We start from the raw sequence: 41392 nt of genomic DNA, 5'->3' as shown, positions 1-41392 counted from the left end.
GTAGGCGACGTTGAGCTTTCCGCCGACGAACCATTTCGCCACCGGAGCCTCGCTCCAGTCCAGCACCTGGGTGAACGGTTCGTGCCAGTGCAGCCTGCGAGCCTGTTCGGCCCAGAACTCCAGCCGATCGGACCGCGCCCGGTCGTACAGCGCCTCGCTCGCGTTCGCCTGGGCGGCGAACTCCGCGGCGGGCGGGTAGGCGGTGGTGTCGCGGTCATCGGTGGTTGCGCTGGTCACGCGAGATCTCCTAACGAAAGAACAGAGGGGACGAGGAATGCCGGGCAGTGCTCAGTGCACCACCGCCTTCTCGGCGCCGACGCCGGTGAGCGAGCGGACTTCCATCTCCGCGGCCTTGGCCGGGTCCTCGGTCTTACCTCCCACGAAGGTGCCGATGATGCCGAGCAGGAACGCCAACGGGATGGAAACGATGCCCGGGTTGGACAGCGGGAACCAGTCGAAGTCCGAACCGGGCAGCATGGCGGTCTTGCTGCCGGATACCGCGGGAGAGAACACGATCAGCACGATCGTCGAGATCAGGCCGCCGTACATGCTCCACAGCGCGCCGGTGGTGTTGAACCGCCGCCAGAACAGCGAGTACAGGATGGTCGGCAGGTTCGCCGACGCCGCGACCGCGAACGCCAGCGCCACCAGGAAGGCGACGTTCTGGCCGTTGGCCAGGATGCCCAGCGCGATGGCCAGTATGCCGATCACCACGGCGGTGATCCGGGAGACCCGGACCTGTTCGCGCTCACCGGCTTTCCCGCGCTTGATGACATTCGCGTAGATGTCGTGGGCGAACGACGCCGACGCCGTGATGGTCAGGCCCGCGACCACCGCGAGGATGGTGGCGAAGGCGACCGCCGAGATCACCCCGAGCAGCACCACGCCGCCGAGTTCGAAGGCCAGCAGCGGCGCGGCCGAGTTCTGCCCGCCCGCGGCCGCGAGGATGCGATCGGGCCCGACGATCGCCGCCGCGCCGTAGCCCAGGACCAGGGTGAACAGGTAGAACGCGCCGATCAGGCCGATGGCCCAGACCACCGAGCGCCGCGCCTCTTTGGCGGTGGGCACGGTGTAGAAGCGCATCAGCACGTGCGGCAGGCCCGCGGTGCCGAGCACCAACGCCAGGCCCAGCGAGAGGAAGTTGAGCTTCGAGGTCTCGCTGCCGCCGTACTGCGCGCCGGGTGCGAGCACGTCGCGCGCGGCGACGGCCTTGTTCGCCGAACCCGAGACCGCTTCCTGCGCGGAGCCGAGGATCTCGGAGAAGTCGAAACCGAACTTGGCGAACACCATGACGGTCATCAGCGCCGCGCCCACGATCAGCAGCACGGCCTTGATGATCTGCACCCATGTGGTGCCTTTCATGCCGCCGACCAGGACGTACACGATCATCAGCACGCCGACGACGGCGATCACGATGGACTGCCCGGTCTTGTCGGTGACATCCAGCAGCAGCGCGACCAGTCCGCCCGCGCCCGCCATCTGCGCGAGCAGGTAGAACAGCGACACCGTCAGCGTGGACAGTGCCGCGGCGGTGCGCACCGGGCCTTCCTTCAGCCGGAAGCTCAGCACATCGGCCATGGTGAATTTGCCGGTGTTGCGGAGCATCTCGGCGACCAGCAGCAACGCGACCAGCCAGGCGACCAGGAATCCGATCGAGTAGAGGAATCCGTCGTAGCCGTAGACCGCGATGGCGCCCGCGATGCCGAGGAAGCTGGCGGCCGAGAGGTAGTCGCCCGCGATGGCGACGCCGTTCTGCGGACCGGAGAAGCCGCGCCCGCCGGTGAAGTAGTCGGCGGCGGTGGCGTTGTTCCGGCTGGCGCGGATCACCACGATCATCGTGATCGCGACGAAGACGCCGAAGATGGCGATATTGGCGACCGGGTTGCCGACCGTCGCCGCCGCGGCGTAGGTGTGCACGGTGTTCATGCCCGGTCTCCCTCGAGGTAGCCGCGGATTTTCGCTGCGCGCGGATCCAGTTCCCGGTTGGCGAACCGGACGTACAGCGCGGTGATGGCGAAGGTGGAGACGAATTGGCCGAGGCCGAGCAGCAATCCGGCGTTGATCTCGCCGAAGACGGGGCGGCTCATGAAGTCGTGCGCGTAGGCGCCGAGCAGGACATAACCGAGGTACCAGAGCAGGAACAGCGCGGTCATCGGAAACACGAAGCGGCGCAATCGCGTTCGCAGTTCCTGGAATTGGGGGCTCGCCTGGACTTCGGCGAATTCTGCTGCGCTCGGCGCTCGCCGCCCTGCGGTGTCGTCGAGTTCGGTACTGGTCATGATGGTCCTACCAAGTGACGTGGCTTACTTCTCGAGGACGGTAAGCCAGGGATAGGGGCCACCAGTAGGCTGTGGTGTGGGTCACTCCGCGAAGGTGTCCGAATCTGCGGTGAGCGGTCGGTACGGCGCGACGAACGGTCGGCGCGAGCCCGCTCAGTCCGAACGCAGGCTGCGCTCGCGGTCCGCGCCCATGCCCAAGCGCTCCGGCGCGTGCATCCGGACGAAGATCCGGCTCACCGTCCTCGCGCCGAGCCCACGGGTGAACGAACTCACCAGCACCATGGTGGCGAACGCCAGCGGCACGCTGATCGCCGCGGGATAGCTCAGCAACGCGGCGGGCCAGCCGCCCGCCACGTCGTCGGAGAAGCCGCCGGTGACCGAGACAGCGGTCGCGGCGCCCGCCGCGAGTCCGCCCGCGACCAGACCGGCCGCCGCGCCCGTCGCCGTCAGCCCGCGCCACCAGATGCCCAGGACCAGCAGCGGGCACAGCGTGGAGGCGGCCACGGCGAAGGCCAGGCCGACGGTGCGGGACAGATCCAGCGACACCACCGTCAGCGACAGCGCCAGCGGTACCGAGCCCGCGACCAGTGCGGCCGTGCGGAAGTCCCGGATGCGCCCGCGCAGCATGTCGGTGCTGAGCACGCCCGCGATGCTCACCAGCAACCCCGACGAGGTGGACAGGAACGCGGCGATCGCGCCCGCCGCGGCCAGCGCCGCGAGCAGCTGACCAGGCAGCCCCGCGACCACCGACCCGGGCAGCAGTACCACCGCGGCGTCGGAGGTTCCGGTGATCAGCAGTTGCGGTACGTACAGCCGGGCGAAAACGCCGAGCAGGACGGGGAACAGATAGAAGAGGCCGACCAGGCCGATCACCGCGAGCGCGGTCGTGCGCGCGGCCCGCCCGTCTGGGTTGGTGTAGAAGCGCACCAGCACGTGCGGAAGGCCCATGGTGCCGAGGAAGGTCGCCAGGATCAACGAATAGACCTGGTAGCTGGGATGCGGACCGCCGAGTCCGCCGCCGGGCGTCAGCCAGCCCGCGCCGTCGGCGGGGGCGCCGGCCACCACCGGCACCGCCGCTCCGGCCTCGAGCGCCAATCGCGTCCCCGCCGCCAGTTCGTGCGTGCCGGGCGTCAGCGGCACCGTGCCGTCGACGGCGTGCTCGTCGATGGTTCCCGTGATCGAAACCTGTTGCGGTGCACCTACCCGTACCACCACGTCGGTGGTCACGTCGACGGTCGTGCGTTCGGACACCACCGGCGGTGCGGGCGCGCCGAGCTCCCGTTGGTCGGCGAGGAAGTGCCCGAGCAGCACCAGCGCGGGCAGTGCCACCGCGGTCAGCTTCAACCAGTACTGGAACGCCTGGACCAAGGTGATCGAGCGCATCCCGCCACCCACCACATTGGCGATCACGATCGCGCCCACCGCCACCGCGCCCACCCAGTCCGGCACCCCGAGCAAGATGTGCAGCGTCAGGCCCGCCCCTTGGAACTGCGGGATGAGATACACCGCGCAGATGAGCACGACGACGGTGGCGGCGAGTCTGCGTAAACGCACCGAGCCCAGCCGGAATTCGGCGAAGTCGGGCACCGTGTACGCGCCGGAGCGGCGCAGCGGGGCGGCGACGAACAGCAGCAGCGCCAGGTATCCGGCGGTGAAGCCGACCGGGTACCACAGCGCGTCCGCGCCGTATTTCGCGATCAACCCGGCGACTCCGAGAAACGAGGCGGCCGAGAGGTATTCGCCGGAGATCGCGGCCGCGTTCCAGCGCGGCCCCACGCTGCGCGAGGCGACGAGGAAATCGGAGGTGGTGCGCGCCAGCCGCACGCCGTACGCGCCGATCGCAACCGTCGCGAGGGCCGCGAGGATCAGCGCCGCGACCGTCAGCGCGGGCGCCGTGCCGGAGGTCATGACATACCGCCGGGTGGGTCGGCCGGATTCGCGCGGCATCCGGTCGTCGTGACACCTCGACTGGGTGAGCGGAGCGGTTCGGTGCGCGCCGCGTTCCGGGTCGCGGACGTGGTCGACGCGGAGGAGTACCTCCGGGTGGGTCGGCCGGATTCGCGCGATACCCGGTCTCCGCGACCCCTCGGCCGACGGGCGAGTGAAACGGCTACCTGCGCGCCGAGTCTCGTGTCAGGGAAGCGCCCGCACCCGAAGAAGATCGCCGCGGTCGCCGGATGCACCAGCGACAGCCGGGCACCCGCGACAGGTGCGGCGCTCGGAGCGCACGCATGATCACGCGCCGCGTCCAGGCGGGCCGAGCTGCTCCCATGGTGGCGCACGGGTCGATCCCGCCGTATCCCGATCTCGAACGCGGCGTGCGTGTTCTCGGACCAGGTGCACCGATACGCCGAGCGACGAACGAAGCCCGTCGGACCGGAGCGCATCGATACCGTGGTCCGCGCCGCGGCAGGCATTCGGGCCGGTCGCACCGTCAGTCCTCGGCCAGTTCGAGGAAGTCCTGTTCGTTGCGTTCGGCCAGGCGCACGTACGTCCGGCCGATCAGGAACAGCAGCGGGTACACCGCGCCGCCGAGCAGCAACCAGGGCAGCCGGATGCCGAGCACCGTGAACGAGCCGATCGAACCGATGCCGAACAGTATGGGCAGCGCGCACAGCAGCGCGATCGTCACCAGGCCCACGCGCAGCGCGAGCCCGAGTTGCGCGCGGATCAGGCCGCCGATGAGCGCCTCGCCGAACTCCGTCTGCTCGGCGACCTCGACTCTCGTGCGCACTCGCCGCGCGCCGCGTCGTTCGGAGAGCACCACGCGCTCGCGCGCCGGACGCTGCGGCGCGGTCACTGATTGCCCCAGTGTTGCCGGGGCCTGTGCACCAGCCGCTGTTTCAGTTCACGCACCTGCCTTCGGCTCACCGGCAGTTCGACCGCTTGCGCGTCGCCCTCGGCCCGCAGGCACACCACCGTGCCGGAACCTATCGTGCGCAGCCCGGTGACCAGCCGCAACGCCACCAGATACGAGCGGTGCACCCGCAGGAATCCCGCGTCGTGCCAGCGTGCTTCCAATGCCGACAACGGGATCCGCACCAGATGCGATCCGGCGCTCGTGTGCAGCCGCGCGTAATCCCCGTCGGCTTCCACCCAACTCACGCTCGACCTCGGTACCAGCGTGGTCACTCCGCCCAGTTCCACTGGGATGACCTCGCTCGGATCGGCGCGCTCGTCGGCGGCAGGCCGGTGCGGCGCGCTGCGGGACGCCGCGATTCGCCGCACCGCCTCGGCGAGCCGCGCTTCGCGCAGCGGCTTGAGCAGGTAGTCCACCGCGCCCAGATCGAACGCGGCGATCGCCCGGTCGTCGTGGGCGGTCACGAACACCACGGCGGGCGGATTGGCGAACTCCGACAGGATGCCCGCCAGCTCCATACCGTCCAGGCCGGGCATGTTGATGTCCAAAAACACCGCGTCCACGGGATGAGCGCGCAGCACCCGCAACGCGCTGGTGGCATCGCCCGCCGCGCGGATCTCCCCGATCTCGGCCCGTGCGCGCAGCAGATACACCAGCTCGTCCAGAGCGGGCTTCTCGTCGTCCACGGCGAGCACGCGCAGCGCGCCCGCCGGCTTGCCGGTAACGCGGGTCACAATCGCTCCATCGTAAGGGGCTCGCGCTGGGCAGCCGAGCCGGTGCCGTCGGCGTGAGGCTGCCTACTCGTGTGCGTCCGCGTTCGAGCCGGGATGCCTGGTGGGCACGGGCCCGTGCTTCTGGGCGTTGCATGGGTGGTCGCGTGCCTGCGTCCGGGCGTTGCGTGTGCCGGTTTCGTGGCTCGATGTGCGTTGTGGGCGCGAGCTGTCCTGCTTAGGGCGCGTCGCGCGCCGGTTTCACGGCCGGATGCCCGCGCGGAATTTCGGAACCCGCAGGCTGACCTTCGTGCCCGCGCCCGGCGCGGTCTCCACGACCAAGCCGTAGTCGTCGCCGAAGGCCGCGCGCAACCGGTCGTCGACGTTGGCCAGGCCGACGTGCGCGGCCTCTCCGGAGCCCGCGGGGCCCGTCCCGGTGTCGACGGCGTCCAGCGCGCCGGAGCGCAGCAGATCCGGGTCCATGCCGACGCCGTCGTCCTCGACGCTGATCACACAGTCGGTTCCCGCGTCGGTGGCGACGATGCTGACGGTGCCGCCGTGGGCGGCGCCCGCCAGTCCGTGCCGCACCGCGTTCTCCACCAGCGGCTGGAGCGCGAGGAAGGGGAGGACCACGCCGAGCACCTCGGGCGCGATCCGCAGCCGGACCTGGAGGGCGTCGCCGAAGCGGGCGCGTTCCAACGCGAGGTAGCGCTCGATGTTGCGCAGCTCGTCCGACAGCACCGTGAACTCGCCCGCGGCGCGGAAGGAGTAGCGGGTGAAGTCGGCGAACTCGAGGATCAGCTCGCGGGCCCGCGCCGGATCGGTGCGGACGAACGAGGCGATGGTGTTCAGCGCGTTGTAGATGAAGTGCGGGCTGATCTGCGCCCGCAGCGCGCGCACCTCGGCCCGGTCCAGCCGGGCCCGCGACGCGTCCAGTTCGGCCAATTCGAGCTGTCCGCAGGCGTACCGCGCCACTTCGGCGACCGCACCCAGCCGCCCCGGCCCCGGTTGCCCGGTATTCACGACGCCCAGCACACCGGCCACGCCGTTGGATTCGATCAGCAACGGTTGCGCGATCAGCGTGCGCCCGGCGTGTTCGCCACGGCCGGGTCCGGCCACGAGCACCGGACGCTCGCCCGCGACGGCGCGTTCGGCGGCTTCGCCGAAGTACTCGGCCAATTCGGCGTGCGGCCCGTCCCAGGCGAGCAGCGTGCCGTCGGCGTCGGCCAGCGCGAGCGCCTCGGCGCCGGTGAGCGCGCGCAGATGGGGCGCGGCTTCCCGCGCGGACTCCTCGGTCAGCCCGCGCCGCAGCGGAACCGCCGCCAGCGACGCGGTGTGCAGCGCCGAATGCACCGCCCGCTCGGCGGGGGTGGTCACCACTCTGCGGGTGCGCGACCAGATCAGCAACGCACCAGCGATCAACGCGGCCGCGGCCACGACGGCCAGCGCGGTGGTCATGGCGGGCAGCGGCGCGGGGACTTCATGGGCCGATTATCGCGGTGCTCCGATCGCGCGCGGCAGGTGGCGGCCATGTGGTGCGGACGCGGTGCGCATCCGATCCAGACAGCGCTTGCGCGAACGGGCCGAATCCGGCAACGGGGGCGCGCCGAGGGCGCTGTGCGGCTTGCCGGGAGATCGTGTGCGGCATGGTGGCGGCCGTGGGCGTGAATACGGGCGGGCCACCGAGCGCGGGCGCTCGCGCCAGCCGATCGACACGGCGGTCGCCCGAACGGGCCGAGTCATCGGGGTGTTCCGGCATTCGGCACGATCGCGACACTCGCGGAAATCGGCCGCTCAGACGGCGAGTCGCCAGGACGCGCCGGTGATCTTCCCCACCGACACGCCGGGTGCCCGAGGAGCGTCCGCGAGCCGTTCCGAACCAGTCGGTGCGCCCGCCTAGAATCGGTCCAGCCAACCCCCGTCGAGACCTTGGGAGGAAGGACCGTCTTGGCCGCCTCGTCCGGATCGTTCGTCCATCTGCACAACCACACCGAGTACTCCATGCTCGATGGGGCGGCGAAGATCTCGCCACTGTTCACGGAGGCGAAACGGCTGGGGATGAACGCGGTCGGGATGACCGACCACGGCAACATGTACGGCGCCTCGGAGTTCTACAACTCGGCCAAGAAGCACGACATCAAGCCGATCATCGGCATCGAGGCCTACATCGCGCCCGCCTCGCGGTTCGACACCAAGCGCGTGCAGTGGGGCGATCCGAGCCAGAAGGGCGACGACGTCTCCGGCTCCGGCGCCTACACGCACATGACCATGGTCGCCGAGAACGCGACCGGCCTGCGCAACCTGTTCAAGCTCTCCTCGCTGGCCTCCATCGAGGGGCAGCTCGGCAAGTGGGCGCGCATGGACGCGGAGATCATCGCCCAGTACGCCGAGGGCATCATCGCCACGACCGGCTGCCCCTCCGGCGAGGTGCAGACCCGTCTGCGTCTCGGCCACGACCGTGAGGCGCTGGAGGCCGCCGCGAAGTGGCAGGAGATCTTCGGCAAGGACAATTTCTTCCTCGAGGTCATGGACCACGGCCTGTCCATCGAGCGCCGGGTGCGGGAGGGGTTGCTAAACGTCGGCAAGCAGCTGGGCATTCCGCCGCTGGCCACGAACGACTGCCACTACGTCACCAAGGACCAGTCGAGCAACCACGAGGCGTTGCTGTGTGTGCAGACCGGCAAGACGCTGTCGGACCCCACCCGGTTCAAATTCGACGGTGACGGCTACTACCTGAAGTCCGCCGAGGAGATGCGCGCGCTCTGGGAAGCCGAGGTGCCCGGCGCGTGCGACAACACGGTGCTGATCGGCGAACGGGTCCAGTCCTACGACGACGTGTGGGCCTTCAAGGACCGCATGCCGGTCTTCCCGGTGCCCGAGGGCGAGGACCAGGATTCCTGGTTGCGCAAAGAGGTCGACCGAGGCCTGGCGCGCCGGTTCCCCGGCGGCGTGCCCGAGGAGTACTACACCCGCGCCTACTTCGAACTCGACGTCATCAAGCAGAAGGGCTTCCCCGCCTACTTCCTCGTCGTCGGCGACCTCGTCAAGCACGCGCGGGAGGTCGGCATCCGCGTCGGTCCCGGCCGTGGTTCGGCGGCCGGTTCGCTGGTGGCCTACGCGCTCGGCATCACCAATATCGACCCGCTGCCGCACGGCCTGCTGTTCGAGCGGTTCCTGAACCCGGAGCGCCCGTCCGCGCCCGATATCGATATCGACTTCGACGATCGCCGCCGTGGTGAGATGGTCCGCTACGCCACCGAGAAGTGGGGCACCGACCGGGTCGCCCAGGTGATCACCTTCGGCACCATCAAGACCAAGGCCGCGATCAAGGACTCCGCGCGCGTCCAGTTCGGCCAGCCCGGTTTCGCCATCGCCGACCAGATCTCCAAGGCGCTGCCGCCGCCGATCATGGCCAAGGACATCCCGCTGTCGGGCATCATGGACCCCGATCACGAGCGGTACAAGGAGGCAGCCGAGGTCCGCGAGCTCATCGGCAGCAACCCGGATGTGGCCAAGATCTACGAGACCGCGCGCGGTCTGGAGGGCCTGATCCGCAACGCCGGTGTGCACGCCTGCGCGGTGATCATGTCCTCCGAGCCGCTGATGGACGCGATCCCGGTGTGGAAGCGGCCCCAGGACGGGGCGATCATCACCGGCTGGGACTACCCGTCCTGCGAGGCCATCGGCCTGCTGAAGATGGACTTCCTCGGCCTGCGCAACCTCACCGTCATCGGTGACGCGCTGGACAACATCAAGGCCAACCGCGGCATCGACCTGGACATGGACAACCTGCCGCTGGACGATCCCGCGACCTACGAATTGCTCTCGCGCGGTGACACGCTCGGCGTCTTCCAGCTCGACGGCGGCCCCATGCGCGACCTGCTGCGCCGCATGCAGCCGACCGGCTTCAACGACATCGTCGCCGTGCTCGCGCTGTACCGGCCCGGCCCGATGGGCATGAACGCGCACAACGACTACGCTGACCGCAAGAACGGGCGGCAGCCGATCAAGCCGATCCATCCGGAGCTGGAGGAGCCGCTCAAGGACATCCTCGCCGAGACCTACGGCCTGATCGTCTACCAAGAGCAGATCATGTTCATCGCGCAGAAGGTCGCCTCCTACTCGATGGGCAAGGCCGACGCGCTGCGCAAGGCCATGGGTAAGAAGAAGCTCGAGGTGCTCGAGGCCGAATACAAGGGCTTCCACGAGGGCATGACCGCCAACGGCTTCTCCGAGGCCGCGGTGAAGGCGCTGTGGGACACCATCCTTCCGTTCGCCGGCTACGCGTTCAACAAGTCGCACGCCGCGGGCTACGGCCTCGTCTCGTTCTGGACCGCCTACCTCAAGGCCAACTACCCGGCCGAGTACATGGCGGGCCTGCTCACCTCCGTCGGTGACGACAAGGACAAGGCCGCGGTCTACCTGTCCGACTGCCGCCGTCTCGGCATCACCGTGCTTCCGCCGGACGTCAACGAGTCCGAGCAGAACTTCGCCTCGGTCGGCAAGGACATCCGCTTCGGTCTCGGCGCGGTGCGCAACGTCGGCGCGAACGTCGTCGCCTCGATCATCCAGGCGCGCAAGGAGAAGTCGAAGTTCACCGACTTCTCCGACTACCTGAACAAGATCGACGCGATCGCCGCGAGCAAGAAGGTCACCGAATCGCTCATCAAGGCGGGCGGTTTCGACTCGCTCGGGCATCCGCGCAAGGGTCTGATGCTGATCCACTCGGACGCCATCGATGCCGTCATGGCCACCAAGAAAGCCGAGGCGATGGGTCAATTCGACCTGTTCGGCGGCTTGGACGCCGACGAGTCGGTGACCTCGGTGTTCAACGTGAAGGTGCCCGAGGACGAGTGGGAGTCCAAGCACCGGCTCGCGCTGGAGCGGGAGATGCTCGGGCTGTACGTATCCGGGCATCCGCTCAACGGCGTCGAGCACGTGCTCGCCGCGCAGGCCGACACGCAGATTCCCGCCATCCTGGAAGGCGACATCAAGGACGGCACTCAGGTGACCGTCGGCGGCATCCTGGCCTCGGTGAACCGGCGCATCAACAAGAACGGTCTGGCCTGGGCCTCGGCGCAGCTGGAAGACCTCACCGGTGGCATCGAGGTGTTGTTCTTCCCGCAGTCGTACTCGGTGTACGGCATGGACGTCGTCGAGGACGCCGTGGTGCTGGTCAAGGCGCGTGTCTCGGTCCGCGACGACCGAATCTCGTTGATCGCCAACGATCTCGCCGTGCCCGACCTCTCCGCCGTCGGCGTGGCCAAGCCGCTCGCGGTCACCGTCACCACCCGCATGTGCACACCGGACAAGATCGGCGAACTCAAGCGCGTCTTGTCCAGGCACCCCGGCACGTCGGATGTCCATATCCGGCACGTCGGCGCACGAGACAAGACCACACTGCTGAAACTCGATGAGCGCCTGCGCGTCTCACCGTCGTCGGCGCTGATGGGTGATCTGAAGGCGCTGCTCGGCCCGGGCTGCCTGGCCAGCTGATCGGCGGATTCCGCACCGTCGGGTTCGGGTCGGCGGTCGGGCTGTCCGGCGGTTGTGTGACCCGCAGCGATGCCGGCCCGGTCGCCGGCCGCTCGCGCCGTCGTCGGGCGGCGTGGGGCCGGTGCGATCGACCCGACAGCCACGGTGTCGCCGCAATTCGAAAGCAACAGTGTCGGCGCATCCGCCGATGCGCCGACACCACGGACCCCGCCGGATCCAGCCCGGCCGCGATCAGTCGCCTGTATCGCCGATCGGCCGCGTGCCGGCCTCGCGTGCGCTTCGCCGCGGCGCGGAGACGGAACGGCACCCGTCAGGGCGAATGGTCACCGCTCCCGCCGTGAGCGATCACCGTTGAGCGGCAAGGCAAGCCCGTCGAGCGGCGCGGACCTCGGCGACGAACAGTTCTGGTTGTTCCCACGCGGCGAAATGACCACCGCGCGCGGGCTGTCCCCAGTGCACGATGTTGGTGAAGCGCTTGGCTGCCCAGCGCTGTGACGGGCGGGGCACCTCGGCGGGGAACACGCTGCCGGCGGTCGGCACTGTGATCTGGTCGCCGACCGCGGTGGTGAACCACTCGGTGACTTCGGTGATGCTCTCCCAGTAGAGGCGAGTGGAGGAAGCGCCCGTCGCGGTCACCCAGTAGAGCATCACGTTGTCCAATACCCGGTCGCGGTCCAAGACGGTGTCGAGGTCATCTTCGTGGTCGCTCCAGGTCCAGACCTTCTCCATGATCCACGCGCACAGCGCGGCCGGTGAGTCCAGTAACCCATAACCCAGAGTTTGCGGGCGCGTGGCGTGGACCGCCGAGTAGGCGGATCCGGTGCGGGTGCGTTCCTCGAGATCGCTGAGGGCCCGCCGTTCGGCCTCGGTGAGGTGGGCTTCGTTGCGCTCGGGTGCGGCCAGCGGTGGGATGAGGTGCAGGCCGAGCAGTCTGTGCGGTTGCTGCAATGCGATGCTGGTGGAAATGCTGCTGCCCCAGTCGCTGCCTGCGGCTATGAACTTCTCGTAGCCGAGCCGGGTCGTCAACTCGGCCCAGGCATGTGCGATGCGGTGGATGCCCCAGCCCGGCTCGGTGGGACGACCGCTGAAACCGTAGCCCGGCAGGGACGGCGTGACGACGTGGAACGCGTCGGCGGGATCGCCGCCGTACGCTGCCGGATCGGTGAGCGGGCCGAGGACTTGCTCGAACTCCAGGAACGAGCCGGGCCAGCCGTGAGTGAGGACGAGCGGGACGGCTTCCGGATACGGAGAACGGACGTGGAGCGCGTGTATCGGCACGCTGTCGATCTCGGCGACGATCTGCGGAATTCGGTTCAGCCGCGCTTCGGTGGCCGACCAGTCGTATTCGTCGGCCCAGTACCGGCACAGCTCTCGCAGATACGACATCGGCACACCTTGGGACCAGTCGGTGACCGGCTCACGCTCCGGCCACCGGGTGCGACGGAGCCGTTCGCGTAGGTCACGCAGATCAGCCTCGGCAATATCGATCCGGTAGGGACGAACGCGGTCGGTCATGGTTGTTCTCTCTGCTCTGCCGGTTGAACGGTTTTCAACAGTTGGCGCGCCAGGCCCAGGTAACGGAGTTCGATCCCGGCGCTTCCGGTGCGGGGAATCCGCATCCGAGCGATCACCACATGAACTCGGCGGCAATGGAACCGACCCCCCCGTCCATTGTCCAGCCCCCCTCGGCAGCGCGGTCCGGCTCTACGCTCGGTCAGGCCCGCGTTCCACCCGTGCGGTCCGACCACCGGATGCCCGGCGGCCGGAGAGGATCCGTCCGCCGGACAACCTCGGATGCGTTCAGCTCTCGACCGGAAGTCCGGCGTCGGTCCAATCCTGGATGCCTTCACGGTACTTCCGGACGTTGGTGTAGCCGAGAGCTTCCAGCTTGGTGGCCACGTGCTGGCTGTTGGCGCAGGCGGCATTCGAGCAGTAGGTGACGATCGCGGCGTCCTTTGCCGGAAGCAGTTGCGGGGCTTTGGTTTCCACGTCGGCTTCGACCAGGTTGAGCGCGCCGGGAAGATGCGCTTTGGCGTAGTACTCGGCGCCGAGCGCGTCGATGACGGTCACCGAACCCGCCTCGATCTGCTCGGCGAGTTCCTGGCGCGTGATCAGTTCGGTCATGGCAGTGCCTCCTTCAGGCGAAATTTATGTGCGTGCGCACGCTATTATATGTGTGCGTGTGCACGCAACTGGTATGCTTCGATTCGTGCCGAATTCCGTGAGCCGTTCCCACCCGGCCGTCCGCGCGTGGTCCGCGCTGCTTCAGGTACACGCCAAGCTGGTGCCGGAGCTGGACGCGGAACTACGTCGCGCCACCGCGCTGCCACTGACCTGGTACGACGTCCTTCTGGAACTCGACGGACCGCAGGGGCTGCGGGTGAGCGATCTCGGCGAACGGGTCGTGCTGAGCAGGACGCGGGTGAGTCGCCTGGTCGGCGAACTGGAGTCGCACGGCTTGGTGCGCCGTGAGCCCAATCCGGACGACGGGCGTTCAGCGTTCGTGAGCATCACCAAGGCTGGTCGGCAGCGGCTGCGGGCGGCGGCTCCGCACTATCTGGCCGGGATCGAACGCCGGTTCAGCGGCCTCAGCCCGGACGAACTCCGAGCTCTGGCCGGGGCGCTACGCAAGGCGCTGGGCCCGGCCGACCTGTCCGATCCGAAGCGCTAGCGAGCCGGTCGCCGTCATCGCGCTGGCACCGCGCGCGGTCCTGTTCCTGTGCTGCTGCCGCCCGGCGCTGACGCCCGATCGGCTGACCGGCGCTCGAAGCCCCTCGATCAATCCCTGGCCGACGCCATCGGGCCTCGTGCAGTGGCCGCCCAGGGCCTCGCCGAGGCAGAACGGCTCGAATGCCACAGGCCGCGGCGCGGCTGGGCGCGCACACCAGTGGCATCGAGGTGCTGTGCGCACCGGCCGCTGCGTTGGCGGCGACTTCGAGGCGCTAGCCAGCCCGGGTCGACGCGGCGGGTCGTGCGCGGTCAGGAATGGAGCCACTGCTCGATCTGCTCCAGATTCGCGGCGGAGATGACGACGTCACCGTTTTCGGCGTCCAGCAGCTTCCAGTCGTGCGGTGACACCGGATCGCGCACCAGAAAGTAGCCCGCTCGCGTGGCGCGGTCGGTGAGGTCGCGGAATCGCTCGGAGTTCGGATCCGGTGCGGCCGCTGCGGTTCGATTCATGAGGGATTGCTCCATGGGCGGTGTTGTCGTGCGGAATCCGGCGTGATGCGCCCGGCGGCGACCAACGCGGCGAATGCGGCGCGCTTTCTGGCGCAGTCGTGATCGCGGTGTAACTGCATGGCGTGGTGTGCTGCGGCGACGGTCAGCGGCTGGGCGGGTGCGGCGCATGTCCACGCTTCCGGCCACCGGACCGGGCGCGAATGACTCTGCGAGCGAGTCGGTTTGCGCCGAGGAGCGAATCGGCGCGGCTGATCGGTCGGCCACACGCACCCGACGCCGAGCAGCACCGCGCCACATCCCGCGAATACCGTCACGATGCTCGACAGCAGGGCCCATATCCCCACGCGGCTCACCGCTGGCAGCCGTCGCCGGAACCGGTGCGCAGGTCCTCGGCGAGCTCGTGCAATCCGTCCAGAACCTGCTGGAACGTCCAGAGTTCCGGTGCGGTGTCGGCGTGCGGCAGGTGGTCGGTGTGGTCGGTAGGGAAGGCGATACCGCGCCGGTGAGCGCGTTCGCGCGGGCTCGACTCCTGTGGCACGATCCGGCCACGCCGTACCAAGGTGTAGAAGGCGACCCACTTCCACGCGCACCGATCGACCCGGCATCCCCGGTGCCGCCGCATAAGCCGGTGCGCCAACTCGACGTCGGCCGAGCCGCAGATTCTCGGCGGCGCGACCACCACGCCGCCTTCCTTCTGATTACGCACGATCTTTCCTATCCCTTCCTGCCCACCCGGGCTGGTGATGTCATGAGTGGCACATGGCTGCGGCATTTCGCGAGTGGGCTCTCCATCATGTGCCGCTGATCTTGAATCTCGGGGGCCTTCACGCTTCGGGTGGGTAAGTAGCCAGCGTGTTTCGGCCGCGGTGGGTGATTTCGTAGCGGTTTCTTCGGGCTCCGGTCACGATGAGGTCGTGGTTGATGAGGTTCGCCAGGGCTTGGCGGGTCTTCCATTCGGTGAGGCTGGCCGACACCTTGATCTGATGTTCGGTGAGCATCCCGCCGCAGTTCAGCGCGCGCAGGATTCGGACTTCGGCGGCGGAGAGGCTTTCATGTCGCGTGGCCATGCGGCTATGTTGCTGCAGGCCAACAGCATCCGGGCTGGGAAAACGGGCGGTCCGATGAAGTCGGCCATCCGCCCAGAGCCCGGACCGGTCCACACGTAGTTCGAAGTCCGAACCGGACCGGCATCTGGGCCGTTTCGGACCGAGCAGGGGAAAGGGGAGCGATGGGGAAGGACGATCAGCCTGGTTCGACATTGCCGCGTCGGCAACTCGGGCGGGCATTACGGGAGGCTCGGGAAGGTGCCGGGTTCACGCTCGAGCGCGCCGCGCAGCTCATGGAAATGGGCAAGACCTCGGTCGGCAGGATCGAGAAGGGGCAGAACGACAAAATAAGGCTGCGCGACGTAGATGCGTTCGGCGAGTTGTACGGGCTCGACGCGGCGCAGATCGAGGAGCTGAAAGCTCTTGCTCAGCAATCAGCGACGAAATCGTGGTGGCAGTCATCGCGGCATCTGCTTCTGCCTGGATACAACACGTATCTAGGGCTCGAAGCCGGTGCATCGAATTTGCATTTCTACCAACCTTTGGTCATGCCAGGCCTATTGCAGGTAAAGGACTATGCGACAGCTATCGAGGGACCGATTTTCCCGGCGGAGACGGCTGCGGACATCGAAAGGCGCGTGATTCTGCGGCTACAGCGGTCGTCCATCCTCACTCGCCATTACAGCCCTGTGCGGGCCGAGTTCATACTGCACCAAAGCGTGCTACACACAATCGTTGGATCGCCGCGCACAATGGGCATACAGCTACGGCACGCAGCTGACATGGGTACACGTGAGAACGTGACTGTTCGTATCCTGCCGTATTCGGCAGGCCATCCGGGGCACCACGTAGCAACTCCGTACATAGTTCTGGACTTCCCGCGAGACGCTCGCGGCTACGTGGAGCCATCCGTCGTCTACACCGAAAGCATCATCGGGCGTATGTTTTTCGAGGATGACGCCGATGTGAACCAGTTCCGTGCAGTACACGAGTCCCTCCGGGCTGCCGCCCTGGAGGAACAAGCGTCGAGGGACCTTCTCAGGAAGACAGCAAGGAGTTACGAACAGTGAACATCGACCTATCCGGCGCGCAGTGGTTCAAATCGAGCCGCAGCACCGGCCAAGAAGCATGTGTCGAAGTTGCGTGGCTCGAGGCAGGGTACGTCGGTGTTCGCGATTCGAAGAACCCAACCGGCCCGGCGCTGATCTTCGCGCCGGGCCAGTGGGATGTCTTTGCCTCCGGCATCCGTGACGGGAAGTTCGACCGATCGGCTTGAACTGGATTCCCGCCGCGAACAACAGCGGCCCCGCACCCGAGCAACGCATGGTCGGGCCAGGGCCGCTGACGGAGCTATCAGTTCACCTCCGCCGGGGTCGGGGCAGGTGTGTCGACCGACGCGCGTGAAACCTCCTTGCGGTGCAGCGCGTGGCTGCAAGCGACGACGGCGAGGGCGGCGAGGCCGAGAATCACGCCGATCCAGGCGACCGCCGGGTAGCCGAGGCCCGCGCTGATGGCCAGCCCGCCGATCCAGGGGCCTGCGGTGATGCCGACGTTGAACGAGGAGATGTTGGTGGCTCCCGCCAGGGTGGGCGCGTCGCCCGCGAGGGTGAAGACGCGGCTGTTCAGGGTCGGGTTGATGCCGAAACCGAAGGCGCCCAACAGGAACGACAGCAGTACGACGGGGACGGTGTGCTCCATCGTGAGGGCGAGTAGCGCCGAGGTGAGCACGCCGCCGGTAATGCCGACGTACAGGCTGGTCAGCGGGTGATTGTCGGCGGTGCGCCCACCGATGACGATGCCGAGGAACGCGCCGAGTCCGTAGATGCCGAGTACCGCCGGAATCCAGCCGTCCGCCATGCCGGTGGTGCGGGACAGCAGAGCGCCGAGGTAGGCGAAGGTGACCATCAGGGCGGCGATCGCGAGCGCGGTGGTGGCGTAGGAAAGCCAGAGCGCGGGGCGCATCATCGTGCGCAGTTCGGTGCTCAGGCGTAGCGGCGCGGCGGTCCGTCCGCCGGGGATCTTCGCCAGCACGCCGATCCCGGCCGCCGCCGACAGCAGCGCGACCGCCCAGAACGCCGCGCGCCAGCCGAGCTGTTGTCCGATCACGGTGCCCGCCGGAAGCCCGATGATGATGGCCAAAGTGAGCCCGCCCGCGACGATGCTCATCGCCTTGCCGCGCGCCGTGGCCGGGACGAGACCGATCGCCGTTGTCGCGGCAACCGCCCAGAACCCGGCGTAGACGAACGCGCCGACCACCCGCGTCGCGAACAGCACCCAGTACTCCGAGGTGAGCGCTCCGACGACATGAGTGCCGACGAACACCGCGAGGAAGGCGAGCAGTGCGGTGCGCCGCGACCAGCGCAGTGTCGCCACCGCCAGTACCGGCGCGCCCACCAGCATGCCCAGTGCGAAGCCCGAGATGAGCAGGCCCGCGCGCGGCACGGAGACGCCCAGGTCTGCGGCCATCTCGGTGAGCAGGCCCGCGAGCATCAGCTCCGAGGTGCCCTGGGCGAAGATCGACAGACCCAGGACGTAGATCGCCACGGGCATCGGTACCTCCTTATTTTGTACTGATCTATCCAAAATTAGGCGCGGCGAGGCCGTCGCCGAAGTCGACAAGTCTCAGAGGGCGTCGAGGGCGGTGGTCGCGATGGCGGTCAGTGTTCCGCGGTCCGCGCCGCCGCGTGCGGCCACCCGCATCCCTCCGATCGTGGCGATCACGAAGTGCGCCAAGGCGGTCGGTTGTTTGTCCGGCGCGATCTCACCGGCGCGCCTGGCCGTCTCGAACACGTCCGTCAGCACGGCGAGTCGTCGCTGGTAATCGGTGGCGAGAACGGCGGCCAGTTCGGGGTCGCGCGGGGCCAGTTCGATCGTCGAGTTGACCACGAGGCAGCCGAGCGGGTCCTCGTCCGGGGCCTCGACGATCTGCCACAGCAGGGCGCGGATCTTGCCGCGCACCCCAGTCTCGCTGTCGAGCAGTTCGAACGTCGCCGCGTTCTTGGCTGTCATGTATCGGCGCAGGGCGCGGCCGAACAGGTCCCGCTTGCTGGTGAAGGTGTTGTAGATGCTGCTGCGGCCAAGGCCGGTCGCGGCGCAGAGGTCTTCGGTGGAGGTCGCCTCGTATCCCGCGCGCCAGAACGCGTGCATCGCCGCGTCCACCGCGCGGTCCTCGTCGAAGGATCTGGGTCGTGGCATGGGTTTACGCTAGCACGGTTTTGAACAGATCGTTCCAATATACTTCGAAGGGCCTTCTGGCCAGCGTTGTTCCGGAGTCCAAGCGGCTGTTAAGCGTCCGATAGGCGGGCTCGCGGATAGTTCTGAGCGAGTCCACTCCAGGAAACGAGGATCATCATGCAAGCCATCCTGCGCACCCTGCGCCTGCTCGTACTCGGCGTCACGCTGTTCGTGCCCGCGTTCGCCGTCGCGACGGTCGGCGCGGGCGCCGCGAACGCGGGCGCGGTCGAGTTGATCGAGTTCGCGCCGGGAAGCGATCACGCGTCGGTCGGCGGAGCGGTCGTGCGCGGCGACGCCGACACCTACGTGCTCGAGGCGCGGGCGGGGCAGACCCTGACCACCGAACTCATCTCGGTCGAGGGCAACGCGCGGTTCAGCGCCACCGCCCCGGACGGACGCGTGCTGTGCGCCGAGGAGACCGGGAGCCGGATCACTCTGCCGCAGAACGGTTACTACACGATCTCGGTAGCGCCGAGCCGGGGCAACGCGACCTACACCTTGTCGGTGCGCATCGTCTGAGCCCTCAGGGCGACACCGCGACACCGAGCGTCTGGGCGACCAGGAAGCGGGGAGCGTGCTCCCCGTAGAACGACTCGGCGTCGCGGATCTCGAAACCGGCGTCTGTCACCAGGCCGCGAATGTCGCGGTTGAGGTGGCAGCCGCCGAACAGTCGTTTCTGGACCGGGTTCAGCCGGTTCTGCCACGCCCGCACCTTCTCGTCGGGCGCAAGCCCATGCTCGACGAAATGCAAGGTCCCGCCGGGGACGAGCACCCGGCGCACCTCGGTGAGCGCGGCGGCGATGTCGGGGATGGTGCACATCGTCCAGGTCGACAGCGCGCAGTCGAAGGCGTCGTCCGGGAAGGGCAGCGCCTGCCCGTCCAGCCCGGCCCGCTCGACCGGCACGGTGGCGGCGGCGACGCGTTCGCTCGCCAGCCGCCAGCCGAGATCGGCGGGCTCGACCGCGCGCACCGACGCGACCTTCGCCGGGTAGAACGGGACGTTCAGTCCCGAACCGAAGCCGAGTTCCACGACCTGTCCGTGCAGTCCGGCACACACCCGCTCGCGCAGCGGAGCCAATTCCCGCAATCCGCAGGACCGGTTGACGATCCGCGGCAGCACATGCTCGGCATAGGCACCCATGCCTTCACTCTGACAGGCATCGCCCATTGCGACCAGGGCTGCACGGCCCCAGCCCGACAGTTTTCCGCGCCTTTGCGGTCCTCTGCTCGACCCGGCCCCAGTGGCTGCACGGGACCGAGGGAAGCGGCTCCGGCCAGCCGGTCAGGAAGCCGGGACCGCAGGTGCCGCCGCGCCTGAGGCCGGTGACCGTATCGGGCGGACCGGGCGTGCCCGTGGGATGCTGGCGCGGTGACTGTGTTCGAAGTCTGGGCACCGCGGCCGGAGTCGGTGCGACTGGATCTGGAGGGTGTCGTCCATTCGATGACGCGGTCGCCGGATGGGTGGTGGCGCGCCGACGTGCCCGCCGCGAACGGCGCCAGGTACGGCTTCCTGCTCGACGACGATCCGACCGTGCTGCCCGATCCCCGCTCGCCGCGCCAGCCCGACGGCGTGCACGCCCGCTCGGCGCTGCACACCCTCGATCCGGCGGGGTGGACCGATGCGGCGTGGACCGGTCGGCCGCAGGCCGGGGCGGTCTACTACGAACTGCACATCGGGACCTTCACCCCGGAAGGCACCTTCGACGCCGCGATCGAACGGCTCGACCACCTGGTCGGGCTGGGCGTCACCGTGGTCGAAGTGATGCCGGTGAACGCCTTCGACGGCCCGCACAACTGGGGCTACGACGGCGTGCTCTGGTACGCGGTGCAGGAGAGCTACGGCGGGCCCGACGGCCTGCAACGATTCGTGAACGCCTGTCATGCCCGCGGGCTCGCGGTCTGCCTCGACGTCGTCTACAACCACCTCGGCCCGTCCGGGAACTACCTGCCGCGCTTCGCGCCCTACCTGACCGAGGGCCGCAACACCTGGGGGCAGAGCCTCAATCTCGACGGCCCGCAGTCCGATCACGTGCGCGGGTACGTCATCGACAACGCGGTGCGCTGGCTGCGCGATTTCCACATCGACGCGCTGCGCTTGGACGCGGTGCACGCCCTGGTCGACCGCACCGCCACCCACCTGCTGGCCGAACTCGCCGTCGCGACCGAGCGCCTGGCCACCCACGTGCGCAGGCCGCTGACGCTCATCGCGGAGAGCGATCTCAACGATCCGAAGCTGATCACCCCGCGCGCGGCGGGCGGCTACGGCCTGACCGCGCAGTGGAACGACGACCTGCACCACGCCGTGCACACCGCGGTCTCCGGTGAGCGGCAGGGCTATTACGCGGACTTCGGTTCCCTGCGCTGCCTGGCCCACACGTTGAAGCACGGGTTCTTCCACGCCGCAACGTATTCCAGTTTCCGTGGCCGCACGCACGGCCGCCCGATCGATCGCAGCCTGATCCCGGGCAGCGCGCTGCTGGCCTACACCTGCGATCACGACCAGATCGGCAACCGCGCGCTGGGCGAGCGCCCGAGCGCCTATCTCACCGACGGCCAGCTCGCGATCAAGGCCGCCCTGGTGCTGTGCGGACCGTTCACGCCGATGCTGTTCATGGGGGAGGAGTGGGGCGCCCGCACACCGTTCCAGTTCTTCACCTCGCACACCGACCCGGATGTCGCCGCCGCCACCGCATCCGGGCGCAAGAAGGAGTTCGCCCAGCACGGCTGGCCCGAGGGCGAGGTGCCCGACCCACAGGATGTGAAAACGTTCCTGCGCTCCAAACTCGATTGGACGGAAGCCGACGAGCCGGGCCACGCCCGGCTGCTGTCGTGCTATCGCGCGCTGCTCGCCCTGCGCCGCGATCGTGCGGAGCTCAGCGATCCCTGGTTGACCCACGTTTCGGTGGACTACGACGAGTCCGCGCGGTGGATCGTCGTTCGCCGGGGCACCCTGGCCCTGGTGTGCAACCTCGGCGAGGACCAGGTCGCGGTGCCGATCGCGGGCCTTCCGCTGCTGTCCTGGGAATCCCCGACGATCGGCCGTTCCGCCACAACCGTTCCCGGCCACTCGTTCACCCTGCTGGAGACGGCGCCGCCCGGCCCGCGCTGAGCGCGTGGAACCCCAGCTCGCGGCAGCCTTTCGGGCACTCGCCCGGTAACGGGCGTACAACTGTCCGAGACAGGTACTTTGCCGGAATCGTCCCATGCCATTACCGTGGAGAGATGAGCAACGTCGCTTCCGGGGACTTTGCGGTTCTTCCCCCGGGGATGGGTGGCAGCGCTGCCGCCGAATTCGCACCGTTCGTGCGCGCTTTCGCACGGGCGTTCGGCAATCGCCGGGGCGCGGGGGCGGCGTTCACGCTGCACCGGCACGGAGAGCCGTTGGTGGACATCTGGGTCGGCTCCGGCGGTGACGTTCCGTGGACCAGGGACACCGGCACGATCATCTTCTCGGCCACCAAGGGGATCGCGGCCACCGTCGTGCACCGCCTCGCCGACCGCGGGTTGCTCGATTACTCCGCTCCGGTCGCTGAATACTGGCCGGAGTTCGGCGTCAACGGCAAGCACAAGATCACCATTCGTCATCTGCTCACCCACCGGGCGGGACTGTCCGCGCTGGCCCCGATCGCCACTGGCGGCCTGGCCGACGTGCTGGACCACGAACTCATGGAACAGCGCCTGGCCGCGGCCAAGCCCGACCGCCTGCTCGGCGTTCCCACATACCACGCGCTCACCTTCGGCTGGCTGGTCGGAGGCTTGACGCGCGCGATCACCGGCACCGGCCTCAGCGAGCTGATCCGCACCGAGGTCGCCGAGCCGCTCGGCATCGAAGGGCTCCACCTGGGCAGGCCGCCCGCCGGTGCGCCGATCACCTACGCCCCGCTGGCGGGCACCCAGCTGAGTGCGCTCGGAAAGCCGCTCGGCGCAGCGGTTCTCGGCCGTAGCCACCGGATTCCCGGCGCGCTGGGGGCCGCCACCCGCTGCCTGTTCCTGCCCGGTCTGGAAGCCATCCTCGAGGGCGTCAGCCCGCCGATCCTGGACACCGAACTCGGTGCGGGCAACGGTGTGGCCACCGCGCCGGCACTGGCCACGATGTACGGCGCGCTCGCGGGCGACGGCACCGTGGCCGACCACAGGTACCTCGGCCGCCGCACCATGAAGGCGCTGCGCCGCGTCGAGACCTACCAGCCCGATCGCGCGCTGTTCTACCTGCCGATGATGTGGCGTCTGGGCTACCACTCGCTGCCGATGCCGGGCGCCCACGCCGGGTTCGGGCACATCGGCCTCGGCGGCTCCTTCGGCTGGGCCGAACCCCGGCTGGGCCTGTCGGTCGGCTTCGTGCACAACCGGCTCTCCGTCGCGCAGCTCAGCTACGACCAGTCGGCGGCGTTCTGGTTGCTGCCGCTCATGCTGAACTGCCTGCGTTCGTCCCGCCGCCGGATCCCGGCCGCGCAGACACCCAAGGCTGCGTGACGCGTCGGATTTCGGCTGCGCTGACGCCCAAGGCTGCGTGACGCGTCGGATTTCGGCCACGCAGACGCCCAAGGCCACGTGGCACGTCGGATCCCGGCTGTGAAAAGGCCCGAGCGTGGCATGTCGGATTGCGGTCGCGCGGAGGCCCGAGGCTGCGTGGCAGTCGGATGCTGGCCGCGCGCTGCGTGACGCGTCGGATTTCGGCTGGGCACACGCCCAAGGCTGCGTGACGCGTCGGATCCCGGCTGCGCGGAGGCCCGAGCGTGACATGTCGGATTGCGGTCGCGGCGGAGGCCTCAGGCTGCGTGGCAGTCGGATACCGGTCGGTCAGACGCCCGAGGCCGCCTGACCGCCGGAGTCGGGCTCAGGTCAGGTAGCGGTAGGCCGGTGAATCGGGCTCGAGGCGCTCGCACTGGATCGGGGAGTGATGCATCCGTTCCAGCAGCGGCGCCAGCCCGTCGGGGGCGCCCAGTTCGATGCCGACCAGCGCCGCGCCCGTCTCCCGGTTGTTGCGCTTGACGTACTCGAACAGCGTGATGTCGTCTTCCGGGCCGAGTACCTCGTTGAGGAAGCGGCGCAGCGCGCCGGGTTCCTGCGGGAAGTCCACCAGGAAGTAGTGCTTGAGCCCGCTGTGCACGAGCGAGCGCTCGATGATCTCGCCGTAGCGGGAGACGTCGTTGTTGCCGCCGGACACCAGGCACACCACCGTGGAGCCCGGCTCTACGGTGATCTCCGCCAGCGCCGTCGTGGTGAGCGCGCCCGCGGGCTCGGCGATGATGCCCTCGCTCTGGTACAGGTCGAGCATGGTCGTGCAGATCGCGCCCTCGTCGACCTGCATCATCTGGAAAGTGCCCGCGCCTCTGGGAGATTCGGTGGTGGTCAGCAGCGGCAGCGACGCGTGCGAGACCACGCGCCCGCCGAATCCGGACACCGCCGCGTACGGCACGGCGCCCACCCGGCGCACCGCGGCGCCGTCGACGAACGGATCGATCTCCGGCAGCGTGACCGGACCGCCCGCCACCAGAGCCGCGGTCATCGAGGCCGCGCCCGCGGGCTCCACGCCGAGGATGGCGGTGCGGGGGGATCGGGCGCGCAGGTAGGTGCCGATGCCCGCCAGGCAGCCGCCGCCGCCCACGGGCACGATCACCAGGTCAGGGGTGGTGGGGAGCTGTTCCAGGATCTCCGCGGCGATGGTGCCCTGACCAGCCGCGGTGCGGGTGTCGTCGAACGGTGGCACCATGGTCGCGCCGGTGCGCTCCACGTCGGCGGCGGCGGCCGCGGCGGCGGCGTCGTAGGTCTCGCCGACCGCGATGAGCTCGACGAACTCTCCGCCGTGCACCCGGATGCGGTCACGCTTCTGCTTCGGCGTCGTGGTCGGCACGTAGATGCGGCCCTTGATCCCCATCGCCTGGCAGGCGAACGCGACGCCCTGCGCGTGGTTGCCCGCGCTGGCCGCGACCACGCCGGCGGCGCGTTCCCGCTCGGTCAGCTGGACCACGAGGTTGTAGGCGCCGCGCAGCTTGTAGGAGCGGACCGCGCTGAGGTCTTCGCGCTTCAGATAGACGTTCGCCCCGGTCAGCTTGGACAGCCGCTCGCTGCGCTGCAGCGGGGTCGGATCAATGACGTCGGCAATTCGCTTGGCGGCAGCGTCGATCTCGTCCGCGGTGAGGGCGGGACGAGAAGCGGTCAGTGCGTCGAGGACATCAAGCGGATCGGACACCCCGAATATGCTGCCACCCGCCGCGGCGGCGAGCTGCGGCGGGTGGCGGTGACACGCGGGCTACCTGCGCAGAAGCTACTGCGGGGTGAGAACGAAGACGGGGATCTGACGATCGGTCTTGGTCTGGTAGTTCGCGTAATCCGGCCACACCTCGACCGCGCGCTCCCACCACTGCGCCTTCTCGTCGCCGAACACCTCGCGGGCGGTGTAGTCCTTGTTGACCGTGCCGTCGCGCAGTTCGACGTGGGGTTCGGCCTTGATGTTGTGGTACCAGACGGGATGCTTCGGCGCGCCGCCCAGCGAGGCGACCACGGCGTACTCGCCGTCGTGTTCCACCCGCATCAGCGGGGTCTTGCGCAGCTTGCCGGTCTTGGCCCCTTTAGTGGTGAGCAGGATGATCGGCACACCTTGCAAGGTCGCGCCCTCGGTGCCGCCGGAGTTCTCGTACTTCTCGGCCTGTTCGCGGGCCCAGTCGGATGTACTCGGTTCGTATTCACCTGTCAGTGGCATATCTGCGGCAACGCCGCGGCGATTACTTGTGTTCCCGGCGACAAAAAGTTCGCTGGCCCGAACTTCCAATTCCGACTACCCTGAGGGGATGGCGGTCGTTCACTCCTCGGCGCGCGGCACCACGATCGACATCGCGGGTAGCGCGTGGCCGGTATACAAGCTCGACGCACTGGTCGTCGGCTTGGTGACCTGCCTCGTCCTGGCCCTGATCACCGGATCGCTGCAACTCGCGGTACTCGTCGCGGCAGCGCTCGGCGCGGCGCGGTGGCTGATCGGCATGGCGGTCGCGGGTCTCGGCGAGGGGCCCGGCGGCACGCCGTAGCGCGCCCCGCATTAACGCTTCCCCGTCGCAGGCGATGAATTCGAGTAGTCGAATACGCGGGTTTCGGTGGGATGCCGGCGGGAGGATCAGCGCATGAAACGTCTGGTTGTGTGTTGCGACGGCACGTGGAAGGCCGAGTCGAGCAGCACGGTTTCGAACATAGTCAAGATCGCGCAGACGATCCGGTTCGATGCGCCCGGACCGGCGGGGGAGACGATCCAGCAGTGGGTCACCTACGTCTCCGGCCCAGGTGCCCGCGGATTCCTCAGCGATCGCCTGATGGGCGGCGCCTTCGGACTCGGACTCGAGGCGAACCTGTCGTCCGCCTACTGGCATCTGGCCTTGAACTGGGAGAAGGGCGACGAGATCTACATCTTCGGCTTCAGCCGCGGCGCCTTCACCGCCCGCAGCCTGGCCGGCCTGATCAACCGTGTCGGGATCATGACCCCCGAAGCGATGATCGAAGGCAAGTACCCGGATGCCCTGAACATCTATCGGCAGCGACCGCCCGCGCCGACGCGGGAGAACCCCGATCCGGCCGAGCCCGAGCAGTGGCAGGAATTCCGCCGGAAGCATTGCCACCGAGCGAAGATCGATTTCCTCGGCGTGTTCGACACCGTCGGCGCGCTCGGCGTCCCTGGCATCACCTCCCTGCGGCACCGCTTCCACGACGTCAAACTCTCCCGGCACGTGCACTGCGCCCGCCAGGCGCTGGCCATCGACGAGCGGCGGCGCAACTTCGAACCGGCCGTGTGGGAGGTGCCGGTCGAACCGACGGTGAAGTACCGGCGCGGCTTCGAGCGGGTCAAGCAGGTGTGGTTCCCCGGCGTGCACAGCGACATCGGTGGCGGCTACACCGAATGCGGCCTGTCCGACATCACGCTGCAGTGGATGGTCCGCGAGGCGGAGTCGGTCGGGCTGGCCTTCGACCGGGACCGGCTGGCGGCGCTGTCGAAGCGCTGCGACCACACCAACGGCGACCACATGCGGCTGCACGATTCCCTGAGCATCGGCTACCGCGTCCTGAACGTGGTTCGGACGCTGCGTAATCCGCGCAGTCACCGGTTCCACTGGGATTCCTGGCGCCGGATGTCCATGCCCACCGATCAGGGCGTGCGGTTGTCCGCGAGCGCGCAGGACGCGCTGGACTACCATCCGGCGAATCTGCGACGCTGGCGCGAAGAACTGGGCGGTGTGATCCCGGAAGCGGCTTTCGAGCAGATCCGCGGGGTGTTCTCCAAGAAACTCGAGCAGGCGGGCGCGCCCGTGCCCGAGCCGTCAGCGCACCAGCAGCGCGACCGGCAGCCTGGCGAACATCTTCTCCAGCCTGGCCCGGCCCTGGAATGTGTGGCCGGTCAGCCGGTCGGTCCAGCTGCCCGCGGGTAGGTCGAGGAACGTATCGCTCCAGCCGGTCTCGGCCAGGCTCACGCTGTGGCGGGTGGCGGCGACGATGACCTCGGGGGCCTCGCCCGCGCGGCCGCGGGCGTAGGACACCACCTTCGACGCGTGGTCGCCGGTGGCGAACAGCGGCCGGTACGTGCCGCCGACGAAGCATTCGGGACGTTCGCGGCGCAACCACAGCGCGTAGGCGACGATCCACATCTTCGCCGCGCCGGTGGTGTCCAGCGCGGGCGTGCCGGTGAGCGATTGCAGCATGCCCGCACGGGCGGCGAAGTCCACCGGCCTGCGGTTGTCCGGGTCGACGAGGGAGTCCTCCCACAGCTCGCAGCCCTGGTAGACGTCCGGGATGCCCGGCCCGCACAGCTGTAAGAGCTTCTGCGACAAGGCGTCCGACCAGGCGTGCGGGGCCAGTTCGTGCACCAGGTCGCCGAGTTCGGAGCCCACCGGGCCATCGATCACCGCGTCCAGCCACGCGTGCACCGCGGCCTCGAACTCGGCGTCCGGCTCCTCCCAGGAGGTCTTGCTGTTCGCCTCCCGCATCGCCTTCTCGGCGAACGCGTGCACACGCTCACGCAGGCCGGGCACCGATGCGGCCGGTCGCCCGTCCGCGGGCCACACCCCGAACATGTTCTGCAGCAGGAACAACGCCGTCGCACCGTCCGGCGCGGGGGCGGTCTCCAGCCAGGAGTCGACGTTGCGCGCCCAGGTCTCCGCGGCCTGGGACAGCACGCCGATGCGGGCGCGCACGTCCTCGCCGCGCTTGGTGTCGTGCGTGGACAGCGTCGTCAGAGTGGCGGGCCAGCGTTGCGCGCGCTGGCTGTTGGACAGGTGGAACTCGTTGAGCGAGTGGCCGAAGCGCGCCGGGTTGCCGCCGACCTCCTGCAACGAGACCAGCCGCGCGGCCTGATAGAACATGGTGTCCTCGACCGCCTTCGCGGTCACCGCGCCGCAGACCTGGCTGAAGCGCATCGCCGCGGCCCCGTCGGCGGCCAGCGCCGCGACCAGGACCGCCAGCGGCGCGGTGAGTTCGCTGTTGCGTTTCTCCACCTCGGCGATCACCGCGCCCGTCATCCCGGACAGCGGCGCGTAGTCGGCCCGGTAGACCGGCATGAACGCCAGCACCTCGATGGTGGCGTTGGTCAGCGCCATGGTGTCGAAACTCTCGGCGTTCGCGTCCTGTTTGATCGCGGCCACCAGCCGCCGGACCTCTGGCGTCAGAATGGTTTCCGCGACCGCGCGCTTGATCCGGTGTTCGGTCTCGCCGATCCAGGCCCGGTCGCTGCCGTGCCCGGCCACCCGGCGCGAGAGTTCGGTGAGCGCGTGCTCCCCGCGCGGATCGATCAGCACGCCGCCGAAGTCGGCCAGCGCCTCGTAGCCGGTGGTGCCATCGATGGGCAGCGTCGCGTCGAGCGGCTCGCGGTTGGCCAGGATCTTCTCCACCAGCAACAGCCGGTGCGGGCCGATCAGTCTGCGCAGCCGGGTGAGGTAACCGGCGGGATCGGCCAGACCGTCCGGATGGTCGACCCGCACGCCGTCGATCAGGTCGTGCTCGCACCACGCGGCGAGCTCGCGGTGGGTGAGCTCGAAGACCTCCGGGTTCTCCTGACGGATCGCGGCCAGGCTGCTCACCGCGAAGAAACGCCGGTAGGTGCACAGCCCGGCCTTCCAGCTCACCAACCGGTAGTGCTGTTTGTCGTGGATGCGCAGGGCGTTGTCGCCGTCGGTGCCGGGCGCGATCGGGAAACGCAGATCGTGCAGCGCGAGCATCGGCTCGGCGCCGGTGCGGTCCACGGTCAAGGCGGCCGGGTCGTTCTCGCTCTGCAACACCGGCAGCGCCAGCCTGCCGCCCGCGCCGTTGCCGGGGCTCCAGTCGATGTCGAAATACGGCGCGAACCGCGACTCCTGGCCGTTCCGCAGCACGTCCCACCACCAGGCGTTCTGTCGCGGATCGGCGACGCCGACGTGATTGGGCACCAGGTCGACGATCAGTCCCATGCCGCGGCTGCGCACCTCGTCGGCGAGTGCCTTGAGCCCCGTCGGCCCGCCGAGGGCGGCGGAGACCGTGGTCGGGTCGGTGACGTCGTAGCCGTGCGTCGAGCCGTGCGCCGCGGTCAGGATCGGCGACAGGTACAGGTGCGAGATGCCCAGCTGCTGAAGGTATTCCGCGATGGCGCGGGCCTCGGCGAAGGTCAATGCGTCCGGTCGCAGCTGTAGCCGGTAGGCGCTGCGGATCGTCGTCTGGCGGGCGGGCTTGCGTCGGAGGGACACCGGGTCGGTCACGTGCATCTCGGTGGGATCGGGTGCGTTCATCGGCATTCGGGTCAGGCGGCCTGGCGGAGGACGAGGAGACAGCGAGCTTCGACGGTGACGGCCGCGCCGCCGGCGTACCGGGCGTCGGTCATGCCGGTCGGGGTCGAGCAATCCAGTGCCACCGACCATTCCGCGCCGTCGCCGGTGCTCGGTAGCACGAAGTCGATAGCCGCGTCGTGGGCGTTGAAACACAACAGGAACGAGTCGTCGGTGATCCGCTCGCCCCGCGGGCCCGGCTCGGGGATCGCCTCGCCGTTGAGGTAGACCGCCAGCGACTTGCCGAATCCGCTGTCCCAGTCCGCCCCGGTCATCTCCTCGCCGGACGGGGTGAGCCAGGCGATGTCGCGGGCGTTGTCCGCCGAACGGACCGGGCCGCCCGCGAAGAAGCGGCGGCGCCGGAAGACGGGGTGCCGGGTGCGCAACGCGACCACCGCACGGGTGAACTCCAGCAGATCGGCGTTCTTCTCCCGCAGCGACCAGTCCATCCAGGCCAGCGGCGAGTCCTGGCAGTAGACGTTGTTGTTGCCGTGCTGGGTGCGGCCCATCTCGTCGCCGTGCGCCAGCATCGGCACACCCTGGCTGAGCATGAGCGTGGCCAGCAGGTTGCGGCTCTGCCGGTCGCGCAGGGCGAGGATGTCCTGGTCGTCGGTCGGGCCTTCGACACCGCAGTTCCAAGAGCGGTTCCAGCTCTCGCCGTCGCGGTTGTCCTCGCCGTTGGCCGCGTTGTGTTTCTCGTTGTAGGAGACCAGATCCCGCAGCGTGAACCCGTCGTGCGCGGTGACGAAGTTGATGCTCGCGCTCGGCCTGCGGCCGGTGGCCTCGTACAGGTCCGAGGAACCGGTGAGCCGAGAGGCGAACTCGCCCAGCGTCGCCGGTTCGCCGCGCCAGTAGTCCCGCACGGTGTCGCGGTACTTGCCGTTCCACTCCGTCCACAGGCCGGGGAAATTGCCCACCTGGTAGCCGCCCTCGCCGACGTCCCACGGTTCGGCGATGAGTTTGACCTGGCTCACCACCGGATCCTGCTGCACCAGGTCGAAGAACGTCGACAGCCGGTCCACGTCGTGCAGTTCCCGCGCCAGCGTCGCGGCCAGATCGAAGCGGAAGCCGTCGACGTGCATCTCCAGGATCCAGTAGCGCAGGGAGTCCATGATCAGCTGCAAGGTGTGCGGGTGGCGCACGTTGAGACTGTTTCCGGTGCCCGTGTAATCCATGTAGTGCGACGGATCGTCGTCGACCAAGCGGTAGTAGGCGGCATTGTCGATGCCGCGGAAGCAGATCGTGGGGCCGTTGTGGTTGCCCTCGGCGGTGTGGTTGTAGACGACGTCGAGGATCACCTCGATGCCCTCGGTGTGCAGTGCGCGCACCATCGCCTTGAACTCGGTGACCGCCGACCCGGCGCGATCCATCGTCGCGTACTCGCTGTGCGGCGCGAGGTAGCCGAAGCTGTTGTAGCCCCAGTAGTTCCGCAGTCCCTGATCCAGCAGCACGCGGTCCTGCAGGAACTGGTGCACCGGCATCAGTTCGATCGCGGTGACCCCCAACCCCTTCAGATGGTCGACGACCGCCGGGTGCGCGATGCCGGAATAGGTGCCGCGCAATTCTTCGGGCACCTCGGGATGCGTCATCGTCATGCCCTTGACGTGCGCCTCGTAGATCACCGTCTCGTGGTACGGCCGGTTGGGCGGCCGGTCGGCGCCCCAGTCGAAGTACGGGTTGATCACCACGCCGGTCATGGTGTGGCCGAGCGAGTCGAGCCCGTGGGTGTAGAGCGAGGGGTGATCGTCGAAGTCGCCGTCGAAAGCCTTGCCGTACGGATCGAGCAGCAACTTGCTCGGGTCGCAGCGCAGCCCCCGGTCGGGGTCGTATGGGCCGTGCACGCGGAATCCATAGCGCTGACCAGGGTCGATTCCGGGCAGGTAGGCATGCCAGACGTACCCGTCCACCTCGTCGAGCGCGATCCGGTTCTCGGCTCCGTCGGCGTCGATCAGGCAGAGTTCGACCGCGTCGGCAACTTCGGAGAACACCGAGAAATTGGTGCCTGCGCCGTCGTAGGTGGCCCCGAGGGGATAGGCGGTGCCGGGCCAGACACCCAGAGGTGCCGCGTCACCGGGCGCTGCGTCGGGCTGAGCCATGGCAACGACAGTAGCGTCAGCCGGGCGTCCAGCGGTGCGGGTGGTTGTGGGTGACTGGATCGAACGAGGTCGGAGGCATTTTTCGCGCCATCGGGGGATGGTGCGAGCACCGAGCACTGCCCGCTGTGGCAACGCCGCGCAGTCTCGCGGCACAGCACGGGCGAACGGACCCACCGCCGCGTCGGCCTTGCCCCGAGCGGGGCGCGGTGGTCGCGAGCTCATCCGTAGCGGCGGTCGCGATGACGCGAGCCCTCGCCGGACGCGTCCGAGGTGCTGCGGCACGCGGTGCGTCGATACGGGTCACTGACAGCGACAGGCCGTGTGGTGCTCGACATAGCGGAAGCACACGCGACCCGGCGCATCGTGCGGCGGCTCGTGAGCGGGCGCGCGGCTCACTTCGCGGACGTGAGCGACCGCCGCCAGGTCTGCCCGACCAGGTCGTGCCCCCAGCTGTGGTGCGGGCTCTGGTCGACGAGCTCGAATCCCGCGCGCTGGTAGACGCGCCGCGCGGCGGTGAGCACGTCGTTGGTCCACAGCACGATCTCCCGGTAGCCCGCCGCCGTGGCGAAGCGCAGGCATTCGTCCACCAGCGCCGAGCCGACGCCGAGACCGCGGACGGTCGGCTCGACCAGGAGCAACCGCAGGCGCGCGGTGGTGTCGTCCTCGCGAACGCAGAAGACGCTGCCCACCGGGCGGCCGTCGGATTCCGCGATCCAGGCGCGCTCGCGCTGCTCGTCGCGGGAAGTCAGGTAGTCGGCCACGATGCGCACGATCAGTTCCTCGTAGGTCGCGTCCCAGCCGTATTCGTTCGCGTAGAGCTCCGCATGACGCTGGATCACCCAGCCGTAATCACCGGAGCGCGGGCGTCGCAGCGAGAAAGCAGGTGCGTCGGCGGGCCGGTCCAAAATCTGCTGAATGGTTCGCATCGCCGTGATCAGGCGCGCGCGGGTCGCTTGCGGCTGCGCGTCGAGCAGCGCGCCCACTTCGTCGCTGGAGCGCTGATCGAGCGTCGCGAAGATCTCCCTGCCCCGGTCGGTCAGCCGGACCTCCTGGCGGCGGCCGTCGCTGCCGGAGCGGTTGCGCCGCACCAGGCCCGACTGTTCGAACCGGGCCAAAATGCGGCTGAGGTAGCCCGCGTCCAGGTCAAGCGCGTGTCGTAGCGCGACCACTTCGGTGGCGTCGGACGCGGCCAGCTCGAACAGTATCCGCGCCTCGGTGAGCGAGTAGCGGCTGTCGTGCAGTCCTTCGCGCAGCACGCCGATCACGCGCGTGTAGTGGCGGTTGAACTCGCGGACGGCGGCGATGTCGGCGGGGGCGGCAGCGGTCACGGCGGCTCCAATCTTTGACTTTGTCAAAGAATATTCCGCGGCGACGCCACCAGGTGGGGAAACTACAGAACTAGGCACGCCCTGGCGGCCCCGGCCAGCTCGGGTGCTAACTTGAACGGTGTTCAAGCCGCTCCGGGGCGACCCGGGCCGTGACGCGAGGATTCCTGTGGCACTGACCCCCGACCAGATCACCGCCCTCGACGCCGAGCACGTCTGGCATCCGTACGGCGGCTTCCCCGCGACGACCGAACCGCTGGTGGTGGCCGCCGCCGCGGGGACCAGGCTGACCCTGGCCGACGGACGCGAGCTGGTCGACGGCATGAGTTCCTGGTGGGCCGCCATCCACGGTTACCGGCACCCGCTGCTCGACGCCGCGTTGGTCGACCAGTCGCGGCGGATGAGTCATGTGATGTTCGGCGGGCTCACCCACGAGCCGGCGGCCCGGCTGGCCGAGCTGCTGGTCGAATCGACTCCGGCCGGGCTGGACAAGGTGTTCCTGTGCGACTCCGGCTCGGTGTCGGTCGAGGTCGCCGTGAAGATGTGCCTGCAGTACTGGCGTTCGCTGGGCAAGCCGGAGAAGCGGCGGCTGCTCACCTGGCGCGGCGGCTACCACGGCGACACCTTCACCCCGATGAGCGTGTGCGACCCCGAGGGCGGCATGCACTCGCTGTGGACCGACATCCTGGCGAATCAGCTGTTCGCGCCGGTGCCGCCGAGCGAGTACCACCCGGAATACACGGCGGAACTCGAGCGCATGATCGCCGCGCACGCGGGCGAACTCGCGGCGGTCATCGTGGAGCCGATCGTCCAAGGGGCGGGCGGGATGCGCTGGCATCATCCCGGCTATCTCGCCGACCTGCGCAGGTTGTGCGACGAGCACGGGGTGCTGCTCGTCTTCGACGAGATCGCGACCGGATTCGGCCGCACCGGAACGCTTTTCGCGGCCGACCTGGCCGGGGTGAGCCCGGATGTGATGTGCGTGGGCAAGGCGCTGACCGGCGGTTACCTCACCCTGGCCGCCGCGCTGTGCACCACGCGGATCGCCGAGACGATCAGCGCGGCGCACGGCGGGCTCATGCACGGCCCCACGTTCATGGGCAACCCGCTGGCCTGCGCGGTCGCCGTCGCGTCGATCGAGTTGCTGCGCTCGCGCGACTGGCGCGGCGAGGTGACCCGGATCGAAGCGGAGCTGGCTGCGGGGCTGGCCCCGGTGCGCGAGCTGCCGGGCGTGGTCGAGGCGCGTGTGCTCGGTGCGATCGGTGTGGTCGAGCTGGACCACCCGGTCGACATGCGCGCCGCGACCGACGCAGCGGTGGCGGCCGGAGTGTGGCTGCGTCCGTTCCGCAACCTCGTCTACACCATGCCGCCGTTCATCAGCACGTCCGGCGACATCGCCACGATCACCGCCGGCATGCGCGCCGCGGTCGCCGCGCAGATCGGTCGGTGACCGGTCAGGCGATCCAGGGCGGGACGATGGTGCCGTCGCTGTCCGGTGTGCCTGCCCGCGCCCCCGCGGGCGCGGTGACGATGGCGGTGAAGCCGTCGCCGGTGTGCACCTGTCGCAGCGTGTTCGGCGGGAGGATCACCGTATCCCCCTCGGCTGCGGTGAGTTCCGTGTCGTCGAGCGTGACGTGGAGTCGTCCGGCGAGGACGGTCCAGATCTGCTCGGCGTCGATGAAGTGCAGCGGTCCCGCGGTGTCGGCGGGCACCTCGACCCGCCACAACGCGAGTCCGGAGCCGCCCTGGGTGGGGGAGGCGAGCGTGGTCATGACACCTCCAGGGGTTTCGGTGCGGCGGGTGTCGGAGTGTCGGATGATGGTCATCTGGCTACCACCTCTAGAATAGACAATATGGTTGTCCATATAGTCAACGAGGTTGTCCATCATGTCAAGTGACAGGGGTGGCTATGAGCTGCCGCTGCGCATGCTGCTCGGCTTCCGGGCCGTGATCGACGAGGTGCACGCGGATCTGGCCGGGCACGGTCACGCCGAGTTGCGGCCGATGCACGGCTTCGTCTTCCAGGCGATCGGCCGCGCGGGCGGGCCGCACGGTTGCACGGCCGCCGACCTCGGGCGCGCGCTCGGTGTCTCGAAACAGGCCGCGGGCAAGCACATCGAGGCGCTGGAGCGGCTGGGCTACCTCCGCCGCGGGCACGATCCGTCCGACGCGCGGCGCAAGGTCTACACGCTCACCGAACGCGCCGAGGACGTGCTGACCCGATCGGCGCGAACGTTCGACCGGATCCACGATCGCTGGGCGGAACTGCTCGGCGCGGATCGGCTGGCCGAACTGGAGCGCGATCTGCGTTTACTGACGCCCGGCGAGGTGTTCCGGCTGGATACGCCGAACTGGTTCACCGGTCCGTGAGCCGATCGGACGAACCAGGGCGGCCGTCGGCGAGCTCGGGACGATCGCTGTCGGACAGCATCTCCCACACCCGGAAGATGCAGTGGTAGTCGTCCGACCAGCCGCGCACCATCAGTAGATAGGTGTCACCGTCGCGGAGCACGACGCGGCGACCGCGCAGCTTGGGATGCTCCGGGGTGTAGGTGGGCAGCACGCCGGCCAGTTTCGCCAGCGCCTGTGCGCGCGTGCCGACCACTTCCGTCAGGATTCGGGGTGACCAGCGCTTGTGATCGCCCGAGCCCGTTGTTTCCTCGACGACTATCGCCCACCGCGGCATCCGGCCGTGTACCTCCCCGGTGCAGCTTGTCACCGCGGGCCGGTGACACCACCAACGATGGGCTCAACGGTACCAGCGGACCTGCGGGAGAGTGCCCTGAACGGTGTTCAAGTATGCTTCGGAGCTGTGACTACCGATCCGTTGAGCTGGTTGGACGAACGCGCTTCCGCGCGCGTGGCCGCGGGACTGCGCCGCGAGCTGCGGCCGCGCGCCCCGCAGGCGCCGTCGATCGATCTCGCCTCCAACGACTATCTCGGCCTGGTGCGCCACCCCGAGGTGATCGAAGGCGCGATCGAGGCGGTGCGCCGCTGGGGTGCGGGGTCGACCGGGTCGCGGCTGGTCACCGGCACCACCACCGAGCACGAACTGCTGGAGACCGAGTTGGCCGAATTCGTCGGCGCCGAAGCGGGACTCGTGTTCGCCTCCGGATACGCGGCCAACCTCGGCGCGGTGACCGCGCTGGCCGGGCGCGGTTCGCTGGTGATCTCCGACGCGGGCAGCCACGCCTCGCTGGTGGACGCGTGCAGGCTCTCCCGCGCCAGGGTGGAGATCGCGCCGCATCGCGACGTCGCGGCCGTGGAGCGGCTGCTGTCGGAGCGCGTCGAGGAACGTGCGCTCGTGCTCACGGATTCGGTGTTCAGCGCCGACGGCGATCTCGCGCCGTTGACCGAACTGCACCGGGTGACCAGGGCCAACGGGGCGGTGCTCGTGGTGGACGAGGCACACGGCATCGGTGTGCGCGGGGCGGGCGGGCGCGGGTTGGCGCACGAGTCGGGCCTGGCGGGGGCGCCGGATCTGGTGATCACCGCGACCCTGTCGAAATCCCTTGCCGCGCAGGGCGGTGTGGTGCTGAGCAGTGGCCGGGTGCGCGCCCACCTGATCGACGCCGCGCGCACGTTCATCTTCGACACCGGTCTCGCGCCCGCCGCCGTCGGCGCCGCGCGGGCCGCGTTGCGGGTGCTGCGCGCCCAGCCGGAGCTGGCCGAGCGGGTGCTGGCCCGCGCCGCGGACATCGCCGGGATCGCCGGTGTGCCCGCGCCGCCTTCGGCGGTGGTGTCGGTCGTGCTCGGTCCGGCGCAAGTGGCCTTCGACGCCGCGCAGGCGTGCCGAGCGCACGGGCTGGACGTGGGCTGCTTCCGTCCGCCGACGGTTCCGGAAGGCACTTCGCGACTGCGCTTGACCGCGCGGGCGAATCTCACACCGGCCGAACTCGACTCCATCGCGACGGTGCTCGGCGAAGTGCTGGCGCAGGCGCGAGAGGCGGTGCCGGCATGACCGTCCTGCTGATCACCGGAACCTCCACCGATGTCGGCAAGACCGTCGTCACCGCGGCCGTCGCCGCCGCGGCGATGGCGAACGGCCGTTCGGTGGCGGTGTGCAAGCCGGGGCAGACCGGTGTCGCGGTGGGCGAACCCGGAGACCTCGCGGAGATCCAACGGTTGTCCGGCGTCACCCGCACGCTCGAACTCGCCCGCTACCCGGACCCGCTGGCGCCCGACACCGCCGCCCGCCGGGCCGGGCTGCCGGAGCTGACACTCGCCGAGACCGCCGCCGCCGTCGATTCCCTGACCGACGCCGACCTCGTCCTGGTCGAGGGGGCGGGCGGATTGCTGGTGCGCCTAGGCGATTTCACCCTGCTCGACCTCGCCCAGAAACTCGGCGCGCCCGTCCTGCTGGTGACCGCGGCCGGGCTGGGGACGCTCAACCACACCGAACTGACCACCCGCGCACTGCAATCGGCGGGTGTGCGGTGTCAGGGCCTGGTGATCGGCTCTTGGCCCGCCGAACCGGATCTCGCCGCCGAATGCAATCGCACCGACCTGCCGCGCGTCACCGGCGTCGACCTGGTGGGCTCGGTGCCGCAAGGCGCGGGCGGCTGGGAGCCCGCGCGATTCACCGCCGCCGCTCCGGGCTGGTTCGAGCCCGCCTGGTCGCCTTTCCGCTGATCGATGGCGTTTCCGCGACGCGAGTCTCCCCGAACCTGTCGGTGACCCCGCTGAGTGCGGACGCGCGACCCGTGTGCGGTGGCATCTGCGCGCGGAAGCGGTGCGGCAGTGGATGGTGCCAGACGGCAGGACCGGACACGTGCGCGAATTCGCTGCCCGGGGAGATCGGCGTGTTCCGAATCACGCTCGCTTGCGCGACGAGCCCACGGTAGCGGCAAGGCCACCGCGCACAGCATTTCGCGCGGCCCGCACGAGCACGTGGTGCAGATCATCGAATTCACGACCTGCGATCCGTCGGTGACGGCGAGCGCACTATCAGCTACCTTGCGTTATGCGGAGGTCGGCACCGACATACAGGAGGTACCCGACGGTCTGCCGAACTGAATCGCGCTCGACGACAACGAACTCGGCCGGCGGAACTCGCTGGGCAAACTCGCGGCCATGGCCGAGGCGGCACGCTGAACGATAGCGGGCTCATGGCGACCGCCCGCACCCGTGCCTACAGTGGGATGGATGTCGCCGATGGACGAGAGGCACCCGTCCACCGTCTCCGACTGGGACGACGCGCGACGCCGAACTCGGCTGCGGGACACGAGCCTGGGGCACGGGTGGAAGACGTTGCGCCGCACCAGGGTGACGCTGCTTCGGGTGGCCGCACTGCTGCTGGCCGGACTCGTGGTGTTCGCGCAGTACTGGAAGTACGACGTCGCGCCGGAACAGGCGCGACTGGCGCGCACCGAGCCCGCCATCCTGCCCGTCGCCCCGCCGGTGGACCCGCAGAACTGGGACACCGTCGTGGTGGATCTGGTCGGGCTCGGCGGGCTCGACGCCAGTGACACCGCCGCCGCGCTGCCCGCTCTGCGCAGGATGGGCATGGTGTGGGCGATCCGCTACGACAATCAAGGTATCGACACCAAGGTGATCGCCGACCTCGTCGTGCGCGCCGCCGAACTGTCGGGCCTGCGCAACATCGTGCTCGTCGGCCACAGCATGGGCGGCGTGATCGCACTGGAGGTCGCCGAGCACATCCACCGGGACAGCGACCGCAGACTGGTCGGGGTGATCCTGGACTGCACGCCGGTCGACCTGAACGCGGTCCGTCCGGAGAGTCGCGGGCGCGGTGAGGACATGTTGCGGTGGATGGGCTGGCTGCCCGGTGCGCGGGAAAGCCGCATGCTCCGGCTGGCCGTGGAGACCTACGCTCGCCGGGACCGTTTCGTCGACCGGGGAGACGGGCTGCCCGGCATCCGGTTCCGCCAACTGGGCCAGGTGCTGGCGGAAGTGATGCGGGAGAAGATCGTCTCTCGCGACGCGGCGAGCAACGGTCTGATCGAATCCCAGTTCACCGCCATCGTGGCCGGTGGCGCGACGGACGACCTGCGCGCCCTCGCCCAGCCCGTGGCAGACAAGCCACGGCCCGCCATCGTCTTCATCCGGCCGCGCGACGCGAGCGCCGACCGCGTGGTCGACGTCGAGTACTCCCATCGGGTGCTGATCGAGCGGTCCGGCGGAGTGGACGGCACGCTGCTGGTGGTGCTGGCGCGAAACACCGGGCACGCGAATCCGATGCAGCGGCCCCGGGAATACAACACGGTGATCGAGCAGCAGATTCTGCCGTTCGTGCAGCGCTACCAGCAGCAGGTCCGGTCGACGACGGTGGCAGCGCCGCCCCGCTGAGGGGTTCGAACCACGCTGAGACAAACCGTTTTCGCGCCGGTTTCGTCTTGTTCTAATTCGCCTTATGTTCCGACCAAGTACGTTCCGGTCCGGCCTCCGTGGCCGCGCGACCGCCGCATTGCTCGCCGTGGCGACCGTTGCGACCCTCGGACTCACCGGCTGCGCGAAGGACGACAAGCCGGTCGGTCCCACCGCCGACGGACCACTGCCGACCGAGGTTCCCGCAGGCACCACCCTCGTGGTCGCCGACCAGTCCGAGCGCCTGCAATCGGTGCTGCGCATCTCCGGCGAGCTCGACAAGCTTCCGTTCAAGGTGGAGTTCGCCAACTTCGTCGGCGGTCCCGCCATCCTGGAGGCGTTCCGGGCGGGCGCCGCCGACGTCGCCCAGGTCGGCGACGTCCCGCCGATCCACGCCTTGGTGGCCGGGCAGGACGTCCCGATCATCGCGTCCTACCAGACCAGCACCACCGCCCTGAAACTGGCGGTGGCGCCGGGCAAGTCGGTGACGAAGCTCGCGGACCTGAAGGGCAAGAAGATCGCCTACGCGGAGGGCACGGCACAGCAGGCCGCCGTGCTGCGCGCCATCGACAAGGCCGGGCTCACCACCTCCGACGTGCAGCTTGTCCGGCTGCAACTGGCCGAGTTCCTCGATGCCGTGCGCACCGGCCAGGTCGACGTCGCGCCGCTGATCGAGCCGAACGTCACCCGGTTCCTGCGCACGCCGGGCACCTCGCTGGTCCCCGACTCCGAGACCGTAGGTCTCTACGGCGGTCTCGCCTATCTGTACGCCCGCCGCGCGGTCGTGCGGGATCCGGCGAAGGCGGCCGCCACCCGGGCGCTGGTCGGCGCGTTCGTCCGCGCCTACCAGTGGGCCAACACCCACCCGGAGGACTGGGCGCGCCGCTACTACGTGGACAACCAGAAGGTGAGCGCCGACGACGCCAAACGCATCGTCGACTCGCTGGGCACCTACGTCTTCCCGCATCTGGACCAGCAGTTGGTCGACCGGCAGCAGGCCACCATCGACGCCATCGCCAAGGCGGGCGAACTGCCGAAGAAGGTGCAGGCGTCCAACGGCTTCGACCTGCGCTTCGACGCCGCGATCACGCAAGCGGTCACCGAGAGCGGCGCGTCGTTCGAACCGAAGGCACGCTGATGGCGACCCTCGACGCCGCGGTGCTGCGCCGCTTCGGCCTCGGCCGCTCCACGGCGGAACCGATACTGGCGAAACGCAAACCGACCCGGCCGCGCCTCGGCCCTGGCCGCCCCATCCCGTTCGGCATCGCGGTGGGACCGGCGTTGCTGATCGCCGCCTGGGTGGCCGGTTCGGCCACGGGCGCTTTGGATCCGGAGACCCTGCCCGCGCCGTGGACGGTCGCCGAGACCGCCGGTGACCTGCTCGCCGACGGCCGTTTACAGAGCAATCTGCTGACCTCGGTGCAGCGCGCCGTGATCGGGCTCGGGCTCGGTGTCGCGATCGGCCTGGTGCTGGCGCTGCTGGCCGGGCTGAGCCGGGTCGGTGAAGCGTTGGTGGACGGGCCGATCCAGATCAAGCGCGCCATTCCGACACTCGCGCTGATTCCGCTGTTCATCGTGTGGTTCGGCATCGGCGAGGAAATGAAGCTGGTGGTGATCACCACCAGCGTGGCGATCCCGATCTACCTGAATACGCACGCGCACCTGCGCAGCGTCGACGCCAGGTATGTGGAACTCGCCCAGACCGTCGGCCTGTCGCGGTGGGGATTCGTCCGCCGGATCGCGCTGCCGGGATCGCTGCCCGGCTTCTTCACCGGTCTGCGGCTGGCCGTCACCATCTCCTGGCTGGCGTTGGTCGTGGTGGAACAGGTCAACGCCACCAGCGGCATCGGTTACCTGATGACCCAGGCCCGCACCTACGGCCAGATCGACATCATCGTGGTCGGCCTGGTGATCTACGGCCTGCTCGGCCTGTTCGGCGACATCCTGGTGCGCGCGGTGGAAAGGAAGGCGCTGTCATGGCGGCAGACACTCGGGGACTGAACGTCGTCCGCGCCCGGCGGCTGCGCCGTGGCTTCGGCGACCGGGTGGTGCTGCGCGACATCGACA

At 69.1% G+C, this 41392-nt stretch carries 39 protein-coding genes (1 of these 39 running past the window's edge); 17 read left to right on the top strand and 22 right to left on the bottom strand.

Annotation, left to right across the window (positions count from 1 at the left end; translation table 11 throughout):
* The 7 genes from ACFV2O_RS33850 to ACFV2O_RS33820 form a co-directional block, all read right to left on the bottom strand.
* The coding region (locus tag ACFV2O_RS33850) for an acetyl-coenzyme A synthetase N-terminal domain-containing protein (protein ID WP_379255695.1) at positions 1-237 on the bottom strand (237 nt) is incomplete at its 3' end.
* Between the two features lie 51 nt (positions 238-288).
* A complete protein-coding gene (locus ACFV2O_RS33845) occupies positions 289-1926 on the bottom strand; it encodes a cation acetate symporter (protein WP_379255693.1) in 1638 nt (545 codons plus the stop codon).
* A complete protein-coding gene (locus tag ACFV2O_RS33840) occupies positions 1923-2279 on the bottom strand; it encodes a DUF485 domain-containing protein (protein WP_355078337.1) in 357 nt (118 codons plus the stop codon). The genes ACFV2O_RS33845 and ACFV2O_RS33840 overlap by 4 nt, the downstream gene beginning before the upstream one ends.
* A gap of 153 nt (positions 2280-2432) precedes the next feature.
* Positions 2433-4187: a cation acetate symporter gene (locus ACFV2O_RS33835; RefSeq protein WP_379255691.1), complete on the bottom strand. Its 1755-nt coding sequence runs from the start codon at positions 4185-4187 to the stop codon at positions 2433-2435.
* Positions 4188-4713: 526 nt separating this feature from the next.
* The gene (locus ACFV2O_RS33830) at positions 4714-5079 is read right to left on the bottom strand and encodes a hypothetical protein (protein WP_355078335.1); all 366 of its coding nucleotides are present in this window, start codon (positions 5077-5079) and stop codon (positions 4714-4716) included.
* Positions 5076-5873, bottom strand: a complete 798-nt coding sequence (locus ACFV2O_RS33825; RefSeq protein WP_356967693.1) for a LytTR family DNA-binding domain-containing protein — start codon at positions 5871-5873, stop codon at positions 5076-5078. The genes ACFV2O_RS33830 and ACFV2O_RS33825 overlap by 4 nt, the downstream gene beginning before the upstream one ends.
* A gap of 237 nt (positions 5874-6110) precedes the next feature.
* Complete coding sequence (locus tag ACFV2O_RS33820; RefSeq protein WP_379255689.1) at positions 6111-7307, bottom strand: sensor histidine kinase; 1197 nt, start codon at positions 7305-7307, stop codon at positions 6111-6113.
* A gap of 489 nt (positions 7308-7796) precedes the next feature.
* Here ACFV2O_RS33820 and dnaE point away from each other — a divergent pair, with 489 nt between their 5' ends.
* Positions 7797-11345 (top strand): DNA polymerase III subunit alpha, encoded by a 3549-nt coding sequence (gene dnaE / locus ACFV2O_RS33815; RefSeq protein WP_355078332.1) that lies wholly within the window; start codon positions 7797-7799, stop codon positions 11343-11345.
* Positions 11346-11690: 345 nt separating this feature from the next.
* On the opposite strand, the gene ACFV2O_RS33810 is transcribed toward dnaE, so the two are convergent.
* Positions 11691-12860 (bottom strand): epoxide hydrolase family protein, encoded by a 1170-nt coding sequence (locus ACFV2O_RS33810; protein WP_379255687.1) that lies wholly within the window; start codon positions 12858-12860, stop codon positions 11691-11693.
* 285 nt (positions 12861-13145) lie between these two features.
* Positions 13146-13469, bottom strand: coding sequence for a rhodanese-like domain-containing protein (locus ACFV2O_RS33805; RefSeq protein ID WP_356967711.1), 324 nt, complete (start codon positions 13467-13469; stop codon positions 13146-13148).
* 85 nt (positions 13470-13554) lie between these two features.
* Here ACFV2O_RS33805 and ACFV2O_RS33800 point away from each other — a divergent pair, with 85 nt between their 5' ends.
* Positions 13555-14016, top strand: coding sequence for a MarR family winged helix-turn-helix transcriptional regulator (locus ACFV2O_RS33800; protein ID WP_379255686.1), 462 nt, complete (start codon positions 13555-13557; stop codon positions 14014-14016).
* Between the two features lie 308 nt (positions 14017-14324).
* On the opposite strand, the gene ACFV2O_RS33795 is transcribed toward ACFV2O_RS33800, so the two are convergent.
* The 3 genes from ACFV2O_RS33795 to ACFV2O_RS33785 all read right to left on the bottom strand — a co-directional run bounded on the left by ACFV2O_RS33795 (position 14325) and on the right by ACFV2O_RS33785 (position 15592).
* On the bottom strand, positions 14325-14525 hold the full coding sequence (locus tag ACFV2O_RS33795) for a hypothetical protein (RefSeq protein ID WP_355078323.1): 201 nt from the start codon (positions 14523-14525) through the stop codon (positions 14325-14327).
* 349 nt (positions 14526-14874) lie between these two features.
* Complete coding sequence (locus ACFV2O_RS33790) at positions 14875-15231, bottom strand: hypothetical protein (protein ID WP_355078322.1); 357 nt, start codon at positions 15229-15231, stop codon at positions 14875-14877.
* Between the two features lie 118 nt (positions 15232-15349).
* Positions 15350-15592, bottom strand: coding sequence for a hypothetical protein (locus ACFV2O_RS33785; RefSeq protein WP_355078321.1), 243 nt, complete (start codon positions 15590-15592; stop codon positions 15350-15352).
* A 161-nt stretch (positions 15593-15753) separates the two neighbouring features.
* Here ACFV2O_RS33785 and ACFV2O_RS33780 point away from each other — a divergent pair, with 161 nt between their 5' ends.
* Together ACFV2O_RS33780 and ACFV2O_RS33775 are read left to right on the top strand one after the other, a co-directional pair.
* The gene (locus ACFV2O_RS33780; RefSeq protein ID WP_379255684.1) at positions 15754-16641 is read left to right on the top strand and encodes a helix-turn-helix domain-containing protein; all 888 of its coding nucleotides are present in this window, start codon (positions 15754-15756) and stop codon (positions 16639-16641) included.
* Positions 16638-16847, top strand: coding sequence for a DUF397 domain-containing protein (locus ACFV2O_RS33775; RefSeq protein WP_355078319.1), 210 nt, complete (start codon positions 16638-16640; stop codon positions 16845-16847). The genes ACFV2O_RS33780 and ACFV2O_RS33775 overlap by 4 nt, the downstream gene beginning before the upstream one ends.
* Before the next feature lie 77 nt (positions 16848-16924).
* Here ACFV2O_RS33775 and ACFV2O_RS33770 read toward each other — a convergent pair whose 3' ends face one another.
* Together ACFV2O_RS33770 and ACFV2O_RS33765 are read right to left on the bottom strand one after the other, a co-directional pair.
* Positions 16925-18121, bottom strand: a complete 1197-nt coding sequence (locus ACFV2O_RS33770; protein WP_379255682.1) for a Cmx/CmrA family chloramphenicol efflux MFS transporter — start codon at positions 18119-18121, stop codon at positions 16925-16927.
* A 72-nt stretch (positions 18122-18193) separates the two neighbouring features.
* Positions 18194-18766: a TetR/AcrR family transcriptional regulator gene (locus ACFV2O_RS33765; RefSeq protein ID WP_379255680.1), complete on the bottom strand. Its 573-nt coding sequence runs from the start codon at positions 18764-18766 to the stop codon at positions 18194-18196.
* 156 nt (positions 18767-18922) lie between these two features.
* Between ACFV2O_RS33765 and ACFV2O_RS33760 the strand changes: the two genes are divergently transcribed.
* A complete protein-coding gene (locus tag ACFV2O_RS33760) occupies positions 18923-19324 on the top strand; it encodes a hypothetical protein (RefSeq protein WP_379255678.1) in 402 nt (133 codons plus the stop codon).
* Positions 19325-19328: 4 nt separating this feature from the next.
* Here the strand turns inward: ACFV2O_RS33760 and ACFV2O_RS33755 are convergent, their stop codons facing one another.
* Entirely contained in the window at positions 19329-19946 is a 618-nt protein-coding gene (locus ACFV2O_RS33755) for a class I SAM-dependent methyltransferase (protein WP_379255676.1), read from the bottom strand.
* Positions 19947-20174: 228 nt separating this feature from the next.
* Here ACFV2O_RS33755 and treZ point away from each other — a divergent pair, with 228 nt between their 5' ends.
* Positions 20175-21914, top strand: a complete 1740-nt coding sequence (gene treZ, locus ACFV2O_RS33750; RefSeq protein ID WP_379255674.1) for a malto-oligosyltrehalose trehalohydrolase — start codon at positions 20175-20177, stop codon at positions 21912-21914.
* A 113-nt stretch (positions 21915-22027) separates the two neighbouring features.
* Positions 22028-23278, top strand: a complete 1251-nt coding sequence (locus ACFV2O_RS33745) for a serine hydrolase domain-containing protein (protein ID WP_379255673.1) — start codon at positions 22028-22030, stop codon at positions 23276-23278.
* Between the two features lie 364 nt (positions 23279-23642).
* Here the strand turns inward: ACFV2O_RS33745 and ilvA are convergent, their stop codons facing one another.
* Together ilvA and ACFV2O_RS33735 are read right to left on the bottom strand one after the other, a co-directional pair.
* The gene (gene ilvA / locus ACFV2O_RS33740; protein ID WP_355078312.1) at positions 23643-24998 is read right to left on the bottom strand and encodes a threonine ammonia-lyase IlvA; all 1356 of its coding nucleotides are present in this window, start codon (positions 24996-24998) and stop codon (positions 23643-23645) included.
* A gap of 75 nt (positions 24999-25073) precedes the next feature.
* Entirely contained in the window at positions 25074-25508 is a 435-nt protein-coding gene (locus tag ACFV2O_RS33735; RefSeq protein ID WP_379255671.1) for a nitroreductase family deazaflavin-dependent oxidoreductase, read from the bottom strand.
* 88 nt (positions 25509-25596) lie between these two features.
* On the opposite strand from ACFV2O_RS33735, the gene ACFV2O_RS33730 reads away from it, so the two are divergent.
* Positions 25597-25830 (top strand): hypothetical protein, encoded by a 234-nt coding sequence (locus tag ACFV2O_RS33730; RefSeq protein WP_355078310.1) that lies wholly within the window; start codon positions 25597-25599, stop codon positions 25828-25830.
* Positions 25831-25923: 93 nt separating this feature from the next.
* The gene (locus tag ACFV2O_RS33725) at positions 25924-27216 is read left to right on the top strand and encodes a DUF2235 domain-containing protein (RefSeq protein ID WP_379255669.1); all 1293 of its coding nucleotides are present in this window, start codon (positions 25924-25926) and stop codon (positions 27214-27216) included.
* Here ACFV2O_RS33725 and treY read toward each other — a convergent pair.
* The 3 genes from treY to ACFV2O_RS33710 all read right to left on the bottom strand — a co-directional run bounded on the left by treY (position 27109) and on the right by ACFV2O_RS33710 (position 33001).
* Positions 27109-29517, bottom strand: coding sequence for a malto-oligosyltrehalose synthase (gene treY / locus ACFV2O_RS33720; RefSeq protein ID WP_379255705.1), 2409 nt, complete (start codon positions 29515-29517; stop codon positions 27109-27111). The genes ACFV2O_RS33725 and treY overlap by 108 nt on opposite strands.
* 35 nt (positions 29518-29552) lie before the next feature.
* Positions 29553-31673, bottom strand: coding sequence for a glycogen debranching protein GlgX (gene glgX, locus ACFV2O_RS33715; protein WP_379255667.1), 2121 nt, complete (start codon positions 31671-31673; stop codon positions 29553-29555).
* A gap of 392 nt (positions 31674-32065) precedes the next feature.
* Positions 32066-33001, bottom strand: coding sequence for a helix-turn-helix domain-containing GNAT family N-acetyltransferase (locus ACFV2O_RS33710; RefSeq protein ID WP_364430559.1), 936 nt, complete (start codon positions 32999-33001; stop codon positions 32066-32068).
* 166 nt (positions 33002-33167) lie between these two features.
* On the opposite strand from ACFV2O_RS33710, the gene ACFV2O_RS33705 reads away from it, so the two are divergent.
* Positions 33168-34448, top strand: a complete 1281-nt coding sequence (locus ACFV2O_RS33705) for an adenosylmethionine--8-amino-7-oxononanoate transaminase (RefSeq protein WP_379255665.1) — start codon at positions 33168-33170, stop codon at positions 34446-34448.
* 4 nt (positions 34449-34452) lie between these two features.
* On the opposite strand, the gene ACFV2O_RS33700 is transcribed toward ACFV2O_RS33705, so the two are convergent.
* Entirely contained in the window at positions 34453-34824 is a 372-nt protein-coding gene (locus ACFV2O_RS33700; RefSeq protein WP_379255663.1) for a cupin domain-containing protein, read from the bottom strand.
* Between the two features lie 61 nt (positions 34825-34885).
* Between ACFV2O_RS33700 and ACFV2O_RS33695 the strand changes: the two genes are divergently transcribed.
* Complete coding sequence (locus ACFV2O_RS33695; protein ID WP_379255662.1) at positions 34886-35368, top strand: MarR family winged helix-turn-helix transcriptional regulator; 483 nt, start codon at positions 34886-34888, stop codon at positions 35366-35368.
* On the opposite strand, the gene ACFV2O_RS33690 is transcribed toward ACFV2O_RS33695, so the two are convergent.
* Positions 35355-35717 carry a hypothetical protein gene (locus ACFV2O_RS33690; protein WP_379255660.1) on the bottom strand — a complete coding sequence of 121 codons (363 nt, stop codon included), beginning with the start codon at positions 35715-35717 and terminating at the stop codon, positions 35355-35357. The genes ACFV2O_RS33695 and ACFV2O_RS33690 overlap by 14 nt on opposite strands.
* Positions 35718-35810: 93 nt before the next feature.
* Between ACFV2O_RS33690 and ACFV2O_RS33685 the strand changes: the two genes are divergently transcribed.
* From ACFV2O_RS33685 to ACFV2O_RS33660, 6 genes are all read left to right on the top strand, one after another.
* The gene (locus tag ACFV2O_RS33685) at positions 35811-36959 is read left to right on the top strand and encodes an 8-amino-7-oxononanoate synthase (protein WP_356967745.1); all 1149 of its coding nucleotides are present in this window, start codon (positions 35811-35813) and stop codon (positions 36957-36959) included.
* Positions 36956-37630: a dethiobiotin synthase gene (gene bioD / locus ACFV2O_RS33680; protein ID WP_379255658.1), complete on the top strand. Its 675-nt coding sequence runs from the start codon at positions 36956-36958 to the stop codon at positions 37628-37630. Before ACFV2O_RS33685 ends, bioD begins: the two co-directional genes overlap by 4 nt.
* A gap of 513 nt (positions 37631-38143) precedes the next feature.
* Entirely contained in the window at positions 38144-39307 is a 1164-nt protein-coding gene (locus ACFV2O_RS33675) for an alpha/beta fold hydrolase (protein WP_379255656.1), read from the top strand.
* 64 nt (positions 39308-39371) lie between these two features.
* Positions 39372-40463 carry an ABC transporter substrate-binding protein gene (locus tag ACFV2O_RS33670; protein ID WP_379255654.1) on the top strand — a complete coding sequence of 364 codons (1092 nt, stop codon included), beginning with the start codon at positions 39372-39374 and terminating at the stop codon, positions 40461-40463.
* On the top strand, positions 40463-41326 hold the full coding sequence (locus ACFV2O_RS33665; RefSeq protein WP_379255652.1) for an ABC transporter permease: 864 nt from the start codon (positions 40463-40465) through the stop codon (positions 41324-41326). The genes ACFV2O_RS33670 and ACFV2O_RS33665 overlap by 1 nt, the downstream gene beginning before the upstream one ends.
* Positions 41302-41392 carry the start of an ABC transporter ATP-binding protein gene (locus ACFV2O_RS33660; RefSeq protein WP_379255650.1) on the top strand. The gene runs 662 nt beyond the window's last position, so 91 of the gene's 753 nt are visible here — the first part of the coding sequence; its start codon is at positions 41302-41304; the stop codon falls past the right edge of the window. The genes ACFV2O_RS33665 and ACFV2O_RS33660 overlap by 25 nt, the downstream gene beginning before the upstream one ends.

The organism is Nocardia sp. NPDC059691 (assembly GCF_042733915.1).
Lineage (GTDB): Bacteria > Actinomycetota > Actinomycetes > Mycobacteriales > Mycobacteriaceae > Nocardia > Nocardia sichangensis.
Note: the sequence above shows the minus strand (reverse complement) of the source record. Positions and strands in the feature narration are given on the sequence as shown.

Coding starts and splice junctions, on each gene's coding strand:
- ACFV2O_RS33765 (WP_379255680.1), bottom strand. CDS start 18,766: ATGCCACGACCCAGATCCTTCGACGAGGACCGCGCGGTGGACGCGGCG.
- ACFV2O_RS33805 (WP_356967711.1), bottom strand. CDS start 13,469: ATGACCGAACTGATCACGCGCCAGGAACTCGCCGAGCAGATCGAGGCG.
- ACFV2O_RS33745 (WP_379255673.1), top strand. CDS start 22,028: ATGAGCAACGTCGCTTCCGGGGACTTTGCGGTTCTTCCCCCGGGGATG.
- ACFV2O_RS33695 (WP_379255662.1), top strand. CDS start 34,886: ATGTCAAGTGACAGGGGTGGCTATGAGCTGCCGCTGCGCATGCTGCTC.
- ACFV2O_RS33840 (WP_355078337.1), bottom strand. CDS start 2,279: ATGACCAGTACCGAACTCGACGACACCGCAGGGCGGCGAGCGCCGAGC.
- ACFV2O_RS33785 (WP_355078321.1), bottom strand. CDS start 15,592: ATGGCCACGCGACATGAAAGCCTCTCCGCCGCCGAAGTCCGAATCCTG.
- ACFV2O_RS33820 (WP_379255689.1), bottom strand. CDS start 7,307: ATGACCACCGCGCTGGCCGTCGTGGCCGCGGCCGCGTTGATCGCTGGT.
- ACFV2O_RS33700 (WP_379255663.1), bottom strand. CDS start 34,824: ATGACCATCATCCGACACTCCGACACCCGCCGCACCGAAACCCCTGGA.
- ACFV2O_RS33665 (WP_379255652.1), top strand. CDS start 40,463: ATGGCGACCCTCGACGCCGCGGTGCTGCGCCGCTTCGGCCTCGGCCGC.
- ACFV2O_RS33845 (WP_379255693.1), bottom strand. CDS start 1,926: ATGAACACCGTGCACACCTACGCCGCGGCGGCGACGGTCGGCAACCCG.
- ACFV2O_RS33760 (WP_379255678.1), top strand. CDS start 18,923: ATGCAAGCCATCCTGCGCACCCTGCGCCTGCTCGTACTCGGCGTCACG.
- ACFV2O_RS33770 (WP_379255682.1), bottom strand. CDS start 18,121: ATGCCCGTGGCGATCTACGTCCTGGGTCTGTCGATCTTCGCCCAGGGC.
- glgX (WP_379255667.1), bottom strand. CDS start 31,673: ATGGCTCAGCCCGACGCAGCGCCCGGTGACGCGGCACCTCTGGGTGTC.
- bioD (WP_379255658.1), top strand. CDS start 36,956: ATGACCGTCCTGCTGATCACCGGAACCTCCACCGATGTCGGCAAGACC.
- ACFV2O_RS33730 (WP_355078310.1), top strand. CDS start 25,597: ATGGCGGTCGTTCACTCCTCGGCGCGCGGCACCACGATCGACATCGCG.
- ACFV2O_RS33675 (WP_379255656.1), top strand. CDS start 38,144: ATGTCGCCGATGGACGAGAGGCACCCGTCCACCGTCTCCGACTGGGAC.
- ACFV2O_RS33810 (WP_379255687.1), bottom strand. CDS start 12,860: ATGACCGACCGCGTTCGTCCCTACCGGATCGATATTGCCGAGGCTGAT.
- treY (WP_379255705.1), bottom strand. CDS start 29,517: ATGCACGTGACCGACCCGGTGTCCCTCCGACGCAAGCCCGCCCGCCAG.
- ACFV2O_RS33725 (WP_379255669.1), top strand. CDS start 25,924: ATGAAACGTCTGGTTGTGTGTTGCGACGGCACGTGGAAGGCCGAGTCG.
- ACFV2O_RS33670 (WP_379255654.1), top strand. CDS start 39,372: ATGTTCCGACCAAGTACGTTCCGGTCCGGCCTCCGTGGCCGCGCGACC.
- ACFV2O_RS33835 (WP_379255691.1), bottom strand. CDS start 4,187: ATGACCTCCGGCACGGCGCCCGCGCTGACGGTCGCGGCGCTGATCCTC.
- ACFV2O_RS33735 (WP_379255671.1), bottom strand. CDS start 25,508: ATGCCACTGACAGGTGAATACGAACCGAGTACATCCGACTGGGCCCGC.
- ACFV2O_RS33795 (WP_355078323.1), bottom strand. CDS start 14,525: ATGAATCGAACCGCAGCGGCCGCACCGGATCCGAACTCCGAGCGATTC.
- ACFV2O_RS33755 (WP_379255676.1), bottom strand. CDS start 19,946: ATGGGTGCCTATGCCGAGCATGTGCTGCCGCGGATCGTCAACCGGTCC.
- ACFV2O_RS33780 (WP_379255684.1), top strand. CDS start 15,754: ATGGGGAAGGACGATCAGCCTGGTTCGACATTGCCGCGTCGGCAACTC.